This is a genomic window from Citrobacter freundii complex sp. 2025EL-00176 (assembly GCF_053309355.1).
On the sequence record NZ_JBRYHT010000001.1, the window covers coordinates 1,315,389 to 1,373,059 of the forward strand.

Consider the following 57,671-nt stretch of genomic DNA (forward strand, 5'->3'; position numbering starts at 1 on the left):
ACACGGCCTTTCGGATCGTTCGCCGGACCAGAGAACACCGCGAACTCAACGTCTTTTACCAGATCGGCGACGTCAACCAGTTCCATTGGGTTACGCAAGTCTGGCTTATCGGAACCGTAACGGCGCTCAGCTTCGGCAAAGGTCATGATCGGGAAATCACCGAGATCCACACCTTTCACTTCCAGCCACAGATTCCGCACTAACGCTTCCATCACTTCACGCACCTGTGGCGCAGTCATGAAGGATGTTTCCACATCGATCTGGGTAAATTCAGGCTGACGGTCAGCACGTAAGTCTTCATCACGGAAGCATTTTACGATCTGATAGTAGCGGTCAAAGCCAGACATCATCAGCAGCTGTTTGAACAGCTGAGGAGACTGCGGCAGCGCGTAAAACTTGCCTTTATGGACGCGGGAAGGCACCAGATAGTCGCGCGCGCCTTCCGGCGTTGCTTTGGTCAACATCGGGGTTTCGATGTCGAGGAAACCGTGATCGTCCATAAAGCGACGAACCAGGCTGGTAATTTTGGCGCGTGTTTTCAGACGCTGCGCCATTTCAGGACGACGCAGATCCAGATAACGATACTTCAGACGCGCTTCTTCGGTATTGACGTGGTTAGAGTCCAGCGGCAGTGAGTCTGAGCGGTTGATAATGATCAGATCGGATGCCAGTACTTCAATTTCGCCAGTCGCCATATCGGCATTGACGTTTTTCGCATCACGCGCACGCACGGTGCCCGTAACCTGGATGCAGAACTCATTACGCAGTTCGGAGGCCAGCTTTAACGCGTCCGCACGGTCCGGATCGAAAAATACCTGCACGATACCTTCGCGGTCGCGCATATCGATAAAGATCAGGCTACCAAGATCACGACGACGGTTGACCCAACCACACAGAGTCACCTGCTGCCCCTCGTGGGACAGACGTAGCTGCCCGCAATATTCTGTACGCATGAGATATCCCTTAACTTTGCCGCAGGCGGATTGTCACCTGTCTCGCAGATGACGAAGTCGCAGCTTTAGCTGAATGTCACAACTGAATGAAAAAAGGCGGCTATTATACTGGAAATTCTGCCGCACGATAAGTCCGGTACTGACTGTACGCCTGTTTCCTCGACGGGCATTGCGTAATCTCACAAAAAATAACAAAAATTGTCGCCCCTTTCACACTGATTCGCGATTAAGGTGTAACGGAATTCTTATTTTTTACTGGAGTGACCATGCTGGAACTGAACGCAAAAACAACCGCCCTTGTCGTTATTGACTTACAGGAAGGGATCCTGCCTTTCGCTGGCGGACCACATACGGCACACGATGTGGTTGCCCGCGCCGCACGGTTGGCGGAAAAATTTCGTGCTAAGGGTTCTCCAGTAGTGATGGTGCGCGTTGGCTGGTCTGACGATTATGCAGAAGCGCTGAAACAACCGGTTGATGCCCAGGCACCGGCCAAAGCGTTACCCGACAACTGGTGGGATTACCCGCAAGCTCTGGGCAAATGCGCCAGCGATCTGGAAGTCACCAAACGTCAGTGGGGCGCGTTCTACGGTACTGACCTCGAGCTACAATTGCGCCGCCGGGGTGTCGATACCATCGTCCTGTGCGGCATCTCCACGAACATTGGCGTGGAATCCACCGCGCGAAACGCGTGGGAGCTAGGTTTTAATCTGATCGTTGCGGAAGATGCCTGTAGCGCCGCCAGTGCTGACCAGCATCAAGGCAGCATGACACATATTTTCCCACGCATTGCGCGCGTTCGCAGCGTGGACGAGATCCTGCAAGCGTTATGATCTATATCGGCTTACCCCAGTGGTCGCACCCGAGGTGGGTGCGACTTGGGATCACCAGCCTGGAAGAGTATGCCCGCCACTTCAACTGTGTCGAGGGCAACACCACGCTGTATGCGCTGCCAAAAGCCGAGATTGTCACCCGCTGGCATGCGCAAACCACCGATGCGTTTCGATTTTGTTTTAAGTTTCCGGCCACCATTTCACATCAGGCCGCATTGCGTAACTGTGATGATTTGGTGCAGGAATTTTTTACGCGCATGTCGCCGCTGGAAGCGCGCATTGGGCAATACTGGTTGCAATTACCCGCCACCTTTGGCCCACACGACCTGTCCGCTTTGTGGCCGTTTCTCGATGCGCTCCCCAAATCCTTTACCTACGGTGTCGAAGTTCGCCATCCGGGCTTCTTTGCCAAAGGCGAAGAAGAGCAGCAACTGAATCGCGGCCTGCATGAGCGAGGTGTAAACCGGGTGATCTTAGACAGTCGCCCGGTGCATGCCGCCATCCCGCATACTGAAGCGATACGCGAGGCCCAGCGTAAGAAACCGAAGGTTCCGGTTCATGCAGTGGTAACTGCCACTCATCCGATGGTGCGTTTTATCGGTAGCGATAATATGGCGCAAAACCGGCAGTTATTTGCCGTTTGGTTAAGCAAACTGTCGCTGTGGCAACAGTCCACGACGCCGTATTTATTTTTGCATACGCCGGATATCGCGCAGGCCCCGGAGCTGGTAGACACGTTATGGGCGGATTTACGTAGCGCCCTGCCAGAGATCGGATCAGCACCGTCTATTCCACAGCAATCTTCTCTTTTCTGAAATTGCCACCTATCATAGACAGTGCCATCTGCCATTTTAAAGGGAGTTTGTATGGTAAGCGCGCTTTATGCCGTATTGGGTGCGTTATTGTTAATAAAGTTCTCATTTGACGTCGTTCGCCTGCGTATGCAGTACCGCGTTGCCTATGGTGACGGTGGTTTTAGCGAACTGCAAAGCGCTATCCGTATTCATGGTAATGCGGTGGAATATATTCCTGTCGCGTTAGTGCTGCTGTTATTTATGGAAATGAACGGCGCAGAAACGTGGATGGTGCATATTTGCGGACTGATGTTGATTGCCGGACGACTGATGCATTACTACGGATTCCACCACCGGCTTTTCCGCTGGCGGCGTTCAGGCATGAGCGCGACCTGGTGTTCGCTGTTGCTAATGGTGCTGGCGAATCTCTGGTATATGCCCTGGGAGTTGGTTTTCTCCCTGCATTAGCGCACAATACGCCACTTTATTTTTCCCGGATTTTTACGTTATGTCTCACCGCGACACGCTTTTTTCTGCGCCTATCGCCAGTCTGGGTGACTGGACCTTTGATGAACGGGTAGCTGAAGTCTTCCCGGATATGATCCAGCGTTCCGTTCCCGGCTACTCCAATATCATTTCGATGATTGGCATGCTGGCCGAACGTTTCGTCCAACCCAACACACAGGTCTACGATCTCGGCTGCTCTCTGGGCGCGGCGACGCTCTCGGTGCGTCGCAATATTCATCACGAGAATTGCAAAATTATTGCCGTTGATAATTCCCCGGCGATGGTTGAGCGCTGCCGTCGTCATATTGACGCTTATAAGGCCCCTACCCCGGTTGAAGTCATCGAAGGCGATATTCGCGACATTACTCTCGAAAACGCCTCGATGGTGGTGCTGAATTTTACCCTGCAGTTCCTTGAGCCACCTGAGCGCCAGGCATTGTTGGATAAGATTTATCAGGGACTGAATCCCGGCGGCGCGCTGGTGCTGTCGGAAAAATTCAGTTTCGAAGACGCTCAAGTTGGCGAGCTGCTGTTCAACATGCACCACGACTTCAAACGCGCAAATGGTTATAGCGAACTGGAAATCAGCCAGAAGCGCAGCATGCTGGAAAACGTGATGCTGACCGACTCCGTAGAAACACACAAAGCGCGACTGCATCAGGCGGGCTTTGAGCACAGCGAATTGTGGTTCCAGTGCTTCAACTTTGGATCTCTGGTGGCGCTGAAAGCTGAGGGTTGCGCATGATCGATTTTGGTAACTTTTATCAGTTGATTGCCAAAAATCACCTTTCCCATTGGCTGGAAACGCTCCCGGCGCAAATCGCCACCTGGCAGCGCGATCAGCATGGCTTATTTAAGCAGTGGTCGAACGCGGTGGAATTTTTGCCGGAGTTAACGCCATATCGCCTGGACTTACTGCATAGCGTCACCGCAGAAAGCGAACAACCGCTCAGCGACGGTCAGCTCAAACGCATCGATACTTTGATGCGGAACCTGATGCCATGGCGTAAAGGGCCATACTCGCTGTACGGCGTCAATATCGATACCGAATGGCGCTCAGACTGGAAATGGGATCGCGTCCTGCCGCATTTATCAGATCTTACCGGCCGTACCATTCTCGATGTCGGCTGCGGCAGCGGATATCACATGTGGCGCATGATTGGCGCGGGGGCGCATCTGGCGGTTGGCATCGATCCTACGCAACTGTTCCTGTGCCAGTTCGAAGCGGTGCGTAAACTGCTGGGCAACGATCAGCGTGCGCATCTGCTGCCGCTGGGTATTGAACAGCTCCCGGCGCTCAACGCCTTTGATACCGTGTTCTCCATGGGCGTGCTGTATCATCGACGTTCACCGCTGGAACACCTGTGGCAGTTGAAAGATCAGCTGGTTAAAGACGGTGAACTGGTACTGGAAACGCTGGTAGTCGAGGGTGATGAAAATACCGTACTGGTGCCAGGTGACCGCTACGCGCAGATGCGTAACGTCTATTTTATCCCGTCTGCGTTGGCGCTAAAAAACTGGCTGGAAAAATGCGGATTTGTTGATGTACGCATCGCCGATGTCTGCGTCACCACCACCGAAGAGCAGCGCCGTACCGAGTGGATGATAACCGAATCGCTGGCCGATTTCCTCGATCCGAACGACCACAGTAAAACGGTGGAAGGCTATCCCGCCCCATTACGCGCGGTATTGATTGCGCGTAAACCCTAGTTATTTTTGACTGGTGGCACATTTTCTCCAAAATAGTTCGGTTTGCGACAAGGCGGCGACGCAGCAAATCCCCGGGAGCGTAGATAACTACGTGACCGGGGTGCGCGAGGAAAGCCAACGCAGTAGCAGACCGAAATATGCAGGAGAAGGATAAAAAAAGGCCCCTGTTGAAATTGCAGGGGCCTGGTACGAGCAAGCATCATATTGGGCGACATGATGCAACGGTAAAAATCAGCTGGCCTGATGGCGTGCTATGATTGCTTTCATTTCAGCAACCGCCGCTCCGTCTACCGCATAGCGAGAATACTCATCCGCCTGCGTATCCGAAGACATCGACAACCCCGAATTGCGATAACGCATTGGGGAAGCCAGCCATACTCCGGCAGAACTATGGACTTCCTGCACTCCAGCATCCAGGAACAGGGACAAATTCGAGGCGCGAACCCCCGCTCCGGCCATAATGATTGGAGCACCCGCCTGCGCAATAAGTTCCATTATTTTTGTTAAACCTTGCACTGCATCTGATTTTTGCCCGGAAGTCAGTACCCTGGCGATGCCCAGTTCAGCTAATTTTTGTAGCGCATTGAGTGGGTTAGCGCACATATCAAAGGCCCGATGAAAAGTGACATTCAGCGGGCCAGCTGCGACCATTACTTTCTCCATGCGCGGCATATCGACATCGCCATCCGCATCTAAAATACCGGTCACCAGCCCTGAGAATCCCAGATCTCTGACCATCGCAATATCATCCAGCATTGCCGCAAATTCACCGTCGGTATAACAAAAATCCCCTCCACGCGGGCGGATAATCGGGTTAACGGGAATAGCAACGTGCTGGCGAACCGAACGCAATACGCCCAATGACGGCGTTAAGCCCCCTTCTTTGGGGGCCGAGCAAAGCTCAATGCGATCCGCGCCGTTTTGCTGCGCCGTAAGCGCGCATTCCATGCTGTAACAGCAAACTTCCAGTAAGGCCATGTTCACTCCTGTCGCTCACTTGCCACAATGGTTTCAATCGACCACGGATGAAATTTTATCGTCACGCTGCCATCGCTGACCGCCAGCGTAGGATTCGGTAAACGCTCCCGCTCTCCTTGCGGTGAGCTGGTTTTCACAAAAATGCCCGGCTGACTCAGGCCTTGATCGGAAAGCAGCGCCAACGCACGCGCATTCAGCGTTTGCGCATCGCCCGGCAGGACAATCTCAATATGCTCCCAACCTTCATGCGGATAACGCTTTTCGCCCGGCCACGGCAGTTCTACGATGGAAAATGCCCAGTGCAGTACGCAAACCGGCTCATGGAGTTTGAACAGGCAAATGGGTCTGCCATTGATGATGTTCTCTGACAATAATTCACCGCTCTGCTCAAATCCACGACGCCAGCGCTCTGCGGTAGTATTTTGATGGCAACGCAAAGAAATGTGATCGGCTTCAAGCGGTGTGACATCCAGACCAAGACGGGTGGAAAGTTCTGTTAACGCCTGCGTGAAATGCGGTAAATCTGCGGAAATATCATGCAGTTCTGCAACTGTTTGCCAGTTCGCCATAATAAAAGCTCATATCCATGTTCAAAGCCGCTAATTTACCCTGTTGCGCTACGCCATCCAACCGCTGTTTTTTTCGAACGCAATATGCATAATTATACGTAATTGCGTTGCTTTCATTTCCGACAGAGCACAGTACTCGCGATGCTGACGACAACGGGCATTTGCAGTATACTCCCGCCCTTAATTCTTAAACTGGCGCGGTGAATTTTATCCCGCTTCATAAATGTAAGGTATTCCGGTGAATATTCAGGCTCTTCTCTCAGAAAAAGTCAGTCAGGCCATGATTGCTGCAGGCGCGCCTGCAGATTGCGAACCACAGGTTCGTCAGTCAGCAAAAGTACAGTTCGGTGACTATCAGGCCAACGGCATGATGGCTGTCGCTAAAAAACTGGGTATGGCGCCGCGACAACTGGCTGAGCAGGTGCTGACTCATTTGGATCTCAACGGGATTGCCAGCAAGGTTGAAATTGCTGGCCCAGGCTTTATCAATATTTTTCTCGATCCGGCATTTCTGGCGCAGCATGTTCAGCAGGCGCTGACCTCCGATCGTCTGGGCGTTACCCAACCGGCTAAACAAACCGTTGTTGTTGATTACTCCGCGCCTAACGTAGCGAAAGAGATGCACGTGGGTCACCTGCGTTCCACCATCATCGGTGACGCTGCGGTGCGTACGCTGGAGTTCCTTGGCCACAATGTTATTCGCGCTAACCACGTCGGCGACTGGGGTACCCAGTTCGGTATGCTGATCGCGTGGCTGGAAAAACAGCAGCAGGAAAACGCCGGAGAGATGGCTCTGGCTGACCTTGAAGGTTTCTACCGTGATGCGAAAAAACATTACGACGAAGATGAAGCCTTCGCAGAACGCGCCCGTAGCTATGTTGTTAAACTGCAAGGCGGCGACGAGTACTTCCGTGAGATGTGGCGCAAACTGGTCGACATTACCATGTCACAGAACCAGTTAACTTACGACCGCCTGAACGTCACGCTGACCCGTGACGATGTCATGGGTGAAAGCCTGTACAACCCGATGCTGCCTGGTATCGTGGCCGATCTGAAAGCTAAGGGGCTGGCCGTTGAGAGCGAAGGCGCTATCGTCGTATTCCTTGATGAGTATAAGAACAAGGAAGGCGAACCGATGGGCGTTATCATTCAGAAGAAAGATGGCGGTTATCTCTACACCACCACCGATATCGCCTGCGCCAAGTATCGTTACGAAACGCTGCATGCCGACCGCGTTCTCTATTACATCGATTCCCGTCAGCATCAGCACTTAATGCAGGCCTGGACCATCGTCCGTAAAGCCGGCTATGTGCCAGATTCCGTACCGCTGGAACACCACATGTTCGGTATGATGCTGGGCAAAGACGGTAAGCCGTTCAAAACCCGCGCAGGCGGCACGGTTAAACTGGCCGATCTGCTGGATGAAGCGCTGGAGCGTGCGCGTCGTCTGGTGGCTGAGAAGAACCCGGACATGCCTGCCGATGAGCTGGAAAAGCTGGCGAACGCGGTCGGTATCGGCGCGGTGAAATATGCGGACTTGTCCAAAAACCGTACCACTGACTACATCTTCGACTGGGACAATATGCTGGCGTTCGAAGGCAACACCGCGCCGTACATGCAGTATGCCTACACCCGCGTACTGTCCGTGTTCCGTAAAGCGGATATCGACGAGGGCGCGCTGGCAAATGCGCAGGTCATTATCCGTGAAGATCGCGAGGCCCAACTGGCTGCGCGTCTGCTGCAGTTTGAAGAAACGCTCACCGTCGTGGCCCGTGAAGGTACGCCGCACGTGATGTGTGCCTACCTGTACGACGTAGCGGGTCTGTTCTCCGGCTTCTACGAGCATTGTCCTATCCTCAGCGCTGAGAACGAAGATATTCGTAACAGCCGCCTGAAGCTGGCGCAACTGACAGCGAAAACCCTGAAGCTGGGTCTGGATACGCTGGGTATCGAAACCGTAGAACGTATGTAATCACCTCGAGTGATGTGAAAACCCGCGCTATGTCGCGGGTTTTTTATTTTCCCGAATGACCGCCCTCGTAGGCCTGATAAGCGCAGCGCCATCAGGCGGTAAGGCACACCTTACCGGATGGCGGCGTGAACGCCTTATCCAGCCTACGAGAAAAGGCTACGTTAACTGTAATTTGTAACAACTCACAAGGAATGACACATTTCCGTAGAGAGATGGAACATTTTTTGCCTGTCATCCCGTTTGAGCCTCCGTATCATTAGGCGGCGAATTAATCGGGTACGGGTCAATGACATTCAGAGATTTTGAGGCGGAAGAAAAACTCTTCCAGCGGCGTGTAATAGTGGCCTTTGGCCTGGTGGTCATCTGTTTTGGCATCCTGATTTACAATCTCTACAACCTACAAATCCGTCAGCACCAGTATTACACCACCCGGTCGGATGCAAACGACATCAAAATGCTGCCTGTCGCCCCAACGCGAGGCATGATTTACGATCGCAATGGCATCCCGCTGGTGCGCAACGTAACCTGGTACGACATTTCCGTTACGCCATATAAAATCAGCGATATGGATGCCCTAATCAGGCAGCTAACGCCGATCGTTGACCTCACCCCGGATGACATTGACCAGTTCCGCCATGAGCTGAAATCCAGCAGCCGTTATCGCCCGGTAGTGCTAAAAAATGCGCTGACCGATGTAGAAATCGCCCGCTTCTCGGTTAACCAGTTTCATTTCAGTGGCGTCAATATCAATAGCTATGAAGACCGCCAGTACCCCTATGGCGCCGCACTGGCGCATGTCCTTGGCTATGTGTCAAAAATCAACGACAACGATCTGAAAGCACTGGATAAAAAAGGTCTGGCAGAAAACTACGCCGCCGATCACAACATCGGCAAGCAGGGTATTGAGCACTATTACGAAAACGAACTGCATGGAAAAACCGGTTATCAGGAGGTGGAAGTCGATAACCATGGACGCATTGTCCGCTTGATAAAGGATGTGCCGCCCGTCGCCGGGAAAGATATTCACCTGACGCTGGACCTACATTTACAGCAATACATTGAGAGTCTGCTGGCGGGCCAGCGTGCGGCAGTACTGGTGGAAGATCCGCACGACGGTTCCGTGCTGGCGATGGTCTCAAATCCCAGCTATGACCCCAATCCGTTTGTCAAAGGCATCAGCTATCAGGACTATAACAAGCTGTTGCAGGATAAAGACCTGCCTTTAATCAACCGCGTCACGCAGGGGCTGTATCCTCCTGCCTCCACGGTCAAACCTTACATGGCGATGTCAGCGTTACTGAACGGCGTCATCACCCCGCAGACCAGTTTCTTCGGCGCCCCCACCTGGACGCTACCCGGCACCGAGCGGCATTATCGTGACTGGAAAAAAACCGGCCATGGTATGCTGGACGTCACCAAAGCGATTGAAGAATCCGCCGACACCTTCTTCTATCAGGTGGCGTATATGATGGGGATCGACCGGATTAATAGCATGCTCAGCCAGTTTGGTTACGGTAAGCCGACTGGTATCGATCTTGATGAGGAGTATAACGGCCTGCTCCCGAGCCGCGAATGGAAGCAGAAAGTACATAAAAAAGCATGGTATCAAGGGGATACCATTTCTGTCGGCATCGGCCAGGGCTACTGGATTGCCACGCCAATCCAGATGGTAAAGGCTATGGTAGCACTGATTAACAACGGCAAAGTCATCGCCCCCCACCTGCTACTCGATGAAGAAAGCGGCAAAACCCTCATTCCATACCAGGCTCCTGAAGCACCGTCGCAAATCGCTTCTGCGTCGTCACCCTACTGGGGGCTGGTGCGTCAGGCGATGTTCGGCATGGCAAATGAACCAAACGGTACCGGGTATAAGTTCTTTCACACCGCACCTTACGGCATTGCGGCGAAAAGTGGCACATCGCAGGTCTTCAGCCTGAAAGAAAATCAGACCTACAATGCGAAAATGATTCCGGTCCGTTTGCGCGACCATGTGTTTTATACCGCATTTGCGCCCTATAAGAACCCGAAAGTCGCCGTGGCGTTAATCCTCGAAAACGGCGGCAGCGACGGCGTAACCGCCGCACCGGTCATGCGGCAAATCATGGATCATCTGTTTGCGCCGCAGGATAATGCCGCGCAAACAGAGGTGACTCAACAATCAGGTCCGTTAGCGGCAGCCCCCTCTGCCATCGCGATCAAAAATACTTACGCAAGTATTCGGTAAGGCACAGCATCGCCATGGCCTGTCCATATGGCATGGAGGTCCGTGGGATATTGCGGTAAAAATCGAGATTGTGCCCCATTCCGGTACCAAACGAGGTGTGTAACAATTCACCTTCTGGTGAGATATGTTGCACAATGCCTCTGATGGCTTTTTCGGCCACCGCAGCATACTCTTGACCGACATAGCGTTTACGTACCGCTTTGAGGATCCCATACGCAAATCCGGCGGTGGCTGACGCTTCCAGATACGACTGCGGATCGTCCAGCAGGGTGTGCCACAACCCACTGTCATCCTGGCACTTAGCCAGCGCCGCGATTTGCGCGTGCAGAACCTGCACCAGATAGCGGCGAACGGCATTGTTTTCTGGTAAATCGAGCAGTTCGAGGAAGTCCGGGATCACGATAGTTAACCAGCTGTTACCACGCGCCCAGCGGGCGTTGGCAAAATTATGCTGCCCTTCATAGCTCCAGCCGTGGAACCACAGCCCCGTTTCTTTATCCATCAGGTTCTGCACATGCAGCAGGAACTGATAGGTTGCCTCTTCAATATATTCTGGACGGTTGAGCAACTTGCCGATTTTCGCCAGTGGCAAAACCGTCATCATCAGCGTGTCATCCCACATTTGCTGATGATTCTCTTCCGCCAGCGTAATGTGCTGCATACCGCCGAATTTGGTACGCGGCATTTCATGCATTGCCCACTCAGCCCAGCTGTCGAGCCACGGCAGATACGCGGGGTTACGCGTCTCTTCATAGCGATACGCCAGCGTTAAAAACGGCGCCATGGTGTTAACGTTTTTGGTGGTCGCACCTTCAGCAAAGCGTTCGGCAAACCAGCTGTCGATAATATCGCGCATCGTTTCATCACCGGTTTGCTGATAATACTGATGCATCCCGTACAGACCGACGCCGTGCGTCCACTCCCATCCCGCCCAGCCTTTGGTATCAATAACGCGTCCGTCGTCCAGACGCAGCAGGAATTCGCCCGTCTCATCATGAATATTGACCAGGTTATGCGTCACCTTTTTGATCAACGTTTTTAATTCATCCCTGGCAATAAAATGGTCAGATTGTCGCAATAACGGGCTGTGTTTAACCGGGTAAACAATCATTTACTTCACCTCTGTCAATGTCGAATTCAATGCGGCACCCTTTTCCAGTTTCGGTGCTGCAGGTTTATTACGATTCAGGTAACCAATATTGTTGTTGCCCCAAAGTGACTCATATGGCATGCCCGACAGCATCTCTACGGTAGCGCGGCCTTCGGCGGAGAGCCCTTCCGGCACGGTGCGTCCCGACTCCCGCATTTTTGCGGTCTCTTCACGCAGGGTACTGTGAGTTTGCAGGTTCAGTTTGAAACGTAAGGAAACCAGGAAACCCAGCGCCAGAACAATTAGCGTACCGCAGCTCAGAATTAACAGAATGGTATGGCTGACCGCCGCGGGTTGTACGCTGTGACCGGAGACAAAACCGGACATCTGCATGACAATCCCTACCAGCATCACCGCTCCCGCCTGCGACGCCTTACGCGTTAACGTCATAATGCCGGCAAAGATCCCTTCCCGACGCTGGCCAGTAATCACTTCGTCAACGTCGGCAATATAGGTGTAGGTATTCCAGGGTACATAATTAATCCCGCCGCGCCCCAGACCCGCAATGGCAGAGACCAGCAGCAACAGAGAATAAACATCGCTTAACCCGGCATAGTAAAGCAGCGCATAAGAGAGAGAACTCGCACCAAACAGGACCACGACCATCCGATATGATGGCGCGGGTCCAAAGCGGATACACAATGGGATCATGGCGATAACGGCAATGAACTGGAAGATAGCCATCGTTCCCAGCAGGTTTGACGCCATCGACGCTTCCTGCATCAGCACAAACACCACATAGTAAGTAAAGACGGCGTTAAAGACGTCCTGCGCTATATAGCCGCCGAGATACATTCCTAAATGCTGGCGGAAGATACGGATGCGCAGTGTTGAACTCAGTTCAACAAACAGGCGGTTCATGCTTTGGCTAAAGGTCAGCTTTTTCTTCTCTTCTTCGGCTCGCAGCGCGGCTTCAGTCCACTCAGCACGTGGGCGCTCCCAGGTAAAGAACCAGACGAAAGTCAGCATCAGCGCACACAGCACAGAGAACACCAGGCTGGCGTAGAAAAAAGACACCGGGTTATTTTTGCCAAACAGCGTCAGCAGAACGCCCGGTAAGAACGAGGCCAGAATAGCCGACATTTGCGCCATCGAAATACGCGCGCCGGAAAACTTGGTTTTCTGTTTAAAGTCATCGGTCATTTCGGGCACCAGCGTTTCATAGGGCACCAGAATCATGGTGTAAACCACGTCAAAAATCAGATAGGTCAGCAGGTAGTACCAGAATCCCATATCACCAACCCACATCAGCGAGTAGCTAAAGACACTGGGGATCCCCAACAGAATAAAAAACTTACGTCGCCCGAAGCGTTTACCGAGCCAGGTTGAACCAAAGTTATCGGTTAAAAAACCCATTAACGGGCTAACCACGGCATCCAGCACCCTGGCGGTGGCAAAAATGAAGGTCGCCTCGATGGGCGTCAGTCCACAAAACGTAGTGTAAAAATAGAGCAGCCAGGCGGCGGTTAATGCCGTGGTGCCTGCGCCTAAAAAATCTCCCGAACCGTAGGCAAAATAGTTAACCAATCCGATTTTACGTGTCTTCATTGCCGTTACCCCTGCACATTATTGGGAGGCCCCGCAATCCTCGCGTTGATTTTGGGCGTCCTTACAGGGTCACAGTAAAAGCTAACAGGAAGTGAAACCTTTCTGTTTCTGCCAGGGATTTGCACGAAATGGCAACAGCACAAAGAGTCCGGCAACGCATGTCACCTATTTTATAAAACGGCGTTTCTTTTTAATCAAACAGGTGGACTGGAATTGCGAAGCGGCCAGCAGTTTCTGCTGCTGGCCTGAATGAAGGAAGGTGTTAACGATAGTTCACAATCACCTGATTGCTCTGTACTTGTAAGGCGGGGATCAGGCGACCGCCGCCGGGAACTTCCCAGACAAAATGCATCGGTTCGATGGCGGGAACATTATTGAACCCGTTGGTGGTGCCACTTTGCCCGTCCAGCTCGACGCAGCGGGACTGAGAGCATAAACGCACACGTAACCCCGCAGGGGTTGGGCCATTAAGCGCATAGCGCCAGGCCACTAAGGTCATCAATCCCGAGACCGGCTGGCTGGGAACCAGAGGTGCAGAAGACGCTGACTGACCACGGTGGTTTAAGGTGATCCCCATTCCGCTCGCCTGCCACGCCCCTTCTCCGGCCGCCTGCGCCATCAAAGGAAAAAACAACAGCCACAGCAAGTTACGCATTATTTACCTCCAATGGTCGCCGTCATACGAATATGGCGGTTATCGGAAAGCTCCATGTTCGATAACACCACCAACTGCGGTATGCTGCGGCGTAAAAAGCGTGCCAGTAACGGGCGCAACGCGTGATTAACCAGCAATACCGGCGGCGCACCCAACATTTCCTGGCGTGAGAGCGCTTCCTGGGTTTGGGCCAGCAGCCTGTCTGCCAGACCAGGCTCCAGACCGCCGCCCCCTTGCAGCGCCTGCAGCAGCAGACGTTCAAGCGGGGTATCCAGGCCGATAACCTGAACCTCTTCATTACCCGGGAACCACTGCTGGGTGATGGCGCGCCCCAACGCAACACGGACTACCGCAGTAAGCTCATGCGGATCGTTTTGCAACGGCGCATGTTCAGCCAGCGTTTCGAGAATGGTACGCATATCGCGAATCGGTACTTTTTCGTCCAGTAAGTTCTGCAGCACTTTGTGCAGTGTGGTCAGCGTCACAACCCCAGGGACCAGATCTTCGGTGAGCTTTGGCATCTCCTGTGAGACGCGGTCCAGTAGCTGTTGCGCTTCCTGACGCCCGAACAGTTCAGCGGCAAACTGACCAATCAGGTGATTCAAATGCGTAGCGACAACGGTACTGGCCTCAACCACCGTAAAGCCCTGAATCTGCGCCTGTTCCTTCAATGCGCTCTCAATCCAAATAGCGTCCAGACCGAAAGCCGGATCGACCGTTTTCTCTCCCGGCAACGAACCTGCCGCCGTCCCCGGGTTAATCGCCAGCCAACGTCCGGGATAGGCATCCCCGCTGCCGATTTCCACCCCTTTCATCAGAATACGATAGCGGGCGGGTTGCAGATCCATATTGTCGCGGATGTGGACCACCGGCGGCAGGAAGCCCATATCCTGGGCAAATTTCTTCCGGATACTGCGAATTCGCCCCAGTAGCTCACCATCCTGCTGAAAATCCACCATTGGGATCAGGCGGTAACCCACCTCCATTCCCAGCGAATCCTCCAGTTGTACATCGTTCCAGGTGGCTTCCACCACAGAGTTATTTTCCGGCATTTTCACCGGCTGAGGTTCAGCAGGCGCTTTGAGTTCGCGACCACGCATCCACCAGGCGAGACCGAGTAATGCGGCGGTAAACATCAAAAATACCAGGTTTGGCATACCCGGTACCAGGCCCAGTAAACCCAGCACCGCTGCACTAAGCAGCATCACGCTTGGATTACTGAACAGTTGGGTCACCATCTGCTCGCCTACATCCTGGTCGGTACTCACGCGGGTCACAATAACACCCGCCGCTGTTGAGATAACCAGCGCGGGGATCTGCGCGACCAGGCCGTCACCGATAGTCAGCAAGGTATAGCTTTCCGCTGCGCTTCCCATACTCATGCCATGCTGTAACACCCCGACCAACAGGCCGCCGACGACGTTGATCACCATGATCAAAATACCGGCGATGGCATCTCCACGTACGAATTTACTCGCACCGTCCATCGAACCGTAAAAGTCCGCTTCCTGTGTGACTTCCGAACGCCGTTTTTTGGCTTCATCTTCGCCAATCAGTCCGGCATTCAAGTCGGCATCAATCGCCATCTGCTTGCCGGGCATACCATCCAGCACGAAGCGTGCGCCAACCTCAGCGATACGCCCAGCGCCTTTGGTGATAACCATAAAGTTAATAATGACAAGAATAACGAAGACCACGATACCGATGGCAAAGTTACCGCCCACCAGGAAGTGACCGAAGGCTTCGACCACCTTCCCTGCCGCCGCCGCACCGGTATGTCCTTCCATCAAAATGATACGCGTCGACGCGACGTTCAGGGCCAGGCGTAATAATGTGGTGAACAGCAAAATCGTCGGGAATGCGGCAAACTCAAGTGTGCGCTGAGTAAACATCGCAACCAGCAGCACCATGATCGACAGCGCAATGTTAAACGTGAACAGCAGATCGAGGATGAATGCCGGCAGCGGCAGTACCATCATCGACAGGATCAGCAGAATGAGGATCGGCCCGGCAAGGATTTGCCATTGCGTGGATTTCAGGTTGCCGGGCAGGCGCAGCATCGCGACCAGATTAGCCATCAGTATTCTTCTCGTTCATAAAATCCAGTGCGTCAGGCACCGGAAGGTTTTCAGGTTGTGGTGGCGGCTTGCCGCCTGCCAGACGCCAGCGTTTTAACTGCCATACCCATGCCAGCACTTCGGCAACGGCGGCATACAATTGCCCCGGGATTTGCTGGCCAATCTCTGCATGGCGATATAACGCACGCGCTAGCGGTGGTGCTTCTAAGGTTGGGACACGATGCTCGGCGCCAATCTCGCGAATGCGCAGCGCCACCAGCCCCGCGCCCTTGGCAACAACTTTTGGCGCGCTCATTTTGTTCTCGTCATACTGCAACGCCACTGAGTAGTGCGTGGGGTTGGTCACAATGACGTCCGCTTTCGGGACATCCGCCATCATGCGACGCTGCGCCGCCGCGCGCTGCATTTGGCGTATTTTGCCCTTAACGTGCGGATCACCTTCGCTTTGCTTAAATTCGTCACGGATATCCTGACGCGACATGCGCAGCTTTTTCAGATGGCTATAAATCTGGAAAAAAACGTCGAACCCGACCATGGGAATGACGCCCAGCACCACCAACAGCGCGCACATACCGACTAAATCCAGGGCGTTGCCCATCGCCGTAATCGGAGATTCCGCCATCAGCCTCATCATCTGAGGCCAGTTATGCCAGAGATAAAATCCGGCTACGCTTCCCACCAGCGTGGACTTCAGTATCGCTTTGAGCAGTTCAGCACCGGTTTGCGCGGAAAACATGCGTTTAATGCCCGGCAGCGGATTCAGCTTAGAGAACTTGGGTTGCAGAGATTTCCCACTGAAGATCAGGCCACCCAGCATCACGGGTGAGATCAATGCCACCAGAACGACGCCGGTAATCAACGGCAACAGCGCAATCATCGCGTCTTTAATCAGCAGAATGATTTGGCTGAGGATCAGATTTGGGTCATTGACCATACTGTGGTCAAATCGTAGCCCTGCCGACAGCATGCCAGCCAGTCTGCGAGCCAACGACTCTCCACCAATCCAGATAATGCACACACCCACCAGCAAAATAAGCAGTGAGGTCAGCTCTTTGGATCGGGGGATCTGCCCTTCTTCCCGTGCTTTTTCTAGTCGGTGGGGTGTGGGGGCTTCTGTTTTGTCGTCGTCGCTTTCTTCTGCCACAGTACGTGTTCTACGTGCTCGTTACCCATTACGTCTTACTTATCATGCCAGCATGACCCATAAGCAATGGCGAGAAAAAACCGTGCAATCATGCTCTTTTCGGGGTTTACCCGGCTGAAACAGCCTGCGTAATATCATCTCATCGTCGGTTAAAAACGCTATCACAGCATAATATTTATTAATTTCTGAATTAAGAAACATTAAAAAAATGCCATCACGACTTCTCCAATAGAACAAAGTAGAATAAAAAAATAGCAATTACGCCTAAGTTTTAGAAGATAGTAATATAAGAAACACTTAACATAATCACATTACTTATCACTCCTACCAGACTCAATAACAAAATAAATAACCATAAGTCTTAATTATAATTCACTTAACCCCAACCTACTCCACAACGATTAAAGCTCATGTATACTGGCGACCGAATAATATTATCATTGAGCTGCATCCATATTTTTATGGAATATAATGTTAACATTTACAGGGATAATCAAATCATGAAGATGAAAAAAGGCATTGTCTTTCTCGCGCTGCTATCAGCATATTCATTTAATGTATCAGGCGCAGAAATGAATGCCGGAACGATTCATTTTACCGGAGAAATTATTGAACCTAGTTGTATCATTGATGGGGATAATGGTAACGAAAGTACTATACCGCTGGGTACATGGCCGACATCATTATTTACCACTGTGGGTACAGAAACAGATCTGGTCGATGTCGATATTAAACTGACTGACTGTCCGGTGACGACTGACGGCCTGACCTCCGTGCAATTAACCTTTAACGGCCCTACTGTATTAACCAAGTCCAAAACGCTTCTTGACGTCAGTAAGATCACGACCGCAGGAGAGACAGCCGCTACCGGGATCGGCATTGCTCTTAGCCCAGCGAACTTACCATCAACGTTGCTGGCATTCGATGGCTCCGAAGGGCAAGTTTATATCCCACTATCAACAGAGTCCACCGACACCATCCAGGCTCACCTTCAGGCCCGCTATAAATCGTTCGCAAAAGAAGTCACCGCTGGCCCGGCTGATGCGGACATGACAATTAATATTTTGTATCGCTAACACTTCCTTTTTTACGCCTGGAATACTCCAGGCGCTCAATACCGTTGACAATATTTAATACTATTACGGGTCCATTTTATGCGTATCCTTATTATGGTAGCATTATTTCCCCCTCTATTTTACTCGTGTTTTTGTCCGGCGAGTGGAATTCAGGTTGGCCGCACGCGGATTATTTTTGATACTAATAAAAAAGAGGTCGCGTTGGCGTTGACCAATACTGACACACAACTGCCTTGGTTAATTCAATCGTGGACCGATACGGGGGATGAGAAAACGCGGGGACCTTTTATCATCACCCCGCCGCTTTTCCGTCTCGACGCGCAAAAAGAGCAGAGTCTGCGTATCACCTGGAACGGAACGCCGCTACCTGAGAATAAAGAATCACTGTTTTATATGAACGTGCGCACTATTCCTGCTACCGCCAAAGAGGATGAAAGTAAAAATATTCTTCGGCTAATCTATAAAACCCGTCTCAAACTGCTCTGGCGCCCTAAAAATATTACGGGTTCACCTGCACAAAGCTGCAAAAAGTTACAGTTTATGCGCTCAGGTAACCAGTTACAGGTAACGAATAATCACGCCTTCTATACGGTTTTCGATAGCTTACACTTGGGAGCAGTCTCACTTCCGAAGGCAGATATGGTGCCACCTTTCAGCACCGCCACTTTCCCATTACCCGAGCAGGCTAACGGTAAGCAGGTCACCTGGCATTGCATTACCGACTACGGAAATGCCTCACAACAATACTCAGCCACGTTAAGCAAGGGAGGTTAATGTTGCGACGTTCAACGTTTCCTTGTTCGAAGCTGTCGTTATTAATCCGCGGTCTTCTCAGCGTTGCATTTGTCGTTTCAGGCAACGCTCTCGCGCGAGAATACTCCTTTTCCTCTTCTTCACTGGAGGGCAACGAATTCTCACAACAGAATATCGATTTGTCGCTTTTCTCTCGCGAAAATGCGCAAATGCCCGGTACCTGGCCTTCACGACTACGGCTCAATAAGACATTGTTGGGGGAAGAACCGGTTACTTATAAAAGTGCCGCAGATGGTACGCTTCAGGCGCAAATCACGCCGGAAATGCTGCGCCGCTGGGGCGTTAAAATTGAGAACTATTCAGCACTTGCGGATGCGCCAGCGAATGTTCCTCTCCCACAGCCTTTGGGGTATTACATCCCACAAGCCTCATCATCTCTGGATTTTTCGGTGATGACGCTCAATATCAGCATGCCGCAGGCCGCCATTGCGAATTCGGCCTGGGACGGTATTGACCCGGCACTGTGGGATGACGGCGTCCCGGTTGTGTTTACAGATTACAGTTATTCAGGTTCACAGACCCGTGAGGGCAACCATAATACCTCTGACAGCCAGTACCTAAATCTGCGCAGCGGTCTCAACCTTGGCGGGTGGCGGGTACGCAATTACTCCACCTGGAGTAAATCCGAGGATGTCAACGCCTGGGATACCATCAATACCTATCTACAGCATGATATCGATGGCCTGCGCAGTCAGTTTACCGTGGGTGAAAACAACACCCGCGGCGATGTCCTCGACAGTATTCAGTACACCGGGGTAAATCTAGCCTCTGATGATGAAATGGTACCGTACAGCCAGCGCGGCTACGCTCCCGTGATACGCGGGATCGCCAGTTCAAATGCAGAAGTCTCCATCCGGCAAAATGGCTATTTGATCTATCAGCAAAACGTTGCCCCGGGGGCTTTTGAGATTTCCGATCTCTACTCTACCACCAACAGCGGCGATCTGGAGGTCACGGTAAAAGAAGCCGACGGCACAGAACATCATTTTACCCAACCCTACTCCAGCACCGCCGTGATGTTACGTCCCGGCAGGGTAAAATACGAAGTTACTGCGGCCCGTTACCGGGCGGCCAGCGGCAGCGACGAGAAAGAACCCGAATTCGCCCAGGCCAGTTTTATCTACGGTTTAAACAATGCCGCAACACTGTTCGGCGGAGCCACCTCTTCTGGTGATTATCAGGCTGCGAACGCCGGTATCGGCATTGCACTGGGCGATTTGGGCGCGCTCTCGGCTGATGTCACAGCAGCAAGAGCCTCGCTGGATAATGATCAAACAAGTTCTGGACAGTCGTATCGCCTGCTTTACTCGGGGAAGCTCGAGCGTACCGACACCAATTTCACGCTCGCAAGCTATCGCTACTCTACGCAGGGCTATTACAGCTTTAGTGATGCCAATAAAAAATATAGTGGCAATGAAGATGACCTGATGTTCAGCTATAACAAACGCAACCGAATTCAGGCCAGTATCAGTCAAACGTTGTTGGGCAGCAGCATTTATCTGAACGGTTATCAGCAGGATTACTGGGGAACCTCAGAGACGGAACGCAGCCTGTCCGCCGGGGTAAATACGACGATCAATAAGATTAGCTATCACCTGACTTATACCTACAGTAAAACCAGTGATGGGCCAGACGATCAAATGGTAGCCTTCGGGCTCAGCGTGCCACTCAGCCGCTGGCTGCCCAATGCTTGGTCGAGCTACAACGTCAGCAGCAGCAAGCATGGTTATACCCGCCATAATGTCGGCCTGAACGGCACACTACTTGACGATCAGCGTCTGAGCTACTCCTTGCAACAAAGCCACAGCAACCACGACGGCGAGGATACCAGCAGTATTTACAGCAGCTACCGCTCACAGTATGGCAATCTGAACGCTGGCTACTACACCTCGTCAGATAACTCGCAGCAGCTGAGTCTGGGTGCCAGCGGTGCGATAGTTGCCCATCCTCATGGCGTCACGCTCTCTCAACCGCTGGGCGATCAGTTCGCTATTGTCTCTGCACAAGGGGCAAAAGGTATCCGCTTTCAGAATCAGCGCGGTGTCCGAACCGACTGGCAGGGCAATGCGGTGATCCCCACCCTGACGCCGTATCAGAAAAACAGCATTCGTATTGATACCACCAGCCTGCCGGATGATGTTGATACCGATGCAACCGCCGCCACCGTCATTCCAAGCCGTAGCGCAGCGGTGGCGGCAAACTTTGTCGCCCACATTGGTTATCGGGCAATGCTCCATCTCACCGATACCAAGGGACAAGTGATTCCTTTTGGCGCGATGGTCTCCGTCGATGGTACTTCAATTCTCGGCATCGTTGATGATACCGGCACCGTCTACCTCGCAGGGGTTCCGGCAACTTTCAGCATAACTATTCAATGGGGTAAGGCTCAAGAACAGCAATACCATGCCAGCGTGGTCCTCCCTGAGCCCGAACACGTTGAGAATCTTGCAGGCATTTTCTCAACCCAAGCCATTTGCAAACAGGAATAACGTATGCGCCACATTTTTGCGGTCGTATTGACCTCAGTTCTCTTTATATTACCAGCCTCAGTCCAGGCGGCGATAACGCTGTTAACAAATTGCTTTGGAGCACCTGCTGACTATTCAGTGCAGTATGAACATGAACTCAGCAGCACAGAAAACATCATAAATTATTCATACGAAACGGGGAGTTACATGCCAGGTACCGGGCCGGAGATAGAAGCCAACTGTACCTGTCCCGCCAATACCACGTCAGCATCGACGATTATTGAATACAATTTCGCCGGTAGCCCGCTGACGGCAGGCGTCAGTGGATACGGAGTCTTAACAGAGAATCTGGATATCAAGGTTTCGGGATTTAATGACGCCATCGACAATCCCGATGGCACGGGGTTAAGTGAGATCAGAATCACCGAGTACCCCACCCCAATGGGCAATATGCCCGGAGAAAAGGCAATGCAAAAACAGACTGAAGGTACTGCTGACGTCTGTAACGATGAAACGCGACCGACCGGCGGCGCAACGATAAAGCGAAAGTTCAAGCCGAGCGTAATACGTTTTTATCTGTACATAAAAAAACCGATTCTGGGTGAAGAGATCATCAATCCAACGCTAGTCATGCAAAGCTATGCCTGTTTATATACAGGTAGTGGCTCTTGCCAGAACACCGATGCGCAACTGGTGTCCAATATCTGGCTGAGCGGCAAACTCACGGCCCCGCTCAGCTGTACGATTAATGCTGGAAGCACCATTGAGGTTGAGATGGGGAGTATTATCAGTAGCCAGTTTGTTAACCAGGGTCAACCGCCAAGAGGCTATACGCTGAAAGATGTCGATATCGCCTACCATTGTGACGGCCCTGCCATCGGCAACAGCGACAAAATTAAGCTGACGTTGACCGCCGATCAGGGCGTGGTAGAGGGTAGCCAGTCCTACATCGCTAAACTGATTGGCAGAAACGATCTCGGCATCAGAATGTTTGATGCAAATAATCAGAACGTAGTACTGGATGGTTCTGTGGACTTTCCTGTTACGCTGGATGAACAGGGAAATGGCACAATTAACATGACGGCTGCGCCGGTCTCTACCACCGCCAGCCGCCCGGAACCAGGGAGTTTTGAAGGCAACATGACCGTTAAAATGGATTTGCGCTGAGAACTTTTCCCCTCAGATCCAGACAGCGACCTGAGGGGAGCCGCGCAACAATCAGAACCCGAGGCTATCCAGCAGGTCATCAACCTGATCCTGACTTGCCACTACGCCGGCTTTTGAGGTGTCGACCTGCGGGCCGTTCAGCAAGCTTTCGTTTTCACGTTTTGGCCGAGCGCCCTGTTCCGGAATGTTTTCCAGCAGAACCATCAGCAACTGACGTTCAATTTCCTGAATAACATCCATCATGCGCTTGATGACCTGACCGGTAAGGTCCTGGAAATCCTGCGCCATCATGATGTCCAGCAGCTGAGCATTGGTAAAGCTGGTATGTCCGGGCACGTCACCAAGAAACTGACGGGTGTCGGTGACCAGTTCACGGGCATCAGACAGTTCGATCGGATTTTCGAACCATTCATCCCAGCGTTTGGTCAGGTCTTTGGCCCCTTTTTCCATCGCGTCTTGATGCGGCTGCGAAGCTTCCACGCTGTTCAGCGCGCGCTCTGCCGCCTGTGCGGTCATTTGCACAACGTAATCGAGACGATCGCGGGCATCGGGAATCGCCTCTGCCGCTTCGGCAATGGCCTGATCCAGCCCCAGTTCACGCAGGCTGTCGCGCAGCATTCGGGTCAAACTGCCGATGCGCGCGATGATGTCCCCTGCTGAATGTTCGTCAGCAGGTTTAATTTGTGGTTGCATCATCATTATCACACCCTCACATGCCCAGTTTCTCAAAGATCTTATTGAGTTTTTCTTCCAGCGTCGCCGCCGTAAACGGTTTTACGACATAACCACTGGCGCCTGCCTGTGCTGCCGCAATGATGTTTTCTTTCTTTGCTTCTGCCGTAACCATCAGCACCGGCAGGGAGGACATTCCGCCATCGGCACGAATGGTTTTCAGCAGTTCCAGGCCATCCATGTTCGGCATGTTCCAGTCGGAAATGACAAAACCGAATCCACCAGCCTGCAGCTTATTCAGCGCGTCCACGCCGTCTTCCGCCTCTTCAACATTGTTGAACCCCAGCTCTTTGAGCAGGTTACGCACGATGCGACGCATGGTGGAAAAGTCATCCACAACCAAAAACTTAAGCTCTTTATCCGCCATAAAAAATAAACTCCTGATTCAAATACGTATTGCCTGTCCGGCACTGATTTTCGCCAGCATTTGCTGGCTTACCTGGCTAAGATCGACCACTTCGCTTACGCCACCCATATTGATGGCCTCGCGCGGCATGCCGAACACCACACAACTTGCTTCATTTTGTGCAATGGTCCAGGCGCCAGCCTGGTTCATCGCTAACATTCCGGCGGCGCCGTCGTTGCCCATACCGGTCAGGATCACTCCCACGGCATTGCGCCCCGCATGTTTTGCCACCGAATGGAACAGCACATCCACTGAAGGCCGGTGCCGGTTAACCGGCGGACCGTCATGAATTTTGATTTGGTAGTTCGCGCCGCTGCGCGCCAGTTCCATATGTTTGTCACCCGGCGCAATATATGCATGCCCCGGGAGAACGCGTTCCCCGTCTTCTGCTTCTTTCACCGTGATCTGACACAGTTTGTTCAGACGTTCGGCGAACGAGCGGGTAAATCCGGGCGGCATATGCTGGGTGATAAGAATACCCGGACTTGAAAGCGGCAATGGCTGGAGTACATGGCGAATTGCCTCTGTTCCTCCGGTTGAGGCGCCAATCACCAGCAATTTTTCCGAACTGAGTAATGGCCCTGCCTTTAAGGTCGTCGGTGCCGCCATGGGTTTATGGGCTGCCAGTTTTGCCCGCGACGCGGTGCGGATCTTCTCCGCGATCATCTCGCTGTAGGCCAACATCCCTTCACGGATCCCCAGTTGCGGTTTGGTGACAAAATCAATCGCCCCCAACTCCAGTGCCCGCAGCGTGACCTCTGAACCTTTACCGGTCAGCGAAGAAACCATCACTACCGGCATCGGACGCAGACGCATCAACTTCTCAAGAAAGTCGAGGCCGTCCATGCGCGGCATTTCCACATCCAGCGTCAGGACGTCGGGATTGTATTTTTTGATTAAATCCCGGGCGACCAACGGATCCGGCGCCGTCGCCACCATTTCCATATCACTGTGGCTGTTAATAATTTCGGTCATGATTTGACGCATCAATGCAGAATCATCAACCGACAACACCCTGATTTTACTCATGCTTTATCCTTACCTGGCGCATGCGCATACACGGTCTGTCCACGCAGGCTAAACTCGCGCACGAGGTTGCTAAAGTTTTCTGAATGACCTGCAAACAGCAGCCCATCGGGTTTAAGAAGTGGAACAAAACGGTGCAAAATGTCCTGTTGCGTCGTTTTATCGAAGTAGATCATTACGTTACGGCAAAATATGGCATCGAAGGGCCCCGGCACGTTGTACTGCTTATCCAGTAAGTTCACGCTGGAAAATTCAACATGCCCCGCCAGTTCCTGCCGCACGCGTACCAGCCCTTCATGCGGTCCGGTACCGCGCATGAAATAACGCTGCAACTGCTGGGGTGACAACGTCTTCAGTTCATCAAGGCGGTAAATACCGCTTCTGGCCTTTTCCAGCACTTCGGTATCAATGTCGCTGGCAAAAACACGCCAACGGCCCGGCGCCATACCTAAGGTATCGGCGAGCGTAATAGCAATGCTGTACGGCTCTTCTCCGGTTGACGCCGCCGCGCTCCAGACGCGGTATTCACCGCTACGCCGACGAGCATGATCTGACAGCACCGGAAAATGATGCCCTTCGCGAAAAAACGCGGTCAGGTTGGTGGTCAGGGAGTTAATAAAAGCCTGCCACTCAGCACTGTTCTGGTTAGCTTCCAGCATGCTGAGATAGCGACCAAAGTCATCCAGTCCCAGGGTTCGCAGGCGGCGGACCAGGCGGTTATAAACCATATCCCGCTTATGGTCGGCCAGTACGATCCCCGCACGCTGGTAGATTAATTGACATATCCGACGAAAATGCGCGTCAGACAGCGCGAGGCGCTGTGTCATCTGTAACAATAATGACGTTTGCCCGGAGGGCAGAGATGATGTCATAGCGCCTTCTCAATCACATTCAGGATACAACGGGCACAACCTGCAGCTGCACCAACTCTTGTTTTGCTACGTTTTGCTCTTCAAGCTTAAAAAATGCGACACAGGCAGAAAGATGATCGGCCTGTGTGGCGAGTTGTCCGGTGGCGGATGCGGCTTCTTCCACCAGACCGGCGTTTTGCTGCGTCACGGAGTCCATCTGGCTGACAGCCTGCGCCACCTGTTCAATACCTCTGCGCTGTTCATCAGACGCCGAGGCAATCTCCCCCATGATGTCGTTAACCCGGGTAACAGAGCTGACAATTTCCGTCATCGTGCGCGCCGCCATATCCACCAGTTGCGATCCCTGATGGACCCGGGTGACAGATTCTTCTATCAGTCCCTTAATTTCCTTTGCCGCCTGAGCGCTCCGGCTGGCCAAATTACGCACCTCACCGGCAACGACCGCAAAACCACGCCCCTGTTCCCCCGCGCGGGCGGCCTCTACCGCGGCATTCAGCGCCAGGATATTGGTCTGGAAAGCAATGCTGTCAATCACAGCGGTAATGTCGCCAATTTTCTGCGAACTGGCGGAAATTTCATGCATGGTACTGGCAACGCGGGACGTCTGTTCCCCGCCTTTATGCGCTGTGTCTGCCGCACTTTTCGCAATTCCTGAAGCCTGGCGTGCGTTATCCGCATTTTGCCCTACGGTGGCAGTGAGTTGTTCCATACTTGCAGCCGTTTGCGCCAGTGCAGCCGCCTGCTGTTCAGTTCGCGAAGATAAATCGTTATTGCCCATCGCGATTTCAGAAATGCCGCTATGCATGGCTGTGCTACCCTGGCGAACTTCACTCACCGTTTCACGTAGCGCCTGCTGCATCTTCTTGAGGCTGGCAAAAATGGCCGAGATCTCATTGCGACCATAAACTGCTACCGGCCGCGCCAGGTTACCCGCGGCAATGCTGTCGAAATGGCTGCCGATAATCGCCAGCGGCTGGACAATCATCTTGCGCGACCAGTACAACGCCGCACTGGTTAACAGCACCGCCAGTACCACCATGGTGGCGAAAATCACCCCGGACATATGGTAATTACGCTGGCTGAGATCCCCTGCTGTTTGCAACACGCGGTCGATATTGCTTTGCCACGCATTCACATTCACATCAAAGGCATCCTGAGAAGCCTGCACCGGCGCGGTCAGAAAATCCGACAATTGGTTGTTCTCAAGCCAGGTTGCCTGATGAACCAGATCGCTATGCCATTGGCTAAAGCTTTTCTCCGTCGCGCCAATCAGCGCCTTCCCTTGTTCTGTCGTATCCGACGTCGCCATAAAGCGTTTAAACATTGACTCGGACTGCGCCAGGCTATCGCGCGCAAGCGTCATCAAGGCTTTGATATCCTCTGGCGGATAGCTCAGGGCTGTCAGTGTTCCTGCCTTATTAAGGGCCGTACTGGCCTGTAATAACACAGCGCGAGTTTGGGCCAGCGCAGCGCGTTGCTGGTTACTCCTTTCGACCTGATTCAGGTTTTGAAAACCGTCCCGAAATGCCCAGAAGGACAAGCCATTACTGCCAATCTGCAAAACACCGCAGAGGATTAAAATCAAAAACAGCGTGGTCGAAATTCGAATACGATTAAACATCAACGCTCCCATCGGGCGGCGCAGGCCGCGGTTTAACTACCAGTCAAAATGTTTCCCAATTCGTATCTTGTTCAGTGTTCTGGCGCGGATAGGATACAGTCGCCGCCGCAGGTAACCGCGTATCGCGGGGTTTAGCCGACGCCGGACGTGACGCGAGACGGAAAGTCGATACCGACTGAGTTAAGCGACTGGCCTGTTCTTCGAGGGCTGCCGCTGCGGCGGCCGATTCCTGAACCAGCGAGGCGTTCTGTTGCGTCACGCGATCCATTTCAGATACGGCGAGTGCAACCTGATCTATCCCGCGGCTCTGCTCGTCTGAAGCGGAGGCGATTTCACCCATAATGTCGGTCACCCGCGTCACAGCATTGACAATGTCATTCATGGTTTCCCCGGCGCTCTCTACCAGTACAGAGCCGGTATCCACTCGGGAAACAGAGTCTTCAATTAATGCTTTGATCTCTTTCGCCGCCTGCGCACTACGGCTTGCCAGATTACGCACTTCTCCTGCAACCACGGCAAAACCACGCCCTTGCTCACCGGCACGCGCCGCTTCAACCGCCGCATTCAGTGCGAGAATGTTGGTCTGGAAAGCAATGCCATCGATGACGCTGATGATGTCGGCAATTTTCTTCGAGCTATCGGCAATTTCATGCATGGTGTTCACCACGCTATCCACCACTTTGCCGCCATGCTGTGCGGTATCGGAGGCGCTTTTCGCCAATTGCGAGGCCTGACGCGCGTTATCCGCATTTTGCTTCACGGTTGCGGTCAGTTGTTCCATGCTGGCTGCGGTTTCTTCCAGCGCAGACGCCTGTTGCTCAGTACGGGATGAAAGATCGGTGTTACCACTGGCAATTTCGCTGGTACCGGAATAAATCGCATCAGAGCCTTCACGTACCAAGGTGACGGTTTCCGTCAGCGAACGCTGCATATGGTCAACCGTACTGGCCAGTTCGCCAATTTCGTTACGCCCTTGGACCGTCAGCGTCGCGGTTAAATTACCGCTGGCGATCTCACGGATATGGGCAATAACACGCGCCAGAGGAGTGAGCAAGGTATGACGGATGCCGTACCACACCACCACCAAAATCAGCACCAGCACCACGGCCAGAATGCCGAGCTGCCATTGGGCGAAGTGGTAATCACGCGCGCTTTGATCGAATGCCTGAACGTAAAGCTTCTCGCTAACGCTGGCATACTTGCCCAACGCCTCGCCGAGCGCGTTTTGCATTCCCTGAGTAGGTTGCGCGAAATAGGCATCCATATTGCCGTTTTCCAGAAACTGGACCAGTTCTGCTAAGGCCGCATGGTACTGCTGATACTTCTCATCAACGTTGCCGCTGGCTTCTGCCATTTCGGGCAACGGCGTGATGTTTTTAAATTTTGCGTAATGCGTTTCTGCCTGCGCCAGCGATGCCTTCGCATTCTTCAGCAGATCGTTTTTCGCGCTGCTTTGCTGATTGGACGCATCCATCATCATACGCGCGGAAGAACGGCTTAAATTAATTCGTGTTTGCAGCATCAGATCCCATGTTGAGGTGAGTTCGCTTTGCTGCTGTCGAAGATCGTTAGAAATAACAAAACTTTGCTGGTTCTGCTGCAATGAAGAAAACAACAGACCACCGGAAACAAGCTGTAGCAGTGCGAAAACCCCCAGCACCATCATCAGCATTGTTACAACGCGGATACGGTTAAACATAAGGCACCTTCCTGAAAACGAGTTATCAACGTTATCGGCACCCGCTGAGATAACTTTACGTTTGCGAAAGGGAAATACGGGAGGGAAATAAAGTCAGGCAGAACGACTGGACAGCAACTGAACGGCCACTACAAACCATTCACATAAAAACATCATAATTATCATGTAAATAACATTCATATCTGTCAGAGCGTATGGTCAGATGAGAACAATTATGCATTTTTTCGTGACGGAGATCACATATCCACCTTATAAATACCACAACAAAATGAATAAAAAATTAAAAAAAGTTGTATCCGCCTACGCTTTAATCCAATTTATATGATGAATACTTCGTTACCACTTAATAAGTATAAAAAATGAGTAACCGAACAATAAATGTTAAATCCTTACTGAGGGCTTTTTAGTGGCAAATGCAAACAAACTCACGTTGTTTATTGTGATCTTCATGCTGGCGGGGATCCTTTCGGGTGCGGTGATCCACTCTTATGCCTCCCCCGGCGTTGTTACCGCCTGGGCCGATAATATTACCCTTCTCACCGACATCTTTTTGCGCCTGATTAAGATGGTGATTGCGCCTTTAGTATTCAGCACCCTGACCGTGGGTATTATGCGCCTGGGCGAAACCTCAACCATCGGACGCGTGGGCGGAAAAGCGATGATCTGGTTTATCAGCTCTTCTATTCTGTCTATTCTGGTCGGTCTGTTTGTGGTCTCCCTCGAACAACCTGGCAGCGGGCTGAACCTGGCGATCCCGCTGGAAGCCACTGATACCGGCCTGGCCGTGGGCGGTATGAGCCTGAAAGGTTTTCTGACTCACACTATTCCCACCAGCATCGCCGAGGCGATGGCCAACAATGAGATCCTGCAAATCGTCGTGTTCTCGATGTTCTTCGGTATTGGTGGAGCATCGCTCGGCGAGAAATTTAACGCCCCGCTGGTTGCCGCGCTGGATGTCGTCTCCCACATTATGCTGAAGGTAACCGGTTACGTGATGTATGTTGCGCCGCTGGCTATTTTTGCCGCCATCTCTTCCGTTATCTCCACCCAGGGTCTGGGGATCCTGCTCAACTACGCGTCGTTCATTGGTGGTTATTATGTAGCCATTTTGCTGACCTGTCTGGTCCTGCTGGCCGTGGGTTATGTGATGCTGAAAAAAGAGGTGTTCCGTCTGGTCAGCATGCTGAAAGATCCGGTTCTGGTCGCCTTCACCACCAGCAGCTCCGAAGCCGCTTATCCGAAAACGCTGGAGCAATTAACAAAATTTGGCTGCTCGCCCAACATCGTGTCATTTGTACTGCCTATCGGTTATTCGTTTAACCTGGTGGGGTCCATGGTCTACTGCTCATTTGCTTCTATGTTTATCGCACAGGCCTACAATATCCATCTCTCCTTTGCAGAAATCACCGTCCTGATGTTGACCCTGATGCTGGCGTCCAAAGGGATTGCTGGTGTGCCGCGTTCTGCGCTGGTGGTGCTGGCAGCAACCATCCCAAGTTTTAATATTCCGGTTGCCGGGATTCTGTTACTGATGGGTATCGACCACTTCCTCGATATGGGACGCTCAGCGATCAACGTATTGGGTAACGGGATTGCAACGGCGATGCTGGCACAAGATGAAGGTTTACTTGAAGAAGAACCAGAGCTGGTTGAGCGGGAAGCTTAAGATGCGATAATGCCGGATACGTTACGCTTATCCGGCCTACAACAGCAATTATTGTAGGCCGGATAATATATTTACTTATTTACGCCATATGAGCGGCGGCAATATCTAACAACGCCATCTCTTCGCTGTTCAGCAGTTTTTCAATGTTGACCAGAATCAGCATCCGGTCTCCCAGCGCGCCCAGTCCCGTCAGATATTCCGTTGACAGCGTAACCGCGAATTCCGGTGCCGGCCGGATTTGATCGGTCGTCAGCGACAGAACGTCAGATACGCCATCCACCACAATCCCAACCACCCGTTGTCCCAGATTCAGCACAATCACCACAGTGTTTTCGTTGTAATCCACATCGCTCTGGCTAAACTTCACGCGCAGATCAACAATCGGCACAATCACACCGCGCAGGTTGGTGACGCCTTTGATAAACGCTGGCGTGTTAGCAATGCGGGTTACCTGATCGTAACCACGGATTTCCTGCACTTTCAGGATATCGATACCGTACTCTTCATCCCCCAGCGTAAACACGAGGAATTCCTGACCTGACGGTTCGCCGGCCAGTTTAGTTACATTACTCATACCGGTCATATTATTCCCTTTCTTACTCAATCAGGCGGCTGTGATCGCCACACGTTGTTCGCGGTTTAACCCCTGCAATGCAGAAACATCAACAATCAACGCGACGCTACCGTCGCCGAGAATCGTTGCAGCAGAAATACCAGGCACTTTGCGGTAGTTGCTTTCCAGGTTTTTGACCACCACCTGGTGTTGGCCAATTAACTGATCGACAAGCAGCGCATAGCGACGACCTGCGCTTTGTAAAATCACTACGATGCCCTGCGTTGCTTCGGTTTTTGCGCCTTCAACTTCGAAGACTTTCCACAGCTCAACCAGCGGCAGATATTCACCACGCACTTCCAGAACGCGCTCTCCTCCGGCCAGCGGATGGAGATCTTCTTCGCGTGGTTGCAGTGACTCCATCACGGCATTCAGCGGCAGAATAAAGACTTCGTCCGCCACGCGTACGGACATCCCGTCAAGGATCGCCAGCGTCAGCGGCAGCAAAATTCGGATGGTCGTACCCTGTCCTTGCTTCGATTGGATCTCAACATGGCCGCCCATCTCCTGGATATTTCGTTTCACCACATCCATACCCACACCGCGACCAGAGACATCCGTCACCTGTTCGGCCGTTGAGAAGCCCGGGGCGAAAATCAGCATCCCGACTTCGTCATCGCTCATGTTTTCGTGGATCGGCATCCCCTGGGAGATGGCTTTAGCGAGGATTCGTTCGCGGTTCAGACCCGCGCCATCATCGGTCACTTCAATACAAATATTCCCGCCCTGGTGTTCGGCGGAAAGCGTCAGATTGCCGATCGGGCTTTTCCCGGCTTCCAGTCGTTTTTCCGGCAGTTCAATACCGTGGTCCAGGCTGTTACGCACCAGGTGCGTCAATGGATCGATGATGCGTTCAATCAGACTCTTATCGAGTTCTGTTGAACTCCCCACCTGCGTCAGTTCTACCTGTTTACCCAACTTACCGGCCAGATCGCGGACCAGGCGTGGGAAACGGCTGAACACGTACTCCATCGGCATCATACGAATCGACATCACCGATTCTTGCAAATCACGGGCGTTACGTTGTAACTGACCCATGCTGGTGATGAGATCGCCGTGATTAACAGGATCCAGTTCATTAGAACGCTGGGCCAGCATTGACTGGGTGATAACCAGCTCACCGACCAGGTTAATGAGCTGATCAACCTTCTCTACCGCTACGCGGATGCTGGTTGATTCACTGGCACGGGCAGGTTTGTCACGTTCTGCGCGGGCGTGTGGCGCTTCACTGGCGGCGGCTTTAACCGCAGGCGCAACGGCAACCGGCTGCGGCGGCGCGACAACGGCTACCGTTTCAGTTTCCGCTTGTGCATCAACCGCCACGGGTGCTGCGCTGATGGTTTCGAATTCAATCTGATCCGCTTCAATGACGAAGCAGAGCACCGCAATGATGTCATCCTCCGCGAGGTTACCATCCAGCGTTGCCGACAACGTATCGCGGCCTTTCACCACGTCGGTTAAGGTCGCCAGATTCCCCAGTTCCTCTTCCAGCAGATCAACTTCACTGGATTTCAGGCGCGAGAGAATAATGCGTTTCTTGAACTCTTCACTGGCCGCAGCGGGATTGGCAACGGCTTCTTCCTGTATCGTCGCGCTGTCAACAACGCTCAGCTTTGCGGTATTGACGAGCGCGGGTGAGGTTTCACCTTTTGCTTCAAGCGCTAACTGTCGTAACGCATTACAAATGTACTCAAAGCTGGCGGCATCCGGCTCTTCTGAGTTTTTATAGGCGTCGAGCTGTTCCTGCATAATATCTTTCGTTTCCAAAAACAGGTTGATAATGTCGGCATTAAGCTGCATCTCGCCACGCCGCGCTTCATCCAGCAGGTTTTCCATCAGATGGGTCGTTTCCTGCAAAATGGTAAAGCCGAAGGTGCCCGCCCCGCCTTTTATCGAGTGCGCAGCACGAAAAATGGCATTCAGCTGTTCGGAGTCCGGGGCTTCAGGAACCAAATCGAGCAGGTGTTGCTCCATGTCGGCCAACAGTTCGTCGGCTTCATCAAAAAAAGTCTGATAAAAATCGCTAATATCCATGCTCACGCTATCACCTCGGATTGGCTGGTGGCGATGTGGGAACGCTTGCCGGCGGAAGTTCCGCTGGCTGTTGTAAGACACTTACCGGCTCATTCTGGCTTTCAGCGTTTTCATGCAAAATGGCCTCTTCTGCCTGCTTATTGAGAACCAGCAGGCTAATACGGCGGTTGATGGCGTCCTCAGGACCGCGATCGCTCAGACGCATCGTGGCGGCCATGCCTACCACCCGTAATACTTTTCCATCGTCCAGACCGCCGCTAACCAGCTCGCGGCGCGACGCATTAGCGCGATCGGCAGACAGCTCCCAGTTGCTGTACCCTTTCTCACCGTTGGCGTAAGGGTAATCATCCGTATGTCCGGAAAGACTAATTCGGTTCGGGATACCGTTGAGCACTGGCGCAATGGCCCGCAGGATATCGCGCATATACGGCTCAACTTCAGCGCTGCCGGTCTTAAACATTGGTCGGTTCTGACTGTCGATAATCTGGATCCGCAGCCCTTCCTGAACTAAATCAATTTTCAAATGCGGACGCAGCGCACGCAGTTTGGGGTCCGATTCAATCAGTTGATCGAGGTCACCGCGAAGTTTGCTTAAACGGCTTTGCTCCATGCGTTTTCTCAAATCATCAATATTCGGCTGCTTGTGCACCTCGCCCTGCTGCTGGGTGTAATCATCACCGCCACCTGGAATGGGGCTTTGGCTATTCGAAATACGATTGCCGCCAGTCACCGCGGTAGCCAGTGGAGTACGGAAATATTCGGCAATCTGGATCAATTCTTTAGGGCTGGAGATGGAAATGAGCCACATCACCAGAAAGAAGGCCATCATCGCGGTCATAAAATCGGCGTAGGCGATTTTCCACGAACCATGCGCCCCACCACCGTGACCTTTATGTTTGCGTCGCTTTACGACGATAATGGGATGGGCCTGATTTTTCATGCGTCCTCGGTCGTCTGCTGCGCCGCTGGATTTCTCACCGCACGAACATGCTCTTCCAGTTCGATAAACGAAGGACGTTCGCTGGAATACAATGTCTTACGACCAAATTCAACGGCAATCGGCGGGGCGTAACCATTCAGGTTGGAGAGCAGCGTTATCTTCACGCACTGCATCATCTTGGTGGTTTCAGCGCTTTTTTGGCGCAGAACGCTGGCAAGCGGAGAAATAAAACCATAGGCCAGTAAAATACCGAGGAATGTCCCCACCATCGCATGCGCAATCAGCGAACCCAGTTCAGCCGCCGGACGATCGGCAGAAGCCAGCGCATGGACAACGCCCATAACCGCCGCCACGATCCCGAAGGCCGGTAGCGAGTCGCCAACCATCGCCAGGCTATTAGCCGGCACTTCGGCTTCGCTCTCATGCGTCTCAATTTCTTCGTCCATCAGCGCTTCAATTTCAAACGTGTTCATGTTGCCGCTGATGATCAAACGCAGATAATCGACAATAAAATCAAGCATCACGGCATCCGCAAGAATGCGTGGATAGCTGGCGAAGATTTCACTCTCTTTTGGGTTTTCGATATCGCGTTCGAGCGAGAACATGCCCTGCTGACGTGACTTGGCCATCAGGCGGTAGAGCAGCGCCAGCAGATCCATATACATCGCTTTGGTGTATTTCGAACGGCGAAAAAGCATCGGGATCGCTTTCATCGTCCCTTTGATGGCTTTTCCGTTATTGCCGACGATGAACGCCCCAATACCCGCGCCACCGATAATCACCAGCTCAGCCGGTTGATAGAGTGCCCCAAGGTGTCCGCCGGTCATCATGTAGCCGCCGAAAACTGTACCAATAACAACCAGGTAACCTAATAAGATAAGCACGACATCATCCTTTCGCAATTGACTATGACAGGATGCGCAGTCGGGTTGTTAACGTGAGGTCAGGACAAAAAAAAGCAGCGGTAATCGCTTACCGCTGCTGGAGTGTTTATCCACACCGTATCAGTTAAACAGCCTGTTCGATCTGTTCATCCAGCAGTTGTGGAATAATATCGGCAGCATTCTGGGAAAGTTTACGTCTTTTTACGGCCCGTGATGGCGGCTGGCATAAACTGCAGGCAAAGCTACCTGCTGGTTGGTGTGCGTGAGTGATAAAGTTCCCACCGCAGCAGTTGCATGTGGACAATTCCAGCAATCCGCTGTCGACAAAACGAACCAGCGTCCATGCGCGAGTTAACGCCAGCAATGGGCCTTCTTCCGGCTGCGGACACTGCTCAAGATATAAGCGATACGCTTTAATTACGGCATCGACACCGCTACACAACCCTGTTTTGAGCAGAAATTGCCATGCATTGCAAAACATCGAAGCATGGATATTTTGTTCCCACGTCATAAACCAATCGGTGGAGAAAGGAAGCATCCCTTTTGGCGGAGGACTGCCGCGTAATTCTTTGTACAGCTTGATAAGTCGACCACGGCTTAATTGCGTTTCGCTTTCCAGCATTTGCAAACGGGCGCCCAATGTGATTAATTCCATTGCCAACTGGATATCACGCGCTTCCTGAACAATGCTTTTTTCGCTCATTATCAAGCCCTTTTCTTGCGCGCTGCATCATCGATATCGCTTAACAGTCGCGTAGAAAGCATGATGCCGGTATGAATTTGCTGGAGATCGTCAACGCGGGAGTCTTGCGTCAGGCGAGTAACCGTCTGGTGATCGTCGAAACGGAAATGGCACACCAGTTGGTTTGTTTCAGCCAGTTTGACCATTTGAGGAAGAGTTAATGTTGCCAACGTGTCCGCCATCTCTTCGCTGATACCAAGGCGAAACATCGCAGATGCTTTGTCCTGAACGATCAAACGCTGTGCAAGCAATAAATATGACAAATTGATGTCATAAATGTGTTTCAGCAACTCGGATGTATGCATTATTTGCATCCATAATAACCAACATTATTTTCATGCGGTAAAACCGCACCCCGTGATGTCGCCGGGAAGCCCCGGTAAAAAAAAGCAAAAGGTCAAATACATAGCAGCGTGATGACACATACACGTTGTGTAAACCAGCCCTTTTGAAGAATGCGCCCTTCTTACAAGCTCACATCAATTCTTACATTTGTCTAAGATTTTTCCTAATTCGACGCAACTCTACCCGCCGCCAGTTACACATACAACGGAACCTTGCTGCGAATTTAAAGAATATGTGACACAGATCACATAAATCAGCTAAACACTTAACATAAATCCATCAGCGTAGCTTTTACTTTGCTTGTTTTTTAATCCGGTATTCATCTTTTAAATTCCTGGCGAACGAATATTCTTGCAATAAAAGCGAATAGTATTTCGTTCACAAACGTTAATATCACGCCATGAAATAGCGAGCTGGATCACATATTTAATGCAAAACACCTTTTCAATTAAATTGTTTATAAACAACAACTTAAATATTAAGGGTGATTAATTAATACCGCGTGGTGATAACCCTTCAAATGTTAATATTTGTTTATTTTTTATTAACACATTGTTTTCATTAGTGGTGAGTTTTACTTAAGTTCGCTGAACGTATTTGCAAATGATGTGAAGCGATTATTCTATTTATAAGAATAATTAATGAATAATCATGATGGCATTCACACTATGTGGAGAGGAAACGTTGCAGTATGGAGTAAACTGAGTAAAGCAGAAAAGTTCTCTCATAATTCTTGAAAAAAAGGAGCGAGTTATGAGCTATGCGCACATTCTGGTGGCGGTTGCCGCCACCCCTGAAAGCCAGCAGTTGTTAGCCAAGGCAGTTTCTATCGCTCGCCCTGTCAACGCTCGTATTAGCCTGATCACATTGGTCTCAGACCCTGAACTGTATAACCAGTTTGCCGCCCCCATGCTGGAAGATCTGCGGGAGCTAATGCAAGAGGAGACCCAGGATTTTATCGATAAGCTCAGTAAAGAAGCGCAGTACCCCATCGAGCATACTTTTATTACCTATGGGGCACTGAATGAACATATTCTCGACGTTTGCCGTAAACACGCAGTCGATCTGGTCATTTACGGCAACCATAACCAGAGCTTCTTTTCGCGCGCCTCCTGCTCCGCAAAAAGCGTGGTCGGCGCAAGCCGGGTAGATGTTCTGTTGGTGCCTCTGGCTGGAGATTAATATTCGCCTTCAGGTCTTCACGCCAGTTTCGAACAGGACGCCACATTGTCTGACAACTGGCGTTTGCTCTGGCGCGAGGTCACTTTTCTTAGATCGCATATAAATCTCGCCTGCCAGTTGTCGATATCGTTTTTAACAATAGTCTCGAGCATTTCAGCATGACGAGACACACGTTCAGCAAGCGACATTGTCAGCGCTTGGTTTAGTGCGCCAGCCACTTCATCCCGGTCATAAGGATTCACGATAAGCGCAGAAGTTAGCTCATTTGCTGCCCCGGCAAATTGCGATAACACCAGAACGCCGGGGTTGGCAGGATCCTGCGCAGCCACATACTCTTTCGCCACCAGGTTCATCCCATCGCGCAACGGCGTTACCAAGCCTACGTCCGAATAGCGGAATATTTTCATCAGCAATTTGCGGTCAAAATACTGGTTGAGATAGTAAAGCGGTGTCCAGCCCAACTGCCCATATTTCCCGTTAATCCGCCCAGCCTCCGTTTCCAGTTGGTGGCGAATGTCCTGGTAGGCCTGCACCTCTCCGCGCGAGGTTGGCGCTATTTGCGTATAGCGAATTTTGCCATGGTGCTGCGGGTAATGCTCCAACAGCGCCTCATAGGCCTGGAAGCGCTCTGGCAAGCCTTTGGAGTAATCCAGACGCTCAACAGAGAATATATTCTTCACATTCTTAAGCTCAGCCTTTAACTGCGCCATTTTCGGCGGCAGAGGACCAGAAGCCTGGCGTGCGATTTCCTCCGGCTCAATGCCGATGGGATACACTTCTGTGCGAAACGCTTTATCCCATGCTTTGTGGCGCTTATCGCTCTGGGTCGTCACCTGAGTCTGGACAGCCAAACAGTCCAGAAAAGCCTGGCGATCGTTTTCGGTCTGGAAACCCAGTAAATCAAAATCACACATCTGCTCAAGCAGGGCCTGGTGTGGCGGGAGCGCGTTAAAAATTTCCGGCGTCGGGAAAGGAATATGCAGGAAAAAACCGATGCGATTATTCACGCCGCGTTTACGCAACTCGTAGGCAAACGGTAACAGGTGGTAATCATGAACCCAAATAACGTCATCTTCGCTCAGTAGCGGCAGCAGTTTATCGACCAGCAAGGCATTAACCCGCTGATACCCTTCCCAGGCCGGGCGCTGAAACTGAACTAAATCCAACCGGTAGTGGAATGCAGGCCATAAAACGGCATTCGAAAACTGGCAGTAATACTCTTCGTAATCCTGCTCGCTCAAATTAAACGAGGCCCAGGTAATATTGCCACGAGTGACTTTTTTTAACGGTTTATCCTCATTACCGGTATCGCCACTCCAGCCAAACCACAGTCCACCAGCAGTTTTTAACGCGCCCAACACACCGACCGCGAGCCCACCTGCGCTCCCTTTGTCATCTGGCGAGGCGATACGATTAGATACTACGACTAAACGACCCATAGTCACCTCTTCTGTTGTTTGTTGTATTCGATTGTTGCTGCGAAGAGTTAATTTGCTCCAGCCAACGCCAGACATCCCTGACGCCATCCAGACGCCATGTCGCCTGCGTCGCCCCGCTCCCCACCTTCACTGAAATACCGCCTGCGCGGTTAACTACCTCAAAACCTGTTTCATCCGTTAGATCATCACCGAAAAATACGGGGATCCGTCCGGCAAAAGGCGCTTCCTGCATAAATGCAGCAATCGCGTCACCTTTATTCGTACCTTTAGGTTTTATTTCAACGACACATTTTCCATGCTGCAATGCCAGCTGCGGCCATGTATGTGTGATGCATTCAGCCAACGTTATCAACGCTGCTTCATGCTCAGGCGCCTGACGATAATGCAGCGCAAAAGCCATACCTTTTGCTTCCAGCGTCGTGCCAGGCAGCTTTGACAACGCCGTCTGTAACAGCGCGCCGGCTTCACGTTCAATTCCTGCGGCCAGGCGCACTATATGGGTTTGACCATTGATGTCACGGCGTTCTGCCCCATGCACTCCGGCAAGCGGAAAACGAAAGGGAGTGGTGAGACCGTCAAGCTCAGCCATCGAGCGCCCTGAAATCAATGCCAGCGCACCCGCGTTACGCGTAGCCAACTGATGTAATAATTGCAGGATTGTCTTAGGGACAACGACCTGGTCAGGATAGGGCTTGATCTCAGCCAGTGTCCCATCGAGATCAAAAAAATAAGCACAGTTTGCAGATTGTTCAGGGGGTAATGTCAGTGATGCTGTCACCCGGTTATCCTCCTCATCATGGTTTGTACGCCGCGCGGATCGCGCCGTATAGATGATGTATGACGGATATAAGTATAGACAGTGTGACCATGCTCGCCATTTGGAAAAACAATCGCCAGCCGGGTAGCGGCTGGCGATTAGCAGAAGCTAGACTGAAAAGTTAGGGCTTAAATCATCAAATAGTGCGCTTCGCTTTTTGCTTGTAACGGTCGAAGATTACCGCCGCCAGCAGGATGAGACCACGTACGACGTACTGCGCAAAAGGAGAGATATTCAGCAGGTTCATCGCGTTCTCAACCGTCCCCAGAATCAACACCCCGGCGACCACATATGAGATTTTTCCGATGCCGCCTTTCAGCGAAACACCACCTAATACACATGCAGAAATCACGATCAGCTCATAACCGATTGAGGTCATTGGCTGGCCGCTGGTCATACGCGATGCGAGGATAATTCCCGCAATTGCGGACACCAGACCGGAAAGAATAAAGATAATAATCTTGGTGCGAACAACCGGAACCCCGGCCAGGCGCGCAGCCTCCTCATTCCCCCCAATAGCCAGCGTGTTACGACCAAACGTGGTTTTATTCAGCAATAAGCCAAATACGATGAAACACACGATCGTTATCCAGATAGGCGCCGGCAGCCCAAACCAGTTAGCATAGCCAAGGGTGAAGAATCGCTCGTCTTCAATCCCGACCGCCTTGCCGTCAGAGATAATGTAGGCCAGACCGCGGACAATCTGCATTGTCGCCAGCGTGGTGATCAGGGCATTGATTTTTAGCCGTGCAATCACAAACCCATTCACCAGACCGCATAAAATCCCCAGCAACAGACCAGCAGCGACGCCAATCCACAGGCTCTCGGTCATGTTGATGACCACGGCCGTGGTGACCCCGGCACAGGCAATGACCGACGCGACGGACAGGTCAAAGTCGCCGGATGCCAGGCAAAAGAGCATTCCACATGCGACCATACCCGACATAGATACCGCCAGCCCCAGCCCCTTCATGTTGATGAAGGAGGCAAAGTTTGGCACGAAGATGGCACACACCAGGAACAGCACGGCGAACACCACCAGCATCCCGTATTGATCCCAAATGCGGCCAAGATTTAGCGCCGACTTCGCAGCACCTGAACCCGATGTAGAAACGGAAGACATCATACTCTCCTTATTCAGGCCACAGCCTGGCTGACTTTAGGCATGGCAAGGCTCAACGCCTGGCGTTCATCCGCCTGTTCATGAAGTAACTCACCGGCAATCTCGCCTTCCCTCATCACTACGATACGATCGGCGACACCGAGAACCTCTGGCAGATCACTGGATGCAAACAGCACGGCCACGCCGCGCGCCGCAAGAGCATAAATCACATTATAAATTTCATGCTTGGCGCCCACATCAATGCCGCGGGTAGGTTCATCCAGCAAAATCACTTTCATCTCTTCCGATAACCACCGGCCAAGAATAGCCTTCTGTTGATTACCGCCTGAGAGGTTCATGATCAGTTGCTCTGCCCCCGGTGTTTTGATGTTGAGCGAACGAATATGATGATCGGCATTGGTTTCTTCCCAGCCGTTATTGATCACGCATCCCCCCAATACATGTTTACGACGGGCGCTAATGTTGATGTTGTTGCGCACCGAATGAACCGGAATAATCCCTTCGGCTTTGCGATCCTCCGGGCACAGCATCATCCCCGCTTCAATGGCGTGGCTCGGTTTGCGGATATCAATTGGCTGTTCATCAATAAACACCTGGCCTGCGGTGATACGCGTGCCGCCAAACAACCCTTTCATTAACTCGCTACGTCCAGCGCCCACCAGCCCAAACAGTCCGACGATTTCACCGCTACGCACCGATAAACTGATCGGCGTGCGCACGCCGGGGGCTTTGACCTCATGCAAACGCAGACGCTCTGCGCCATAAGTCCTGGATTTCCAGCCATAAATATCACCCAGGTCACGCCCCACCATCGCCTGCACCAGCGCGTCGTGATCGACCTGCTGCATGTCCGTAAACGTTTTAACGTAATGCCCATCTTTAAATACGGTAATGGCATCGCTAAGGGCAAAAATCTCTTCCATACGGTGCGAGACATACAGAATGATGCGCCCTTCATTGCGCAGTTCACGGATAACGCGAAACAGATTCTCAATCTCGCGTGCCGACAGGGAACTGGTCGGTTCATCAAAAGCGATAATTTTGGCGTTACGCGCCAACGCTTTTGCAATCTCCACCATCTGCCATTGACCAATGGAAAGGTATTTCAATGGCGTATCGGGATCGATATCCATGCCCAGATGCTTAAGCTGTAGCCCCGCTTCATAGTTCAGCAGCGAGCGGTTCACAATGCCGCCTTTATGCGGCAGTTGCCCTAAATAGATATTTTCGGCAACGGTCATCTCCGGGACGAGATGCAGTTCCTGGTAAATAATGGCGACACCGGCGTTCAACGCGGTTGTGGTATCCGCAAACGAAACTTCTTGTCCGCGGATCGCCAGGGATCCCGTCGTTGGCGCATAGTTACCGCTGAGAATTTTTAACAGTGTTGATTTTCCGGCGCCATTTTCGCCCATCAGCGCATGCACCTGACCGGCATAGCAATCGAAACTGATATCCGTAAGCGCTTTAACGCCGGGGAACGTTTTGCCAATGCCGCGAAATGAGAGATACGGGGTAGACTGTTGCATAACGTCTCCGTGATTCAGGATTTTACCGGCCTGGAAAACCGCCGGACGTAGGCCCGGTACGCGCAGCGCCACCGGGCATTGCGCCGGATGGCAGCTTCGCCTTATCCGGCCTACAACATCGCAGCATTTCTGTTACTTACCGCCTAAACCTTTCTTCGCCAGTTCTTCTTTAAAGTTATCGCGGGTAATCAGCACCACATCCGTCACTTCAGTAAATGCCGGTGGCTCTGCACCTTTCGTCACCCAGTTGTAGAGCATTTGGCTTGATTTATAGCCGTGAACGTCCGGGCTTGGTAGTAATGAACCGTAGAACCCGGTCGCTTCGCCTTTGGACAGTTCACTCACCGCGTCAACGCCGTTAATACCGATACCAATCACGTTTGGCGCTTTAAAGCCCTGACCTTCGGTCGCACGCACGCCGCCCAGTACGGTGTTGTCGTTCATGCCGACAATCAACCAATGTTTAACTTCAGGATGCTGAACAAGCATGGAGTTGGCGGCGTCGAATGCGCCGGGGATATCATTCGATTTGGTTGGAACCTGGTAGATCTGTTTTTCCGGGAAGCCCGCAGCTTTAAGCGCTTCCATTGAACCTGATGTACGGCGACGCGCGGTATCCAGTTCGTTCGCAGTAATGGCCATTACGGCGGTGGATTTCACATCCCAGCCGCGCTTTTGCATCTCCTTGTACAGCTCCTGGCCCTGGCGTTCACCAATTTTTGTTGCCGCCATCATTACCAGCGGCACGGTGTCCATCGGTTTCCCTTTCGCGTTGGCAAACTGGTCATCGACGGCAATGACTTTCATATCGTAGCCGCGCGCCTTCGCCATAATCGCAGGCCCGAGTTTGGGATCCGGCGTACAAATCACAAACCCTTTCGCGCCGCTGGCAGCCAGGCTGTCAATCGCGTTAAGGGTTTTCTCACCATCCGGGACGGCGATTTTAATTACCTCGAAACCAAGGTCTTTACCGGCCTTATCGGCAAATTTCCATTCCGTCTGGAACCAGGGTTCTTCAGGTTGTTTGACCAGGAAACCGAGCTTCATGGACTCAGCAATAGCGGATTGTGACATAATGGCAGCCAGACCGATGGCAGCCAGCGCTTTAGTGAATTTGTGCATGGTTAACTCCAGCTTTAACGTTCTTTTATGTAGGGTAAAATCAGACGATTATTTGTAATTCGGACGTAAAACAAGGCATTACCTTTTATTGATAAGATCAATGCCAGTGCTGAGGGTATTTTTAGCGGGAAATTGATTCTCCATAAGAGAGCGGCATCACACCACAGAATTACAGTAATTGCGTACATAAATTCAGCGAGAAATGACATAAAAAAACGCGACTTTGACAACGAAGAAAAAGAGAAATAGCAGATTAGTCCATAACATCAGTCAGCAAATCCTTGTCCCCGAATGCTGAAGCATTCGGGAGAACAATGTTTACCATCGGTAGTAAATGTGGTCGGCGTGATCGCGAACCGGAATATCATCTCCTAACAGGCGCGCCGAAAGCGTAAACGCAAAATCAAAAATATGTCCTAATCCTTTGCCGCTAATAAGATTGCCATCCTCGACAACGGGCGCATCGATATATTCCCCATCCGTGACGTTTTGCCACAAATCTCCCGAACACACGTAGCGACGCCCCTTCAGCAGACCGTTGCCACCCAGCACACGCGCAGCCGCCGAACACACCGGACAAATAAGTTTTCCCGTCTCATCATGACGGGCGACAAACTGGATGACTGCCTCACTGGCGGCAAGATTAACGCTACCCTGCGGTCCTCCTGGCAACACGACGGCATCGTAGAGATGCGCCTGACGCGCGGCCAACGTGCTGTCCGTCACCATCGGCACGTCATGATAGCTCACCACCGCCCGTGACTCAGCGCAGGCCAGCGTTTCGACTTTGATATTCAGGCGACGCAGAATATCAATAGTCACTATCGCTTCCGCCTCTTCAAAACCGGGCGCCAGCAGCACAGCAACCTTTTTCATATGTCACTCCTCGCTTTATCCACATACACCAAACGATCAATGCAGAATCGTACAGGCCATTAAAGTTATTAATTCCGGCAAAAATGATCTGGCGCAAAAAATTAGCCACCTGCTAATTTTCATTCACCCCACCAGTCGTGAAATTCCTCAAACCACGGTGGAGATAACCATTAAGGACAAGACGATAACTTATTGTTAAATTTAATTTTGTGATATGAAACACCATTTCATTATAGAATGATAAATTTAATTCCATACATAACAATAGATTACATTCAGCCAACCTATATTAGGAAATACCTGCATTAGGAATATTGCTATAACAATGTGTAAAAAAACATAAATAGGCAGATTTAAGGATTTTCTTATGCCTGGTCACGCGCTATGCTGATTCTCGATCGGAAGCGAATATAATTCGTGATCACTAAAGGACCGGCGGAACGGATTTATTCTGCTAACAGTTTTAATTGTACGTAGATGTGAAGTGCGGCGGCAGCCCGTTGCACTGACGTGAGTAACGTACATTCTCCTTTCTGGAAATAAGGATATTGATATGGCTGCAGTTGGAATTGTTCATAAACTCAACACACAAATGAATCTTGAGTTCTACGCATCGAATCTTTACCTGCACCTTAGCGAATGGTGCTACGAACATAGCCTGACAGGCACCGCAACGTTCCTACGCACCCAGGCGCAGGGTAACGTGACTCAAATGATGCGTATGTTTAATTTTATGAAAAGCGCCGGGGCTAACCCTATCGTCAAGGCCATCGATGTTCCGGGCGATGAACTGACTTCCCTTGAAGAACTGTTTCAGAAAACAGTGGATGAGTACCAACAGCGTTCGAGTAAGCTATCGCGCTTAGCCAATGAAGCAGAAGCATTGAACGATGAACCAACCGTTGATTTTCTCCACGATCTGGAAAAAGAGCAGCAGCAGGATGGCGTGCTGTTACAAACTATTCTTGATGAAGTCCGCAGCGCGAAACGCGCGGGACTGTGCATGGCGCAAACCGATAAGCATCTGCTGAACGTCGTCAACTACCAACATCACTAATCTTCAATTTTCATAACGCTCGCCGGATAGTCATGCCAAGCATCGTATCCGGCTCGCGCTACATTGTCTCTACACGCGCGTCTCTCATTCTCAGAGACGCAAAAAAACCTTTCTAAAACCTGAAACAACGGTTTATTTTAGTGAGACTCATTCTGCGGCGTGAATTTCAACTCGATCAAGGCAACCGCTTTTTGGATTGCGCGCATAGTTACCGGATCGGCCCCCGCAGGGTGACTTGAAAAGTCGATGCTTTTCAGCTGGCTGGACATTTTCTCGCGAACTTCTACCGGGGCGATAACATCAATGACATCCAGAATTTGTTTGATAACCAACTGACAGGCAACAACGTCCGAGAGCAGTTCCTGATCGGCATTCAGTGTTTGGGACATAATAAGCTCCTTATAGAAAGGTCGTCATAGTACCCATTCAGCGATCGAAACGATAGCGGTGTACGCATAGCGGATACGCTGAAAACAAAAAAACAGACCCGGTCAGTTTCTTTTGAGATGGCAAGCACAACATGAGTGAACATTTAGCGGTGGAGAATAAACGCGGTCTTTCCCCGGCGGCATTACTTGTTGCCGGCGCTTTCTTTATGGAGTTTATTGACGGTACGGTGATCGCCACCGCCCTGCCCGACATGGCCAAAAGCTTTGGCGTACAGGCGGTTGACCTGAACATTGGTATCAGCGCCTACCTAATCACCCTCGCCGTACTTATCCCCGCCAGCGGCTGGATTGCGGACCGCTTCGGCGCCCGAAAAGTGTTTACCCTCGCACTGGCGATATTTACCCTCGCCTCGGTTTTATGCGGTTTGTCCACCAGTCTTGAGAGCTTTGTCGCCATGCGAATTTTTCAGGGCGTGGGCGGCGCATTAATGGTTCCTGTTGGCCGTCTTGCGGTACTACGCACCACGCCTAAACATCAGTTAATCACCGCCATTGCGACCCTGACCTGGCCCGCGTTAGTTGCGCCTATCATCGGTCCGCCGCTTGGGGGATTCATCACCAGCTATGCCAACTGGCGCTGGATCTTCTTCATTAACGTCCCACTGGGAATACTGGCGATAGCGCTGGCGCTACGTTTTATTCCGGATATTCATGACGATGAGCGCCGTCCGTTTGATATAGCGGGTTTTGTCGCCACCTCTGTTGCCATGGTGAGCCTGGTGTATGCCATGGAGTTACTGGGAACCCAGCAGCCGCAGGGTTGGCTAACTGCCGGACTTCTCACGCTGGGAATAGCGACCTTCCTGTTTGCTCTGCGCCATTTTCGTCGCGCCGCCTGGCCAATGATTCGTCTCGATGCCATGAGCGTCCCAACTTTTCGCGTCACGATGTACGGCGGGTCGCTATTTCGTGCTTCTATCAGTGCCGTACCATTTCTGCTGCCGTTAATGTTTCAGGTAGGTTTTGGCATGAACGCTTTTCACGCAGGTTCGCTGGTGCTGGCGGTGTTTGTGGGTAACCTGACGATAAAACCTGCCACCACGCCGTTGATACGCTGGCTGGGCTTTAAGAAATTGCTGCTGATCAACGGGGCGCTTAACGTCCTGGCACTGCTGGCCTGTGCACTGATAACGCCGCAAACTCCCGTGTGGGTGATTTTGCTGGTGCTGTATCTCGGCGGCGTGTTCCGTTCAATCCAGTTTACCGGCGTCAGTACGCTTGCCTTTGCGGACGTCCCCGCGTCGCAAATGAGCTACGCCAATACGCTGTTCAGTACGGCTACACAGTTAGCGGTGGGGTTGGGGATTTCATTAGCCGCTATTGGGATCCGCATCGGCGATGAAGTCAGTGAATGGCTGGCACTGGGCAATATTCCGGGGATCAGCTTCCGCCTGGCCTTTGTGGCTATCGCCATAATTTGTCTGGTAGGTATGGTGGATACGCTGCGGCTTACCCGTGATGCGGGAAGCGCGGTGTCAGATAAAAACAGATAGCCCGGCAGGTGAACTCCGCCGGGCCAGCAGGATTTAGCCAATAATCTCGCGCACAAACGCTTCGATCGACTTGTCCTGGCAGTTTTCAAAGAAGCACTGCTGGAAGCGTGGACCCGACACGGCGGTTTTCACCAGCTCAGGATCGATAGCGCGCAGTGTATCCAGATAATTCTCTTTTACCACTGCCGCTTTCACCTGATTCAGAATACCGGCGTTACGCACCTGCGGTTCTTTACGTTCCGGTGGGTAACCTTCCCCGGTACGTCCGGTAAACGCTTTTTCAAACATATAGCGCACATTCAGCTCGGCGCCCCAGCCAAAACCTTTGGCGAAGGCGAGAGAAAGCGCATTCCCGTTGTTGATCTGAGAAAACAAGAATGCATCCGCCGGATCGAGGCAGTACCCACAAACCACTCCCGGATGGATATTCAGTGACATCATCGCGCCCTGACCCGTACCACAGCCGGTGACCACAAAATCCACGGCTTTGGAATTAAGCAGAATACTGGCCATAATCCCTAAGTGAATATAGGTCAGATGATGGTCATTTTCATCGCTCATACCGACGTTAAAAACGGGAAAACCTTTCTCATCCGCAACGGCTTTAAGCTCGTTATGAATGATGGCATTTTTGCTTGCCTGGCTGTTTTCCATCATCAATGCAATTTTCATTCTGTCATCTCCTGAATGCGTAGCGTGGACTGCTGAAAGTCATAACATTCAGGCCACATTACTATTTTGCAAATCCACTTTCAAATTTAATGAAATTTTGTTTTATAAAATAATGGAGTGCTCACATTTTTCACTCAGCAGCTCAGAATGGCCTCAAAAATCTGACGTCGTTGCGATTAATCGCAGGTGATTTTCAGGCTATTCAAGCCATTGATACGCCAACACGTATGCCATGATAGCCTATCTCCGAACTTTCAGAGCGAACTCATGAAGACCTTTATCCTTGCCCTTTTGCCGCTCGTGCTGACAGGTTGCACTATTACTAAACAGGCGCAGGTGAGCGAAGCCAGCGCCATCACCGGTGTGGTTCGACTGACTTACAACCAGGCCATGTTGCAAACGGCACGAACCGATGACTACGTAACCCAGGGGACAGCTACCAAAGAGTGCCAGCGTATGGGTTATGCCAGCGCCGTTGCGTTTGGGCAACCGGTGTCAACCTGTAGCGTATATGCCGGTTCTTTGTGTTTGAATACCAAAATTACGCTCGCCTGGCAGTGTCACGGCGTCGCGGTATCTCAAGCGCCCTCATTCAATTATTAATATTTCCGACCAGCATTTTTATGCTGGTCATTTGTTACGTCGTTATTTTTATCCTCCACCCAATAGCGTTAATGCGTTTTATTCCCATTCGTATTTTTAATAAATAAATTTATTATTTTACCTTTTGCAAATAATTAAATAACAAATTATAGTGGCGCCACGTAATATATAATAACGTTTGTGGAGCAGAACCATGCTGAAAACAGAAATGATCGACCAACTGAATGAGCAAATGAATCTTGAATTATATTCATCTCTGCTCTACCAACAGATGAGCGCGTGGTGCAGCTATCACAGCTTTGAAGGTGCTGCCGCGTTTCTGCGTCGTCACGCGCAGGAAGAGATGACGCATATGCAGCGTCTGTTCGACTACCTGACTGACACCGGTAACTTACCGCGTATTAATACCGTCTCTTCCCCCTTCGCTGAATATGCTTCTCTGGACGAACTGTTCCGTGTGACTTACGAACACGAACAGCTGATCACGCAGAAAATTAATGAACTGGCACACGCGGCAATGACCCACCAGGATTATCCGACCTTTAATTTCCTGCAGTGGTATGTTGCCGAGCAGCATGAAGAAGAGAAATTATTTAAATCTGTTATTGATAAGCTATCGCTGGCAGGAAAAAGCGGTGAAGGTCTTTATTTCATCGACAAAGAGCTGGCTACGCTCGATACGCAGAATTAATTCTGTTGGATAACGGTGGTGAGATGCCACCGTTATTCGATAATCTTAATGGCGGCAGATCTTGCTTTCGTGTGTAGAGAAGCCGTCTTCTTTTGCAATAAACTTCCCCTTTGCCGCTAAAAATGCCACCAGCTCGGCCGCCGTCATACCTTGCGCAGAACAGGTGTGAAAACGTGCCTGCTCGCCAAAACGTGCCGTAATCGCCGCTTCAAGACTGGCATTTGAATACTGCTCGCCAGATTCAATCATCATATTAAGCACTTCTTGACCGTGAATAGATTCCATACAACCTCCTGAATAAAGGGCATAGCCTAATGTGAACCGCAGGGCGCTGCTTTGCGTTAACACAGGTTTTCCAGCAGATAAATGTCATTTCTTATGCATCTTAAACCATCAAATAATCGTAAAGATTGATGTACACTCATTGTAACGGTGATTTGACGAAAATAACGTTTTGCCTTAACCTGCGCCGCAGATATAACCGTTGATTATCTCCGGGACAGAGGAAAGCGTGAAAAACAGAACCCTGGGTAGTATTTTTATCGTGGCGGGAACCACGATTGGTGCCGGTATGTTGGCAATGCCGCTGGCTGCGGCAGGCGTGGGGTTTAGCGTCACGCTGGTGTTGTTAGTCAGTCTTTGGGCGTTGATGTGCTACACCGCGCTGTTGCTGCTTGAAGTGTATCAACACGTACCGGCTGACACCGGGCTGGGTACCCTGGCGAAACGTTATCTTGGTCGTTACGGACAATGGATAACGGGCTTTAGCATGATGTTTTTGATGTACGCGCTGACGGCGGCGTATATCAGTGGCGCAGGTGAACTGCTGGCCTCCAGCATCAGCGACTGGACCGGGACAGCTATCTCTCCCACCACAGGTGTGCTGCTGTTCACCTTTGTTGCCGGTGGTGTAGTTTGCGTTGGGACGTCGCTGGTCGATCTGTTCAACCGTCTGTTGTTCAGTGCCAAAATAATTTTCCTGGTGGCAATGCTGGCCCTGTTAATGCCGCATATCCATAAAGTGAATCTGCTTACGCTGCCGCTTCAGCAGGGGCTGGCGCTGTCCGCAATCCCGGTTATCTTCACGTCGTTCGGTTTTCACGGCAGCGTTCCGAGTATCGTCAGCTATATGAACGGTAACATCCGTAAACTGCGTTGGGTATTTATCACCGGTAGCGCCATTCCGCTGATCGCCTATATTTTCTGGCAACTGGCTACACTCGGCAGCATTAACTCGTCCACGTTCATGGGGTTGTTAGCCAACCACGCTGGTTTAAACGGGTTGTTGCAGGCATTACGTGAAGTCGTGGCATCACCACACGTTGAACTGGCGGTGCATTTGTTTGCCGATCTCGCGCTGGCGACCTCTTTCCTCGGTGTTGCGCTGGGGTTGTTTGACTATCTGGCAGACCTTTTCCAGCGCCGAAATACCGCAGCGGGAAGGATGCAAACCGGTGTGGTGACTTTCCTGCCGCCGCTGGCATTTGCGCTGTTCTATCCACGTGGTTTCGTGATGGCGCTGGGATATGCGGGCGTTGCCCTCGCGGTACTGGCGTTGCTGATCCCCGCTATGCTGGCGTGGCAAAGCAGAAAACATAACCCGCAGGCTAACTACCGCGTGGCGGGTGGCGCACCAGCGCTGGCGTTGGTGTTTATGTGCGGAATTGTGGTGATAGCGGTACAGTTTTCAATTGCTGCAGGGTTACTACCCGAAGTGGGTTAAACAAAGGGGCTTTACGCCCCTTTCTGTTAATGCAGACAGCACTGCTTGTATTTTTTCCCACTGCCGCACGGGCACGGGTCGTTACGTCCTACCTTGGCATCCACTTTTACCGGCGCCTTGACCGGCGTTTCCTGCGGATGCGCCATCCAGTAAGCATGCAGATCCAACGCCGCCAGACGGATAGCGTCCACGCTTTCCTCAAACTCTTCTGGCGTCAATTTTTCAACCACCGCAAAGTTCTCTTCCGTACCGTGCAGCGCAATAGCCTCGAGCGCCGGTTGCAACGTATCCGGTAATGCGGACCAGTCCGATAACGCGACGCCGCGCATATAACCAAAGCACCACTCTTCAACGATGGTCAGTTCATGCTCGTCAATTTCACGCAGACCAAACAGCGGCTCAAACTGCTCAGGATATTCATCCAGACGATCGGCCGTATCCGCCATGTGCTGAAACGCCAGATTCATGAAGCGCGTCATTTCTTTTTCGGAGGACCAGCGAGGCACATATTGCGCGCCTCCCCAAATTGTAACCAGCCACTGCTCCGGTTCAATTTCATACGGTGAACTGAGCACCGCCGTCAGCAAACCATCCAGTTCTGACACATCCAGAATAGCTTTGTCCGTATTGTACTTAGTCAGTACATCATCCAGCCATTCCAGTTCGCTCTCGTTTAATGGTCCCGTTTTCATAACGCTTTTCCTTAGTCAAAAATTCTTGCCTGTGATCATCCTACATGGCTGGAGGGATAACAGATACAAATGGGCGTGGGCGGCTTACAGTTGCCGCCTGTTCAGGTTAACAGGAAACGAGGGGAATTCCGGTAGTTAACGCACAAAAGAGAACACCAGGCCGCCGGGCATCATACCGGGAAAACAGAACAAAACCACCCGTAGGTGGTTATTGTTGCTCAATACGGTTAAGCGTCGCGCTATACCCGGTTTTTGCAACCGCTTTAAGGAGAGTGTCGGTAGGAAAACCTTCAGGTACGATCGCTTCTGCCTGCCTCGTTTTGAGGGAGGATTTCGCTTTAATGACGCCATCGGTTTCGCGTAACGCCTGATTGACAGAAATTACGCATAATGAGCAGGTCATATTTTGGATATCCAGCACCACTTTTTGATTGGCCGCCTGAACCCATAACGGCAACAATAAGCCTGCCACTAACATGAAAACCTTCATTCAAACACCTCATAAAACCAGGCTACCAGCGTTGGGTAAAATAACACCGGTAAAATCAACGCCAGCGCACACCAGTAGAGAACGCGCACTTGCTTCAGGGTTAGCCAGCCAGAACACCACAACCGCCTGGAGAAATAGAGTCGCCAGAAAACACGCAGTAATAATCCCAATGAGAGCAACATCAGAGGAATTCGTAAAAACTCAAACCGAGTGAAAACAGCAAAGCTCGCCGCTGAGATACCAAACAGCAGATATAACAGCGGCCCAACGCAGCATAAGCCGGCAGTGACGGCAGCCGCAGCGGCCGTCAGCAGGGTCAGTCCTGCGCCTTTAGCGTTGTTCTGTGGCGACATAGCTATAGGAGAACGCTTTAGGATCGTAGAAATTGATCGGGTCGCCATCGACTTCTGCGTAAGGATAACCAAAGTTGTTCATGGCGCCCTGCTCTGTCGCCGGATACAGCTCGAAATCACGTCCGTAGTTGAATCCTACCCAGTTCATTTCCCAGTTACCGAACAGGTAAGCGTTGACGGCCTGGACATCGGCATCCTGATGCGATTTTTTCTCAGCCAGACGCATTTTGGTCACGTCAGCGGGATCGCACGGTAACCAACCGTAACCTGCCAGATAGAATTCGGCGCGACAGTGTTGTCCACCGCTGACATCGGCAACGCCTGCGCTGTCGGCCTTGCCAAAGGCGCTTGTCGAGTAACGTTCGAGCTTATTGGCTTTGCCCAGACGGATGCCAAACAGTTCGCGTGCGGGAATACCGCTGGCTCGTGCCAACGCAACAAAAACGGAACTCATATCGGTACATTTCCCCTTGAGCTTGCCGCTTTTTAAGATCTCCGCCACATCACCGGTACCGCAGCCAATAACATCATTATCCCGTTCCATATGGCTACTCACCCACTCGTAAATGAGACGCGCTTTTTTCAGCGGATCTTGCTCATTACCGGTAATTTTGCGCGCGGTTTCCAGAACCAGCCCATCCACTGGAGTATGTGCCGTCGGCAACAAGTACGGTTTTACATCCAGCGGATAAGTAATCTGCTCCGGTGCTTGCCAGGTTTTTAGCGCATCCTGCTGCAACGGCTCCCAGTCAGCAGTTTCAATATCGATATCAACGTTAATCAACAATTCGCCCTGCGAGTCTGGCCAGGTGGCGAAAAGCGTCTTCGCGCCATAGGCATTGTTGGTGGTGACATACGCCTGCTGATAGTTCCCGCTAAAGGCAAGGGCTGTCATTTGTTGAAACGCAGTATCGACAGGTAGCGGGATCCAGAGTTTCACCACCCCGCGCGATCCTTTAGGAGGGTTGAGTTTATACGTTTGTGATAAGACAAAGCGTCGACGCGCGACAGGCGCGACTGTTGGCTCTGCGGCATGTACCGTCTGGCTAATAACCGTAGGGCCGACTAAACCGGCGGCGGAAAGGAGAACGCTATTCTTGAGAAATTGTCGACGTTGCATTGCTGTCTGTCCCTGTTGTAAGAGTTGAGCTACGGCCCATTGGGAAACCGTATGCGATCATCACAGCAGACAGACGCTGACTTAAAAAGACGAGTCGATGGAGGTTATTCATCAATAACAGACCTGTTAACTGTGAATGAAATGAGAAACTACAAGGTCGCTATTAAGCCATTTACAGGCTAAAAAGTACAGCAGTGAGAGCACCTTCAAAATATATGCACCTTCGTTGCCAGTTTACGGGCTAACCCTCTAGCGCCCTCACGCATGACCGTATTGTGATTCCAACGAAATACGGGTGCCGCCAGCGGGGCAAGATAATTCATCCAACGGATCGTGGTGCGGACATTCCAGTCATATTTGACAATAGTCTCTTTGCCACTCGCAGTAAAAGACCACACGCCTCGCCCTTCCACCGCGCCGCTGGCTTGTCCTTCAAGCAGAGAGCAAGGCAGAATATTCAATACATTGATATCAAAGGTTAAGCGATAAGGCAGAACGCCTTTCCAGGTATAACGATGCAGCGCGCCAATGCCTTGTAAATCCCCTTTCTTGATCTCAACGATGCGTTCCAGACTTCCCCACCATTTCGGCCACTGGTCCGGATGGGAAAAAACATCCCATACCTCCTGGATTGGAGCCTCAACCCGCCAGACCGTGGAGAACAGATACTCAGCCATAGTACTGGCTCCCTCAAGGCGCGAAGAAATTAGCGGGAAAGCGGATGTTGATAACCATAGCGTCCAGAAGAACGGTTTCTAATCGCTGCCCATCTGGGGCATAGCCGATCACTTTGACAGGGAGTCTGTGATAATTATCCAGCCACACGTCGTAGCGGTGAACACCATCAACAGTCATTATTCCCGGCCCAACCACAGACACGTGCGTTGTCTCCCGCCCCGCAACGCGCTCCTGAGCAACAACCGTCGTTGTTCCCTCGCGCTGCAGATGGCGAATATTGCCTAACAACACGCCGATATCAGAGCGATCCACCCGATGACCGCGCTCATCCTGGATCAATGAATTGGTGGGCGACAGGTGCAAAATAGGCAACGACCCCGCACCAAATGGCCATAAAGTCACTTTACCACTGACAGGATTAAAGATAAGCACCGCGCCTGAATGCGGCTGGGTAAAGTCCATTCGCACGTAGCCAGGTTTCTGATAGCTGTAGCGAATGATTTTATTCTCCTCCTGCGCAGATGAGGATCGCAGCATGACCTGATAAGAGGTCATGCTAGTAAATGACTGCTGTGCAAACGCAACTGGATCCTCGGTTGTGTCATACGGCGAAAATGTCCCTCTTTTTTCCGCTGGGCATACTGTGCAACTAACGACAAGCAATGTGGTGAACGCAACTAGCGAAACAAATGAGACGCTCACGGCCGCCCCCTGTATCTGTAAAATCTGCCAACAGGAGTCATCGCCTGTCGACTGTTATTATAGTTCTTAACTGCGCGGCGCTACTCTCCCAGCCCCTCAGACTCAGCATGGACAGCTGATTAAATTGTAGGTTTTCTTTTCAGTTGAGATGACAACATAAAGCTATACTTTAATAGCCACACCCTTAACAGGTATTAATCATGAAACTGCCATCGGTATTTTCATGCGCCGTTCTCATATTACTGCTGCTGGCGTCATCGTCTGCCACAGCCAGCGCGTTTCAAAACCAGGCCGCGAGAGAGCAAGCGTTAAGCGCGGCACTTCATACCGGGAATGGCATCATCATCATTGGCGGGACGGATGATTTCGCTTTCACGCTCCGGGCACGAAACCGAATCCACAGACATTTAGCGATTCAGGATGGCTTTGGCGATCCCATCATGATCAATGGATTCCAGAACCACAACGATAATCCTGCCCGTAATGGGTTTATCAACAACCCTGCCCGAGGAGGGTTTATGTTTAACGCACCGATTCGTCGATAGAGTGATTATCTATAGCAAGTGTTTGAAGGGTATTTTACGTATCAGGCAGGATAAAACGACGGATTGCAGGCACAAAAAAACCACCCGTAGGTGGTTTTCACGACACTGCTTATTGCTTTGATTATTCTATTCTTTCCCATGGTACCCGGAGTGGGACTTGAACCCACACAGCGCGAACGCCGAGGGATTTTAAATCATGCGTGTTATCTATAATTATCAGATACATATGTTTATTTTTCGCCATTAATTCAATATTTTTAGATCAGACTAATCAACGGGTTATGTTTATCATAAAGTCACAATGGCGAAGCTTCTTAGTTCCGCACACTGTCATGTGGTGTCAGGAACCTGAGGTTCAAATCCTCTCGTGCCAACAGACATCCTCTAGTACCACTTTTTCTTACTGCCCTATACTTTCAGTCTGACATATGGCTGGAGGTTTCTATGTGTGGACGTTTTGCACAGTCAATGACGCGTGAAGATTATCTTTCCTTGCTCGCTGATGAATCAGAACGCGATATTCCTTACGACCCAGAACCCATCGGAAGATTCAACGTAGCGCCAGGAACAAAAGTTCTGCTTCTGAGCGAGCGAGATGAGCAGTTGCATCTTGATCCAGTCATTTGGGGATACGCCCCCGGTTGGTGGGATAAACCGCCGCTTATTAACGCACGGTCTGAAACTGCAGCCACCAGCAGAATGTTTAAACCACTCTGGCAGCATGGTCGCGCAATCTGCTTTGCTGATGGATGGTTTGAGTGGAAAAAGGAAGGCGACAAGAAACAACCCTACTTTATTCACCGGGCAGACGGTCAGCCGATTTTCATGGCGGCGATCGGCAGCATACCATTCGAACGTGGAGATGAAGCAGAAGGTTTCCTGATAGTGACATCTGCTGCCGACAAAGGGCTGGTAGATATTCACGACAGACGGCCTCTGGTACTTTCACCCGAAGCCGCGCGCGAATGGATGAGGCAAGACACTGGAGGGAAAGAAGCTGCGGAAATTTCGGCCGACGGTTCCGTACCAACTGATAAATTTATATGGCACGCCGTGACGCGTGCTGTGGGCAATGTGAAAAACCAGGGGCCGGAGCTGGTCGAGCCGCTTTCTTGAGGCTGGTAATCATATTGGCAATCCGTCATCTATTGCGCGGTTGATGAAGAACGTCACTCGGCCAAGAATTTCGACCTCTTCCAGTGCGTTTCCCTCTATTGCCTCTCCATCATCTGTAATGAGCGCCTTGCCCATCAACTTGGCAAACTGCGTATGACCGTCGCAAAGGATAAGAAACACATCGCCGGATGATTTTTTCAGAGCCGGCTCAATGACTGCAAATCCTGAATCAGTTTCAATCCCCCTACTTTCTGTGCCGATGTTGCAAATCACCTCGGGTGAAAGTTTGCGCTCGACATAATCGTTCGTAGGTGATGCAAATCCCATTACTGGACCCTCCCCATGTTACGCAAGATCCAGTACCTGTTATCGCTACCGTCTGTCGTCTTGTCAGCAAAGTCTTTTTGGTATCGCTCTATCCAGGCATTCGCTTCTTCGCGCGTGTAATGCCAGTTGAACTCCCGCAATTTCTCTATGAATGAATCTGTGCTTAGGTAACGATACCCCTTGGGGTTTAACTCTATGGTCGCAACAAACGCGGCATGAATGTCTGCTGTGCGTGGCATAATCACCTCACATAATAACTGTATGCATATACAGTATCGTTAAATATGAGAGTCGATCAAGTTTCACAGTGGTGCTAAACTTCTGACTTTTCCGAATTGACTGATTTATATAATGTTAAAGCTCTTTGCTAAGTACACATCAATCGGCGTCATAAACACGCTCATTCACTGGGTTGTGTTCGCTATTTGCATATACGCGTTTCACACAGGTCAGGCTCTTGGCAACTTCTCCGGGTTCGTCGTGGCGGTGTCATTCAGCTTTTTTGCAAATGCCAGGTTCACGTTCAAGTCTTCCACCACAACCATGCGTTACATGCTTTACGTTGGATTCATGGGAACACTAAGCGCTGCTGTAGGTTGGTGCGCTGATAGATCTGGCATGGCCCCTATTATCACGTTAATCATCTTCTCTGC

The 57,671-nt window shown here is 51.5% G+C and carries 58 protein-coding genes (2 of these 58 cut by a window edge); 21 read left to right on the forward strand and 37 right to left on the reverse strand.

Translation table 11 applies throughout. From position 1 onward, the window contains the following. A protein-coding gene (gene aspS, locus ACVXHP_RS06455) for an aspartate--tRNA ligase (RefSeq protein WP_447571080.1) crosses the window boundary here: on the reverse strand, nt 1-953 show its 5' portion. It extends 820 nt beyond the left edge of the window; only the first 953 of its 1,773 coding nucleotides appear in the window; the start codon lies at nt 951-953; its stop codon lies beyond the left edge, outside the window. A 266-nt stretch (nt 954-1,219) separates the two neighbouring features. Between aspS and ACVXHP_RS06460 the strand changes: the two genes are divergently transcribed. From ACVXHP_RS06460 to cmoB, 5 genes are read left to right on the forward strand one after another with little or no spacing between them, the layout of a single operon-like run. After that, nucleotides 1,220-1,786: a hydrolase gene (locus tag ACVXHP_RS06460; RefSeq protein ID WP_200006099.1), complete on the forward strand. Its 567-nt coding sequence runs from the start codon at nt 1,220-1,222 to the stop codon at nt 1,784-1,786. Further along, nucleotides 1,783-2,601, forward strand: a complete 819-nt coding sequence (locus tag ACVXHP_RS06465) for a DUF72 domain-containing protein (protein ID WP_447571081.1) — start codon at nt 1,783-1,785, stop codon at nt 2,599-2,601. The genes ACVXHP_RS06460 and ACVXHP_RS06465 overlap by 4 nt, the downstream gene beginning before the upstream one ends. 51 nt (nt 2,602-2,652) lie before the next feature. Continuing rightward, a complete protein-coding gene (locus ACVXHP_RS06470) occupies nt 2,653-3,048 on the forward strand; it encodes an MAPEG family protein (RefSeq protein ID WP_003833847.1) in 396 nt (131 codons plus the stop codon). Between the two features lie 40 nt (nt 3,049-3,088). Next, the gene (cmoA, locus tag ACVXHP_RS06475) at nt 3,089-3,832 is read left to right on the forward strand and encodes a carboxy-S-adenosyl-L-methionine synthase CmoA (RefSeq protein WP_200006097.1); all 744 of its coding nucleotides are present in this window, start codon (nt 3,089-3,091) and stop codon (nt 3,830-3,832) included. Continuing rightward, a complete protein-coding gene (gene cmoB, locus ACVXHP_RS06480) occupies nt 3,829-4,797 on the forward strand; it encodes a tRNA 5-methoxyuridine(34)/uridine 5-oxyacetic acid(34) synthase CmoB (RefSeq protein WP_200006096.1) in 969 nt (322 codons plus the stop codon). The genes cmoA and cmoB overlap by 4 nt, the downstream gene beginning before the upstream one ends. Nucleotides 4,798-5,028: 231 nt before the next feature. Here cmoB and cutC read toward each other — a convergent pair whose 3' ends face one another. Further along, nucleotides 5,029-5,775: a copper homeostasis protein CutC gene (cutC, locus tag ACVXHP_RS06485; protein ID WP_447571082.1), complete on the reverse strand. Its 747-nt coding sequence runs from the start codon at nt 5,773-5,775 to the stop codon at nt 5,029-5,031. 2 nt (nt 5,776-5,777) lie between these two features. Then, the gene (locus ACVXHP_RS06490; protein WP_447571083.1) at nt 5,778-6,344 is read right to left on the reverse strand and encodes a VOC family protein; all 567 of its coding nucleotides are present in this window, start codon (nt 6,342-6,344) and stop codon (nt 5,778-5,780) included. Between the two features lie 238 nt (nt 6,345-6,582). Between ACVXHP_RS06490 and argS the strand changes: the two genes are divergently transcribed. Continuing rightward, complete coding sequence (argS, locus tag ACVXHP_RS06495; protein WP_447571084.1) at nt 6,583-8,316, forward strand: arginine--tRNA ligase; 1,734 nt, start codon at nt 6,583-6,585, stop codon at nt 8,314-8,316. 286 nt (nt 8,317-8,602) lie between these two features. Next, nucleotides 8,603-10,540 carry a penicillin-binding protein 2 gene (gene mrdA, locus ACVXHP_RS06500; RefSeq protein ID WP_447571085.1) on the forward strand — a complete coding sequence of 646 codons (1,938 nt, stop codon included), beginning with the start codon at nt 8,603-8,605 and terminating at the stop codon, nt 10,538-10,540. Here mrdA and bglB read toward each other — a convergent pair. From bglB to flhB, 5 genes are all read right to left on the reverse strand, one after another. Beyond that, nucleotides 10,512-11,651: a beta-galactosidase BglB gene (gene bglB / locus ACVXHP_RS06505; protein ID WP_447571086.1), complete on the reverse strand. Its 1,140-nt coding sequence runs from the start codon at nt 11,649-11,651 to the stop codon at nt 10,512-10,514. The genes mrdA and bglB overlap by 29 nt on opposite strands. Continuing rightward, nucleotides 11,652-13,238 (reverse strand): MFS transporter, encoded by a 1,587-nt coding sequence (locus ACVXHP_RS06510; protein WP_316129030.1) that lies wholly within the window; start codon nt 13,236-13,238, stop codon nt 11,652-11,654. It lies immediately after the preceding gene. Nucleotides 13,239-13,500: 262 nt separating this feature from the next. Then, nucleotides 13,501-13,893 (reverse strand): flagellar protein FlhE, encoded by a 393-nt coding sequence (gene flhE / locus ACVXHP_RS06515; RefSeq protein WP_447571087.1) that lies wholly within the window; start codon nt 13,891-13,893, stop codon nt 13,501-13,503. Continuing rightward, complete coding sequence (flhA, locus tag ACVXHP_RS06520) at nt 13,893-15,971, reverse strand: flagellar biosynthesis protein FlhA (protein WP_006684120.1); 2,079 nt, start codon at nt 15,969-15,971, stop codon at nt 13,893-13,895. Before flhA ends, flhE begins: the two co-directional genes overlap by 1 nt. Beyond that, a complete protein-coding gene (gene flhB, locus ACVXHP_RS06525) occupies nt 15,964-17,115 on the reverse strand; it encodes a flagellar biosynthesis protein FlhB (RefSeq protein ID WP_200006091.1) in 1,152 nt (383 codons plus the stop codon). The genes flhA and flhB overlap by 8 nt, the downstream gene beginning before the upstream one ends. A 500-nt stretch (nt 17,116-17,615) precedes the next feature. On the opposite strand from flhB, the gene ACVXHP_RS06530 reads away from it, so the two are divergent. The 4 genes from ACVXHP_RS06530 to ACVXHP_RS06545 all read left to right on the forward strand — a co-directional run bounded on the left by ACVXHP_RS06530 (nt 17,616) and on the right by ACVXHP_RS06545 (nt 22,639). After that, entirely contained in the window at nt 17,616-18,191 is a 576-nt protein-coding gene (locus ACVXHP_RS06530) for a fimbrial protein (protein ID WP_316129034.1), read from the forward strand. A 78-nt stretch (nt 18,192-18,269) separates the two neighbouring features. Next, nucleotides 18,270-18,965, forward strand: coding sequence for a fimbrial biogenesis chaperone (locus ACVXHP_RS06535; RefSeq protein ID WP_447571088.1), 696 nt, complete (start codon nt 18,270-18,272; stop codon nt 18,963-18,965). Further along, complete coding sequence (locus tag ACVXHP_RS06540; protein ID WP_316129036.1) at nt 18,965-21,493, forward strand: fimbria/pilus outer membrane usher protein; 2,529 nt, start codon at nt 18,965-18,967, stop codon at nt 21,491-21,493. The genes ACVXHP_RS06535 and ACVXHP_RS06540 overlap by 1 nt, the downstream gene beginning before the upstream one ends. A gap of 186 nt (nt 21,494-21,679) precedes the next feature. Beyond that, the gene (locus ACVXHP_RS06545; RefSeq protein WP_447571089.1) at nt 21,680-22,639 is read left to right on the forward strand and encodes a fimbrial protein; all 960 of its coding nucleotides are present in this window, start codon (nt 21,680-21,682) and stop codon (nt 22,637-22,639) included. Between the two features lie 51 nt (nt 22,640-22,690). Here the strand turns inward: ACVXHP_RS06545 and cheZ are convergent, their stop codons facing one another. The 6 genes from cheZ to tar are packed head-to-tail and all read right to left on the reverse strand — an operon-like array spanning nt 22,691 to nt 28,995. Beyond that, complete coding sequence (gene cheZ, locus ACVXHP_RS06550) at nt 22,691-23,335, reverse strand: protein phosphatase CheZ (RefSeq protein ID WP_029139578.1); 645 nt, start codon at nt 23,333-23,335, stop codon at nt 22,691-22,693. A gap of 13 nt (nt 23,336-23,348) precedes the next feature. Then, nucleotides 23,349-23,738, reverse strand: a complete 390-nt coding sequence (gene cheY / locus ACVXHP_RS06555) for a chemotaxis response regulator CheY (protein ID WP_042307777.1) — start codon at nt 23,736-23,738, stop codon at nt 23,349-23,351. A gap of 18 nt (nt 23,739-23,756) precedes the next feature. Beyond that, nucleotides 23,757-24,806, reverse strand: a complete 1,050-nt coding sequence (locus ACVXHP_RS06560; protein WP_038641470.1) for a protein-glutamate methylesterase/protein-glutamine glutaminase — start codon at nt 24,804-24,806, stop codon at nt 23,757-23,759. After that, nucleotides 24,803-25,675, reverse strand: coding sequence for a protein-glutamate O-methyltransferase CheR (gene cheR, locus ACVXHP_RS06565; protein WP_038641472.1), 873 nt, complete (start codon nt 25,673-25,675; stop codon nt 24,803-24,805). Before cheR ends, ACVXHP_RS06560 begins: the two co-directional genes overlap by 4 nt. 19 nt (nt 25,676-25,694) lie before the next feature. After that, nucleotides 25,695-27,296, reverse strand: a complete 1,602-nt coding sequence (tap, locus tag ACVXHP_RS06570) for a methyl-accepting chemotaxis protein IV (RefSeq protein WP_447571090.1) — start codon at nt 27,294-27,296, stop codon at nt 25,695-25,697. Between the two features lie 43 nt (nt 27,297-27,339). Next, nucleotides 27,340-28,995, reverse strand: a complete 1,656-nt coding sequence (gene tar / locus ACVXHP_RS06575; protein ID WP_200006087.1) for a methyl-accepting chemotaxis protein II — start codon at nt 28,993-28,995, stop codon at nt 27,340-27,342. 406 nt (nt 28,996-29,401) lie between these two features. Between tar and ACVXHP_RS06580 the strand changes: the two genes are divergently transcribed. Then, complete coding sequence (locus tag ACVXHP_RS06580; RefSeq protein WP_003833882.1) at nt 29,402-30,661, forward strand: dicarboxylate/amino acid:cation symporter; 1,260 nt, start codon at nt 29,402-29,404, stop codon at nt 30,659-30,661. Between the two features lie 79 nt (nt 30,662-30,740). Here ACVXHP_RS06580 and cheW read toward each other — a convergent pair whose 3' ends face one another. From cheW to flhD, 6 genes are all read right to left on the reverse strand, one after another. After that, the gene (gene cheW, locus ACVXHP_RS06585) at nt 30,741-31,244 is read right to left on the reverse strand and encodes a chemotaxis protein CheW (protein WP_042307767.1); all 504 of its coding nucleotides are present in this window, start codon (nt 31,242-31,244) and stop codon (nt 30,741-30,743) included. Between the two features lie 21 nt (nt 31,245-31,265). After that, nucleotides 31,266-33,314 (reverse strand): chemotaxis protein CheA, encoded by a 2,049-nt coding sequence (cheA, locus tag ACVXHP_RS06590; protein WP_447571091.1) that lies wholly within the window; start codon nt 33,312-33,314, stop codon nt 31,266-31,268. Between the two features lie 4 nt (nt 33,315-33,318). Continuing rightward, nucleotides 33,319-34,248, reverse strand: coding sequence for a flagellar motor protein MotB (motB, locus tag ACVXHP_RS06595; protein WP_038641486.1), 930 nt, complete (start codon nt 34,246-34,248; stop codon nt 33,319-33,321). Beyond that, nucleotides 34,245-35,132: a flagellar motor stator protein MotA gene (gene motA, locus ACVXHP_RS06600; RefSeq protein ID WP_032939611.1), complete on the reverse strand. Its 888-nt coding sequence runs from the start codon at nt 35,130-35,132 to the stop codon at nt 34,245-34,247. The genes motB and motA overlap by 4 nt, the downstream gene beginning before the upstream one ends. Nucleotides 35,133-35,256: 124 nt before the next feature. Beyond that, nucleotides 35,257-35,835, reverse strand: a complete 579-nt coding sequence (gene flhC / locus ACVXHP_RS06605) for a flagellar transcriptional regulator FlhC (RefSeq protein WP_042307995.1) — start codon at nt 35,833-35,835, stop codon at nt 35,257-35,259. Nucleotides 35,836-35,837: 2 nt separating this feature from the next. Beyond that, nucleotides 35,838-36,179: a flagellar transcriptional regulator FlhD gene (gene flhD / locus ACVXHP_RS06610; RefSeq protein WP_003034622.1), complete on the reverse strand. Its 342-nt coding sequence runs from the start codon at nt 36,177-36,179 to the stop codon at nt 35,838-35,840. A gap of 793 nt (nt 36,180-36,972) precedes the next feature. Here flhD and uspC point away from each other — a divergent pair. Then, nucleotides 36,973-37,401: a universal stress protein UspC gene (gene uspC / locus ACVXHP_RS06615; protein ID WP_316129041.1), complete on the forward strand. Its 429-nt coding sequence runs from the start codon at nt 36,973-36,975 to the stop codon at nt 37,399-37,401. A gap of 17 nt (nt 37,402-37,418) precedes the next feature. Here the strand turns inward: uspC and otsA are convergent, their stop codons facing one another. The 6 genes from otsA to ACVXHP_RS06645 form a co-directional block, all read right to left on the reverse strand. Continuing rightward, entirely contained in the window at nt 37,419-38,840 is a 1,422-nt protein-coding gene (gene otsA, locus ACVXHP_RS06620; RefSeq protein WP_304700000.1) for an alpha,alpha-trehalose-phosphate synthase, read from the reverse strand. Next, complete coding sequence (otsB, locus tag ACVXHP_RS06625; RefSeq protein ID WP_137348885.1) at nt 38,815-39,618, reverse strand: trehalose-phosphatase; 804 nt, start codon at nt 39,616-39,618, stop codon at nt 38,815-38,817. The genes otsA and otsB overlap by 26 nt, the downstream gene beginning before the upstream one ends. A 175-nt stretch (nt 39,619-39,793) precedes the next feature. Next, nucleotides 39,794-40,780: an L-arabinose ABC transporter permease AraH gene (gene araH, locus ACVXHP_RS06630; RefSeq protein WP_200006081.1), complete on the reverse strand. Its 987-nt coding sequence runs from the start codon at nt 40,778-40,780 to the stop codon at nt 39,794-39,796. 14 nt (nt 40,781-40,794) lie between these two features. After that, on the reverse strand, nt 40,795-42,309 hold the full coding sequence (gene araG / locus ACVXHP_RS06635) for an arabinose ABC transporter ATP-binding protein AraG (RefSeq protein ID WP_447571092.1): 1,515 nt from the start codon (nt 42,307-42,309) through the stop codon (nt 40,795-40,797). A 132-nt stretch (nt 42,310-42,441) separates the two neighbouring features. Then, nucleotides 42,442-43,431 (reverse strand): arabinose ABC transporter substrate-binding protein, encoded by a 990-nt coding sequence (locus tag ACVXHP_RS06640; RefSeq protein ID WP_042307751.1) that lies wholly within the window; start codon nt 43,429-43,431, stop codon nt 42,442-42,444. A gap of 318 nt (nt 43,432-43,749) precedes the next feature. Continuing rightward, nucleotides 43,750-44,307 (reverse strand): DJ-1/PfpI family protein, encoded by a 558-nt coding sequence (locus ACVXHP_RS06645; RefSeq protein ID WP_447571093.1) that lies wholly within the window; start codon nt 44,305-44,307, stop codon nt 43,750-43,752. A gap of 553 nt (nt 44,308-44,860) precedes the next feature. On the opposite strand from ACVXHP_RS06645, the gene ACVXHP_RS06650 reads away from it, so the two are divergent. After that, on the forward strand, nt 44,861-45,364 hold the full coding sequence (locus ACVXHP_RS06650; protein WP_165407845.1) for a non-heme ferritin-like protein: 504 nt from the start codon (nt 44,861-44,863) through the stop codon (nt 45,362-45,364). A 137-nt stretch (nt 45,365-45,501) separates the two neighbouring features. Here ACVXHP_RS06650 and ACVXHP_RS06655 read toward each other — a convergent pair whose 3' ends face one another. Continuing rightward, complete coding sequence (locus tag ACVXHP_RS06655) at nt 45,502-45,753, reverse strand: DUF2766 family protein (RefSeq protein WP_005127709.1); 252 nt, start codon at nt 45,751-45,753, stop codon at nt 45,502-45,504. 131 nt (nt 45,754-45,884) lie between these two features. On the opposite strand from ACVXHP_RS06655, the gene ACVXHP_RS06660 reads away from it, so the two are divergent. Beyond that, nucleotides 45,885-47,306, forward strand: a complete 1,422-nt coding sequence (locus tag ACVXHP_RS06660; RefSeq protein WP_447571094.1) for an MFS transporter — start codon at nt 45,885-45,887, stop codon at nt 47,304-47,306. Nucleotides 47,307-47,339: 33 nt separating this feature from the next. On the opposite strand, the gene ACVXHP_RS06665 is transcribed toward ACVXHP_RS06660, so the two are convergent. Beyond that, nucleotides 47,340-47,978: an RpiB/LacA/LacB family sugar-phosphate isomerase gene (locus ACVXHP_RS06665; RefSeq protein WP_200006077.1), complete on the reverse strand. Its 639-nt coding sequence runs from the start codon at nt 47,976-47,978 to the stop codon at nt 47,340-47,342. A 267-nt stretch (nt 47,979-48,245) separates the two neighbouring features. Between ACVXHP_RS06665 and ACVXHP_RS06670 the strand changes: the two genes are divergently transcribed. Next, entirely contained in the window at nt 48,246-48,581 is a 336-nt protein-coding gene (locus ACVXHP_RS06670; RefSeq protein ID WP_316129048.1) for a YecR-like lipofamily protein, read from the forward strand. A 193-nt stretch (nt 48,582-48,774) separates the two neighbouring features. Beyond that, the gene (gene ftnA, locus ACVXHP_RS06675) at nt 48,775-49,272 is read left to right on the forward strand and encodes a non-heme ferritin (protein WP_447571095.1); all 498 of its coding nucleotides are present in this window, start codon (nt 48,775-48,777) and stop codon (nt 49,270-49,272) included. A 45-nt stretch (nt 49,273-49,317) separates the two neighbouring features. Here the strand turns inward: ftnA and ACVXHP_RS06680 are convergent, their stop codons facing one another. After that, entirely contained in the window at nt 49,318-49,557 is a 240-nt protein-coding gene (locus tag ACVXHP_RS06680; protein WP_447571096.1) for a YecH family metal-binding protein, read from the reverse strand. 226 nt (nt 49,558-49,783) lie between these two features. On the opposite strand from ACVXHP_RS06680, the gene tyrP reads away from it, so the two are divergent. Continuing rightward, nucleotides 49,784-50,995 (forward strand): tyrosine transporter TyrP, encoded by a 1,212-nt coding sequence (tyrP, locus tag ACVXHP_RS06685; RefSeq protein ID WP_447571097.1) that lies wholly within the window; start codon nt 49,784-49,786, stop codon nt 50,993-50,995. A gap of 26 nt (nt 50,996-51,021) precedes the next feature. Here the strand turns inward: tyrP and ACVXHP_RS06690 are convergent, their stop codons facing one another. From ACVXHP_RS06690 to ACVXHP_RS06715, 6 genes are all read right to left on the reverse strand, one after another. After that, nucleotides 51,022-51,687, reverse strand: coding sequence for a YecA/YgfB family protein (locus tag ACVXHP_RS06690; protein ID WP_447571098.1), 666 nt, complete (start codon nt 51,685-51,687; stop codon nt 51,022-51,024). A gap of 208 nt (nt 51,688-51,895) precedes the next feature. Then, entirely contained in the window at nt 51,896-52,177 is a 282-nt protein-coding gene (locus ACVXHP_RS06695; protein ID WP_042307732.1) for a heavy-metal-associated domain-containing protein, read from the reverse strand. Then, a complete protein-coding gene (locus ACVXHP_RS06700) occupies nt 52,174-52,530 on the reverse strand; it encodes a mercuric transporter MerT family protein (RefSeq protein WP_304700019.1) in 357 nt (118 codons plus the stop codon). The genes ACVXHP_RS06695 and ACVXHP_RS06700 overlap by 4 nt, the downstream gene beginning before the upstream one ends. Continuing rightward, the gene (locus tag ACVXHP_RS06705; RefSeq protein ID WP_316129052.1) at nt 52,508-53,650 is read right to left on the reverse strand and encodes a transglutaminase-like domain-containing protein; all 1,143 of its coding nucleotides are present in this window, start codon (nt 53,648-53,650) and stop codon (nt 52,508-52,510) included. Before ACVXHP_RS06705 ends, ACVXHP_RS06700 begins: the two co-directional genes overlap by 23 nt. Nucleotides 53,651-53,856: 206 nt before the next feature. Beyond that, the gene (locus tag ACVXHP_RS06710) at nt 53,857-54,327 is read right to left on the reverse strand and encodes an SRPBCC family protein (RefSeq protein ID WP_316129053.1); all 471 of its coding nucleotides are present in this window, start codon (nt 54,325-54,327) and stop codon (nt 53,857-53,859) included. 13 nt (nt 54,328-54,340) lie between these two features. Then, nucleotides 54,341-55,030: a LolA family protein gene (locus tag ACVXHP_RS06715; RefSeq protein ID WP_447571099.1), complete on the reverse strand. Its 690-nt coding sequence runs from the start codon at nt 55,028-55,030 to the stop codon at nt 54,341-54,343. Between the two features lie 200 nt (nt 55,031-55,230). Here ACVXHP_RS06715 and ACVXHP_RS06720 point away from each other — a divergent pair, with 200 nt between their 5' ends. Continuing rightward, nucleotides 55,231-55,575 (forward strand): hypothetical protein, encoded by a 345-nt coding sequence (locus ACVXHP_RS06720; protein ID WP_447571100.1) that lies wholly within the window; start codon nt 55,231-55,233, stop codon nt 55,573-55,575. Between the two features lie 444 nt (nt 55,576-56,019). Further along, a complete protein-coding gene (locus ACVXHP_RS06725; RefSeq protein WP_447571101.1) occupies nt 56,020-56,691 on the forward strand; it encodes an SOS response-associated peptidase in 672 nt (223 codons plus the stop codon). Nucleotides 56,692-56,700: 9 nt separating this feature from the next. On the opposite strand, the gene ACVXHP_RS06730 is transcribed toward ACVXHP_RS06725, so the two are convergent. Then, nucleotides 56,701-57,018: a hypothetical protein gene (locus tag ACVXHP_RS06730; RefSeq protein ID WP_447571102.1), complete on the reverse strand. Its 318-nt coding sequence runs from the start codon at nt 57,016-57,018 to the stop codon at nt 56,701-56,703. Beyond that, nucleotides 57,018-57,257 (reverse strand): hypothetical protein, encoded by a 240-nt coding sequence (locus ACVXHP_RS06735; RefSeq protein ID WP_447571103.1) that lies wholly within the window; start codon nt 57,255-57,257, stop codon nt 57,018-57,020. The genes ACVXHP_RS06730 and ACVXHP_RS06735 overlap by 1 nt, the downstream gene beginning before the upstream one ends. A gap of 112 nt (nt 57,258-57,369) precedes the next feature. On the opposite strand from ACVXHP_RS06735, the gene ACVXHP_RS06740 reads away from it, so the two are divergent. Beyond that, on the forward strand, nt 57,370-57,671 hold the 5' portion of the coding sequence (locus ACVXHP_RS06740; RefSeq protein WP_447571104.1) for a GtrA family protein. 61 nt of this gene lie beyond the right edge of the window; only the first 302 of its 363 coding nucleotides appear in the window; its start codon is at nt 57,370-57,372; its stop codon lies off the right edge, out of view.

Excerpts from the sequence above, each read along its gene's own strand:
- ACVXHP_RS06460 (WP_200006099.1), top strand. The coding sequence starts at position 1,220 with ATGCTGGAACTGAACGCAAAAACAACCGCCCTTGTCGTTATTGACTTA.
- ACVXHP_RS06465 (WP_447571081.1), top strand. The coding sequence starts at position 1,783 with ATGATCTATATCGGCTTACCCCAGTGGTCGCACCCGAGGTGGGTGCGA.
- ACVXHP_RS06470 (WP_003833847.1), top strand. The coding sequence starts at position 2,653 with ATGGTAAGCGCGCTTTATGCCGTATTGGGTGCGTTATTGTTAATAAAG.
- cmoA (WP_200006097.1), top strand. The coding sequence starts at position 3,089 with ATGTCTCACCGCGACACGCTTTTTTCTGCGCCTATCGCCAGTCTGGGT.
- cmoB (WP_200006096.1), top strand. The coding sequence starts at position 3,829 with ATGATCGATTTTGGTAACTTTTATCAGTTGATTGCCAAAAATCACCTT.
- cutC (WP_447571082.1), bottom strand. The coding sequence starts at position 5,775 with ATGGCCTTACTGGAAGTTTGCTGTTACAGCATGGAATGCGCGCTTACG.
- ACVXHP_RS06490 (WP_447571083.1), bottom strand. The coding sequence starts at position 6,344 with ATGGCGAACTGGCAAACAGTTGCAGAACTGCATGATATTTCCGCAGAT.
- mrdA (WP_447571085.1), top strand. The coding sequence starts at position 8,603 with ATGACATTCAGAGATTTTGAGGCGGAAGAAAAACTCTTCCAGCGGCGT.
- bglB (WP_447571086.1), bottom strand. The coding sequence starts at position 11,651 with ATGATTGTTTACCCGGTTAAACACAGCCCGTTATTGCGACAATCTGAC.
- ACVXHP_RS06510 (WP_316129030.1), bottom strand. The coding sequence starts at position 13,238 with ATGAAGACACGTAAAATCGGATTGGTTAACTATTTTGCCTACGGTTCG.
- flhE (WP_447571087.1), bottom strand. The coding sequence starts at position 13,893 with ATGCGTAACTTGCTGTGGCTGTTGTTTTTTCCTTTGATGGCGCAGGCG.
- flhA (WP_006684120.1), bottom strand. The coding sequence starts at position 15,971 with ATGGCTAATCTGGTCGCGATGCTGCGCCTGCCCGGCAACCTGAAATCC.
- ACVXHP_RS06530 (WP_316129034.1), top strand. The coding sequence starts at position 17,616 with ATGAAGATGAAAAAAGGCATTGTCTTTCTCGCGCTGCTATCAGCATAT.
- ACVXHP_RS06535 (WP_447571088.1), top strand. The coding sequence starts at position 18,270 with ATGCGTATCCTTATTATGGTAGCATTATTTCCCCCTCTATTTTACTCG.
- ACVXHP_RS06540 (WP_316129036.1), top strand. The coding sequence starts at position 18,965 with ATGTTGCGACGTTCAACGTTTCCTTGTTCGAAGCTGTCGTTATTAATC.
- ACVXHP_RS06545 (WP_447571089.1), top strand. The coding sequence starts at position 21,680 with ATGCCAGGTACCGGGCCGGAGATAGAAGCCAACTGTACCTGTCCCGCC.
- cheZ (WP_029139578.1), bottom strand. The coding sequence starts at position 23,335 with ATGATGCAACCACAAATTAAACCTGCTGACGAACATTCAGCAGGGGAC.
- cheY (WP_042307777.1), bottom strand. The coding sequence starts at position 23,738 with ATGGCGGATAAAGAGCTTAAGTTTTTGGTTGTGGATGACTTTTCCACC.
- ACVXHP_RS06560 (WP_038641470.1), bottom strand. The coding sequence starts at position 24,806 with ATGAGTAAAATCAGGGTGTTGTCGGTTGATGATTCTGCATTGATGCGT.
- cheR (WP_038641472.1), bottom strand. The coding sequence starts at position 25,675 with ATGACATCATCTCTGCCCTCCGGGCAAACGTCATTATTGTTACAGATG.
- tap (WP_447571090.1), bottom strand. The coding sequence starts at position 27,296 with ATGTTTAATCGTATTCGAATTTCGACCACGCTGTTTTTGATTTTAATC.
- tar (WP_200006087.1), bottom strand. The coding sequence starts at position 28,995 with ATGTTTAACCGTATCCGCGTTGTAACAATGCTGATGATGGTGCTGGGG.
- cheW (WP_042307767.1), bottom strand. The coding sequence starts at position 31,244 with ATGACCGGTATGAGTAATGTAACTAAACTGGCCGGCGAACCGTCAGGT.
- motB (WP_038641486.1), bottom strand. The coding sequence starts at position 34,248 with ATGAAAAATCAGGCCCATCCCATTATCGTCGTAAAGCGACGCAAACAT.
- flhC (WP_042307995.1), bottom strand. The coding sequence starts at position 35,835 with ATGAGCGAAAAAAGCATTGTTCAGGAAGCGCGTGATATCCAGTTGGCA.
- flhD (WP_003034622.1), bottom strand. The coding sequence starts at position 36,179 with ATGCATACATCCGAGTTGCTGAAACACATTTATGACATCAATTTGTCA.
- uspC (WP_316129041.1), top strand. The coding sequence starts at position 36,973 with ATGAGCTATGCGCACATTCTGGTGGCGGTTGCCGCCACCCCTGAAAGC.
- otsA (WP_304700000.1), bottom strand. The coding sequence starts at position 38,840 with ATGGGTCGTTTAGTCGTAGTATCTAATCGTATCGCCTCGCCAGATGAC.
- araH (WP_200006081.1), bottom strand. The coding sequence starts at position 40,780 with ATGTCTTCCGTTTCTACATCGGGTTCAGGTGCTGCGAAGTCGGCGCTA.
- araG (WP_447571092.1), bottom strand. The coding sequence starts at position 42,309 with ATGCAACAGTCTACCCCGTATCTCTCATTTCGCGGCATTGGCAAAACG.
- ACVXHP_RS06640 (WP_042307751.1), bottom strand. The coding sequence starts at position 43,431 with ATGCACAAATTCACTAAAGCGCTGGCTGCCATCGGTCTGGCTGCCATT.
- ACVXHP_RS06645 (WP_447571093.1), bottom strand. The coding sequence starts at position 44,307 with ATGAAAAAGGTTGCTGTGCTGCTGGCGCCCGGTTTTGAAGAGGCGGAA.
- ACVXHP_RS06650 (WP_165407845.1), top strand. The coding sequence starts at position 44,861 with ATGGCTGCAGTTGGAATTGTTCATAAACTCAACACACAAATGAATCTT.
- ACVXHP_RS06655 (WP_005127709.1), bottom strand. The coding sequence starts at position 45,753 with ATGTCCCAAACACTGAATGCCGATCAGGAACTGCTCTCGGACGTTGTT.
- ACVXHP_RS06660 (WP_447571094.1), top strand. The coding sequence starts at position 45,885 with ATGAGTGAACATTTAGCGGTGGAGAATAAACGCGGTCTTTCCCCGGCG.
- ACVXHP_RS06665 (WP_200006077.1), bottom strand. The coding sequence starts at position 47,978 with ATGAAAATTGCATTGATGATGGAAAACAGCCAGGCAAGCAAAAATGCC.
- ACVXHP_RS06670 (WP_316129048.1), top strand. The coding sequence starts at position 48,246 with ATGAAGACCTTTATCCTTGCCCTTTTGCCGCTCGTGCTGACAGGTTGC.
- ftnA (WP_447571095.1), top strand. The coding sequence starts at position 48,775 with ATGCTGAAAACAGAAATGATCGACCAACTGAATGAGCAAATGAATCTT.
- ACVXHP_RS06680 (WP_447571096.1), bottom strand. The coding sequence starts at position 49,557 with ATGGAATCTATTCACGGTCAAGAAGTGCTTAATATGATGATTGAATCT.
- ACVXHP_RS06690 (WP_447571098.1), bottom strand. The coding sequence starts at position 51,687 with ATGAAAACGGGACCATTAAACGAGAGCGAACTGGAATGGCTGGATGAT.
- ACVXHP_RS06695 (WP_042307732.1), bottom strand. The coding sequence starts at position 52,177 with ATGAAGGTTTTCATGTTAGTGGCAGGCTTATTGTTGCCGTTATGGGTT.
- ACVXHP_RS06700 (WP_304700019.1), bottom strand. The coding sequence starts at position 52,530 with ATGTCGCCACAGAACAACGCTAAAGGCGCAGGACTGACCCTGCTGACG.
- ACVXHP_RS06705 (WP_316129052.1), bottom strand. The coding sequence starts at position 53,650 with ATGCAACGTCGACAATTTCTCAAGAATAGCGTTCTCCTTTCCGCCGCC.
- ACVXHP_RS06710 (WP_316129053.1), bottom strand. The coding sequence starts at position 54,327 with ATGGCTGAGTATCTGTTCTCCACGGTCTGGCGGGTTGAGGCTCCAATC.
- ACVXHP_RS06720 (WP_447571100.1), top strand. The coding sequence starts at position 55,231 with ATGAAACTGCCATCGGTATTTTCATGCGCCGTTCTCATATTACTGCTG.
- ACVXHP_RS06725 (WP_447571101.1), top strand. The coding sequence starts at position 56,020 with ATGTGTGGACGTTTTGCACAGTCAATGACGCGTGAAGATTATCTTTCC.
- ACVXHP_RS06730 (WP_447571102.1), bottom strand. The coding sequence starts at position 57,018 with ATGGGATTTGCATCACCTACGAACGATTATGTCGAGCGCAAACTTTCA.
- ACVXHP_RS06735 (WP_447571103.1), bottom strand. The coding sequence starts at position 57,257 with ATGCCACGCACAGCAGACATTCATGCCGCGTTTGTTGCGACCATAGAG.